Source organism: Lentzea sp. NPDC092896, from assembly GCF_044754905.1.
Lineage (GTDB): Bacteria > Actinomycetota > Actinomycetes > Mycobacteriales > Pseudonocardiaceae > Lentzea.
This window is the reverse complement of record NZ_JBIVPX010000008.1, coordinates 85,474-142,483: the sequence shown is the minus strand read 5'-3', so window position 1 is coordinate 142,483 and position 57,010 is coordinate 85,474. Positions and strand designations below refer to the sequence as shown.

51 protein-coding genes and 1 pseudogene (1 of these 52 cut by a window edge) are annotated in these 57,010 nt (G+C 67.9%); 32 read left to right on the top strand and 20 right to left on the bottom strand.

Annotated features, from left to right (window positions below; translation table 11 throughout):
• The 4 genes from ACIQF0_RS33325 to ACIQF0_RS33310 form a co-directional block, all read right to left on the bottom strand.
• A protein-coding gene (locus tag ACIQF0_RS33325) for an SbcC/MukB-like Walker B domain-containing protein (RefSeq protein ID WP_401036225.1) crosses the window boundary here: on the bottom strand, positions 1-631 show its 5' portion. It extends 3,146 nt beyond the left edge of the window; only the first 631 of its 3,777 coding nucleotides appear in the window; it begins with the start codon at positions 629-631; its stop codon lies beyond the left edge, outside the window.
• Positions 624-1,694: a TIGR02678 family protein gene (locus ACIQF0_RS33320; RefSeq protein ID WP_360048857.1), complete on the bottom strand. Its 1,071-nt coding sequence runs from the start codon at positions 1,692-1,694 to the stop codon at positions 624-626. The genes ACIQF0_RS33325 and ACIQF0_RS33320 overlap by 8 nt, the downstream gene beginning before the upstream one ends.
• A complete protein-coding gene (locus tag ACIQF0_RS33315; RefSeq protein ID WP_401036221.1) occupies positions 1,691-3,094 on the bottom strand; it encodes a TIGR02677 family protein in 1,404 nt (467 codons plus the stop codon). Before ACIQF0_RS33315 ends, ACIQF0_RS33320 begins: the two co-directional genes overlap by 4 nt.
• A gap of 233 nt (positions 3,095-3,327) precedes the next feature.
• Positions 3,328-5,193, bottom strand: coding sequence for a hypothetical protein (locus ACIQF0_RS33310; RefSeq protein ID WP_401036218.1), 1,866 nt, complete (start codon positions 5,191-5,193; stop codon positions 3,328-3,330).
• A 338-nt stretch (positions 5,194-5,531) separates the two neighbouring features.
• Here ACIQF0_RS33310 and ACIQF0_RS33305 point away from each other — a divergent pair, with 338 nt between their 5' ends.
• From ACIQF0_RS33305 to ACIQF0_RS33285, 5 genes are read left to right on the top strand one after another with little or no spacing between them, the layout of a single operon-like run.
• Positions 5,532-7,421: a hypothetical protein gene (locus ACIQF0_RS33305; protein WP_401036215.1), complete on the top strand. Its 1,890-nt coding sequence runs from the start codon at positions 5,532-5,534 to the stop codon at positions 7,419-7,421.
• A 14-nt stretch (positions 7,422-7,435) separates the two neighbouring features.
• Positions 7,436-9,061 (top strand): type I restriction-modification system subunit M, encoded by a 1,626-nt coding sequence (locus ACIQF0_RS33300; RefSeq protein ID WP_401036212.1) that lies wholly within the window; start codon positions 7,436-7,438, stop codon positions 9,059-9,061.
• The gene (locus tag ACIQF0_RS33295) at positions 9,054-10,229 is read left to right on the top strand and encodes a restriction endonuclease subunit S (RefSeq protein WP_401036209.1); all 1,176 of its coding nucleotides are present in this window, start codon (positions 9,054-9,056) and stop codon (positions 10,227-10,229) included. The genes ACIQF0_RS33300 and ACIQF0_RS33295 overlap by 8 nt, the downstream gene beginning before the upstream one ends.
• Complete coding sequence (locus tag ACIQF0_RS33290; protein ID WP_401036789.1) at positions 10,229-13,447, top strand: type I restriction endonuclease subunit R; 3,219 nt, start codon at positions 10,229-10,231, stop codon at positions 13,445-13,447. Before ACIQF0_RS33295 ends, ACIQF0_RS33290 begins: the two co-directional genes overlap by 1 nt.
• Positions 13,448-13,490: 43 nt before the next feature.
• A complete protein-coding gene (locus ACIQF0_RS33285) occupies positions 13,491-14,183 on the top strand; it encodes a hypothetical protein (protein ID WP_401036207.1) in 693 nt (230 codons plus the stop codon).
• Positions 14,184-14,856: 673 nt separating this feature from the next.
• On the opposite strand, the gene ACIQF0_RS33280 is transcribed toward ACIQF0_RS33285, so the two are convergent.
• The 4 genes from ACIQF0_RS33280 to ACIQF0_RS33265 are packed head-to-tail and all read right to left on the bottom strand — an operon-like array spanning position 14,857 to position 17,349.
• On the bottom strand, positions 14,857-15,303 hold the full coding sequence (locus ACIQF0_RS33280) for a DUF6346 domain-containing protein (protein ID WP_401036204.1): 447 nt from the start codon (positions 15,301-15,303) through the stop codon (positions 14,857-14,859).
• Complete coding sequence (locus ACIQF0_RS33275) at positions 15,300-16,586, bottom strand: WXG100 family type VII secretion target (protein WP_401036201.1); 1,287 nt, start codon at positions 16,584-16,586, stop codon at positions 15,300-15,302. Before ACIQF0_RS33275 ends, ACIQF0_RS33280 begins: the two co-directional genes overlap by 4 nt.
• 8 nt (positions 16,587-16,594) lie before the next feature.
• Positions 16,595-16,900 carry a hypothetical protein gene (locus ACIQF0_RS33270; protein ID WP_401036199.1) on the bottom strand — a complete coding sequence of 102 codons (306 nt, stop codon included), beginning with the start codon at positions 16,898-16,900 and terminating at the stop codon, positions 16,595-16,597.
• Positions 16,897-17,349 (bottom strand): YbaB/EbfC family nucleoid-associated protein, encoded by a 453-nt coding sequence (locus ACIQF0_RS33265; protein WP_401036196.1) that lies wholly within the window; start codon positions 17,347-17,349, stop codon positions 16,897-16,899. Before ACIQF0_RS33265 ends, ACIQF0_RS33270 begins: the two co-directional genes overlap by 4 nt.
• 56 nt (positions 17,350-17,405) lie before the next feature.
• Here ACIQF0_RS33265 and ACIQF0_RS33260 point away from each other — a divergent pair, with 56 nt between their 5' ends.
• From ACIQF0_RS33260 to ACIQF0_RS33235, 6 genes are all read left to right on the top strand, one after another.
• The gene (locus ACIQF0_RS33260; RefSeq protein WP_401036193.1) at positions 17,406-17,957 is read left to right on the top strand and encodes a hypothetical protein; all 552 of its coding nucleotides are present in this window, start codon (positions 17,406-17,408) and stop codon (positions 17,955-17,957) included.
• A 62-nt stretch (positions 17,958-18,019) separates the two neighbouring features.
• Positions 18,020-18,652, top strand: coding sequence for a hypothetical protein (locus ACIQF0_RS33255; RefSeq protein ID WP_401036190.1), 633 nt, complete (start codon positions 18,020-18,022; stop codon positions 18,650-18,652).
• A 117-nt stretch (positions 18,653-18,769) separates the two neighbouring features.
• A complete protein-coding gene (locus tag ACIQF0_RS33250; RefSeq protein ID WP_401036189.1) occupies positions 18,770-20,089 on the top strand; it encodes a purine-cytosine permease family protein in 1,320 nt (439 codons plus the stop codon).
• Between the two features lie 9 nt (positions 20,090-20,098).
• The gene (locus ACIQF0_RS33245) at positions 20,099-21,637 is read left to right on the top strand and encodes a hydantoinase/oxoprolinase N-terminal domain-containing protein (RefSeq protein ID WP_401036187.1); all 1,539 of its coding nucleotides are present in this window, start codon (positions 20,099-20,101) and stop codon (positions 21,635-21,637) included.
• A gap of 10 nt (positions 21,638-21,647) precedes the next feature.
• Positions 21,648-22,709 (top strand): DUF917 domain-containing protein, encoded by a 1,062-nt coding sequence (locus ACIQF0_RS33240; protein WP_401036185.1) that lies wholly within the window; start codon positions 21,648-21,650, stop codon positions 22,707-22,709.
• Positions 22,706-24,241, top strand: coding sequence for a helix-turn-helix domain-containing protein (locus ACIQF0_RS33235; RefSeq protein ID WP_401036183.1), 1,536 nt, complete (start codon positions 22,706-22,708; stop codon positions 24,239-24,241). Before ACIQF0_RS33240 ends, ACIQF0_RS33235 begins: the two co-directional genes overlap by 4 nt.
• Before the next feature lie 2 nt (positions 24,242-24,243).
• On the opposite strand, the gene ACIQF0_RS33230 is transcribed toward ACIQF0_RS33235, so the two are convergent.
• Both ACIQF0_RS33230 and ACIQF0_RS33225 read right to left on the bottom strand, forming a co-directional pair.
• Positions 24,244-25,311: a sensor histidine kinase gene (locus ACIQF0_RS33230; protein WP_401036180.1), complete on the bottom strand. Its 1,068-nt coding sequence runs from the start codon at positions 25,309-25,311 to the stop codon at positions 24,244-24,246.
• A gap of 125 nt (positions 25,312-25,436) precedes the next feature.
• Positions 25,437-26,138, bottom strand: coding sequence for a class I SAM-dependent methyltransferase (locus ACIQF0_RS33225; RefSeq protein ID WP_401036177.1), 702 nt, complete (start codon positions 26,136-26,138; stop codon positions 25,437-25,439).
• 152 nt (positions 26,139-26,290) lie between these two features.
• On the opposite strand from ACIQF0_RS33225, the gene ACIQF0_RS33220 reads away from it, so the two are divergent.
• Complete coding sequence (locus ACIQF0_RS33220; RefSeq protein ID WP_401036175.1) at positions 26,291-27,817, top strand: ABC-F family ATP-binding cassette domain-containing protein; 1,527 nt, start codon at positions 26,291-26,293, stop codon at positions 27,815-27,817.
• Here the strand turns inward: ACIQF0_RS33220 and ACIQF0_RS33215 are convergent.
• On the bottom strand, positions 27,777-28,148 hold the full coding sequence (locus ACIQF0_RS33215; RefSeq protein WP_401036172.1) for a nuclear transport factor 2 family protein: 372 nt from the start codon (positions 28,146-28,148) through the stop codon (positions 27,777-27,779). The two genes, ACIQF0_RS33220 and ACIQF0_RS33215, sit on opposite strands and share 41 nt — an antisense overlap.
• A 42-nt stretch (positions 28,149-28,190) precedes the next feature.
• Between ACIQF0_RS33215 and ACIQF0_RS33210 the strand changes: the two genes are divergently transcribed.
• Positions 28,191-28,643: a MarR family winged helix-turn-helix transcriptional regulator gene (locus tag ACIQF0_RS33210; RefSeq protein ID WP_401036787.1), complete on the top strand. Its 453-nt coding sequence runs from the start codon at positions 28,191-28,193 to the stop codon at positions 28,641-28,643.
• Here ACIQF0_RS33210 and ACIQF0_RS33205 read toward each other — a convergent pair.
• The gene (locus ACIQF0_RS33205) at positions 28,633-29,460 is read right to left on the bottom strand and encodes a DUF4082 domain-containing protein (protein ID WP_401036169.1); all 828 of its coding nucleotides are present in this window, start codon (positions 29,458-29,460) and stop codon (positions 28,633-28,635) included. The genes ACIQF0_RS33210 and ACIQF0_RS33205 overlap by 11 nt on opposite strands.
• A gap of 111 nt (positions 29,461-29,571) precedes the next feature.
• Here ACIQF0_RS33205 and ACIQF0_RS33200 point away from each other — a divergent pair, with 111 nt between their 5' ends.
• The 7 genes from ACIQF0_RS33200 to ACIQF0_RS33170 are packed head-to-tail and all read left to right on the top strand — an operon-like array spanning position 29,572 to position 36,320.
• Positions 29,572-31,785: a molybdopterin cofactor-binding domain-containing protein gene (locus ACIQF0_RS33200; protein ID WP_401036166.1), complete on the top strand. Its 2,214-nt coding sequence runs from the start codon at positions 29,572-29,574 to the stop codon at positions 31,783-31,785.
• A gap of 13 nt (positions 31,786-31,798) precedes the next feature.
• The gene (locus ACIQF0_RS33195; RefSeq protein ID WP_360048837.1) at positions 31,799-32,254 is read left to right on the top strand and encodes a (2Fe-2S)-binding protein; all 456 of its coding nucleotides are present in this window, start codon (positions 31,799-31,801) and stop codon (positions 32,252-32,254) included.
• A gap of 33 nt (positions 32,255-32,287) precedes the next feature.
• The gene (locus tag ACIQF0_RS33190; RefSeq protein WP_360048835.1) at positions 32,288-33,529 is read left to right on the top strand and encodes an SLC13 family permease; all 1,242 of its coding nucleotides are present in this window, start codon (positions 32,288-32,290) and stop codon (positions 33,527-33,529) included.
• A 2-nt stretch (positions 33,530-33,531) separates the two neighbouring features.
• On the top strand, positions 33,532-33,966 hold the full coding sequence (locus ACIQF0_RS33185; protein WP_401036162.1) for a universal stress protein: 435 nt from the start codon (positions 33,532-33,534) through the stop codon (positions 33,964-33,966).
• A gap of 53 nt (positions 33,967-34,019) precedes the next feature.
• A complete protein-coding gene (locus ACIQF0_RS33180) occupies positions 34,020-35,018 on the top strand; it encodes a hypothetical protein (protein ID WP_401036160.1) in 999 nt (332 codons plus the stop codon).
• Positions 35,019-35,062: 44 nt separating this feature from the next.
• Entirely contained in the window at positions 35,063-35,851 is a 789-nt protein-coding gene (locus tag ACIQF0_RS33175) for a TIGR02452 family protein (protein WP_401036157.1), read from the top strand.
• A gap of 10 nt (positions 35,852-35,861) precedes the next feature.
• Positions 35,862-36,320 (top strand): MarR family winged helix-turn-helix transcriptional regulator, encoded by a 459-nt coding sequence (locus ACIQF0_RS33170; protein ID WP_360048828.1) that lies wholly within the window; start codon positions 35,862-35,864, stop codon positions 36,318-36,320.
• Here the strand turns inward: ACIQF0_RS33170 and ACIQF0_RS33165 are convergent.
• Positions 36,317-36,910 (bottom strand): FMN-dependent NADH-azoreductase, encoded by a 594-nt coding sequence (locus ACIQF0_RS33165; RefSeq protein WP_401036154.1) that lies wholly within the window; start codon positions 36,908-36,910, stop codon positions 36,317-36,319. The genes ACIQF0_RS33170 and ACIQF0_RS33165 overlap by 4 nt on opposite strands.
• Positions 36,911-37,002: 92 nt before the next feature.
• Between ACIQF0_RS33165 and ACIQF0_RS33160 the strand changes: the two genes are divergently transcribed.
• The 6 genes from ACIQF0_RS33160 (at position 37,003) to ACIQF0_RS33135 (ending at position 42,123) form a co-directional block, all read left to right on the top strand.
• Complete coding sequence (locus ACIQF0_RS33160) at positions 37,003-37,665, top strand: nitroreductase (protein WP_401036151.1); 663 nt, start codon at positions 37,003-37,005, stop codon at positions 37,663-37,665.
• Positions 37,666-37,750: 85 nt separating this feature from the next.
• Positions 37,751-38,275: a ribbon-helix-helix protein, CopG family gene (locus ACIQF0_RS33155; protein WP_401036149.1), complete on the top strand. Its 525-nt coding sequence runs from the start codon at positions 37,751-37,753 to the stop codon at positions 38,273-38,275.
• A 68-nt stretch (positions 38,276-38,343) separates the two neighbouring features.
• Positions 38,344-39,186 (top strand): DUF4097 family beta strand repeat-containing protein, encoded by an 843-nt coding sequence (locus tag ACIQF0_RS33150; protein ID WP_401036146.1) that lies wholly within the window; start codon positions 38,344-38,346, stop codon positions 39,184-39,186.
• Between the two features lie 11 nt (positions 39,187-39,197).
• Positions 39,198-40,133 (top strand): ATP-binding cassette domain-containing protein, encoded by a 936-nt coding sequence (locus ACIQF0_RS33145; RefSeq protein WP_401036144.1) that lies wholly within the window; start codon positions 39,198-39,200, stop codon positions 40,131-40,133.
• Entirely contained in the window at positions 40,130-40,912 is a 783-nt protein-coding gene (locus ACIQF0_RS33140; RefSeq protein ID WP_360048818.1) for an ABC transporter permease, read from the top strand. Before ACIQF0_RS33145 ends, ACIQF0_RS33140 begins: the two co-directional genes overlap by 4 nt.
• A 14-nt stretch (positions 40,913-40,926) precedes the next feature.
• Positions 40,927-42,123 (top strand): cytochrome P450, encoded by a 1,197-nt coding sequence (locus tag ACIQF0_RS33135; RefSeq protein ID WP_401036141.1) that lies wholly within the window; start codon positions 40,927-40,929, stop codon positions 42,121-42,123.
• Here the strand turns inward: ACIQF0_RS33135 and ACIQF0_RS33130 are convergent.
• Positions 42,110-44,821 (bottom strand): AAA family ATPase, encoded by a 2,712-nt coding sequence (locus tag ACIQF0_RS33130; protein WP_401036139.1) that lies wholly within the window; start codon positions 44,819-44,821, stop codon positions 42,110-42,112. The genes ACIQF0_RS33135 and ACIQF0_RS33130 overlap by 14 nt on opposite strands.
• Before the next feature lie 100 nt (positions 44,822-44,921).
• On the opposite strand from ACIQF0_RS33130, the gene ACIQF0_RS33125 reads away from it, so the two are divergent.
• A complete protein-coding gene (locus ACIQF0_RS33125; RefSeq protein WP_401036136.1) occupies positions 44,922-45,506 on the top strand; it encodes a dihydrofolate reductase family protein in 585 nt (194 codons plus the stop codon).
• Between the two features lie 4 nt (positions 45,507-45,510).
• Here ACIQF0_RS33125 and ACIQF0_RS33120 read toward each other — a convergent pair whose 3' ends face one another.
• The 3 genes from ACIQF0_RS33120 to ACIQF0_RS33110 all read right to left on the bottom strand — a co-directional run bounded on the left by ACIQF0_RS33120 (position 45,511) and on the right by ACIQF0_RS33110 (position 49,209).
• A complete protein-coding gene (locus ACIQF0_RS33120) occupies positions 45,511-46,212 on the bottom strand; it encodes a 3-oxoacyl-ACP reductase family protein (protein ID WP_401036134.1) in 702 nt (233 codons plus the stop codon).
• 51 nt (positions 46,213-46,263) lie between these two features.
• Positions 46,264-48,108: a hypothetical protein gene (locus tag ACIQF0_RS33115; RefSeq protein ID WP_401036131.1), complete on the bottom strand. Its 1,845-nt coding sequence runs from the start codon at positions 48,106-48,108 to the stop codon at positions 46,264-46,266.
• Between the two features lie 114 nt (positions 48,109-48,222).
• Positions 48,223-49,209, bottom strand: a complete 987-nt coding sequence (locus tag ACIQF0_RS33110) for a fatty acid desaturase family protein (protein WP_401036128.1) — start codon at positions 49,207-49,209, stop codon at positions 48,223-48,225.
• A gap of 211 nt (positions 49,210-49,420) precedes the next feature.
• Here ACIQF0_RS33110 and ACIQF0_RS33105 point away from each other — a divergent pair, with 211 nt between their 5' ends.
• Positions 49,421-50,578 carry a 4-hydroxybenzoate 3-monooxygenase gene (locus ACIQF0_RS33105; RefSeq protein WP_401036126.1) on the top strand — a complete coding sequence of 386 codons (1,158 nt, stop codon included), beginning with the start codon at positions 49,421-49,423 and terminating at the stop codon, positions 50,576-50,578.
• A gap of 18 nt (positions 50,579-50,596) precedes the next feature.
• On the top strand, positions 50,597-52,249 hold the full coding sequence (locus ACIQF0_RS33100; RefSeq protein WP_401036122.1) for a methyltransferase: 1,653 nt from the start codon (positions 50,597-50,599) through the stop codon (positions 52,247-52,249).
• Here the strand turns inward: ACIQF0_RS33100 and ACIQF0_RS33095 are convergent.
• From ACIQF0_RS33095 to sigK, 3 genes are read right to left on the bottom strand one after another with little or no spacing between them, the layout of a single operon-like run.
• The gene (locus ACIQF0_RS33095) at positions 52,246-52,593 is read right to left on the bottom strand and encodes a VOC family protein (protein WP_401036121.1); all 348 of its coding nucleotides are present in this window, start codon (positions 52,591-52,593) and stop codon (positions 52,246-52,248) included. The two genes, ACIQF0_RS33100 and ACIQF0_RS33095, sit on opposite strands and share 4 nt — an antisense overlap.
• Positions 52,594-52,636: 43 nt before the next feature.
• On the bottom strand, positions 52,637-53,356 hold the full coding sequence (locus ACIQF0_RS33090; protein WP_401036119.1) for an anti-sigma factor domain-containing protein: 720 nt from the start codon (positions 53,354-53,356) through the stop codon (positions 52,637-52,639).
• Positions 53,353-53,952, bottom strand: coding sequence for an ECF RNA polymerase sigma factor SigK (gene sigK, locus ACIQF0_RS33085; RefSeq protein ID WP_093598963.1), 600 nt, complete (start codon positions 53,950-53,952; stop codon positions 53,353-53,355). The genes ACIQF0_RS33090 and sigK overlap by 4 nt, the downstream gene beginning before the upstream one ends.
• Before the next feature lie 176 nt (positions 53,953-54,128).
• Between sigK and ACIQF0_RS33080 the strand changes: the two genes are divergently transcribed.
• The 3 genes and pseudogenes from ACIQF0_RS33080 to ACIQF0_RS33070 all read left to right on the top strand — a co-directional run.
• Positions 54,129-54,782 carry a fasciclin domain-containing protein gene (locus ACIQF0_RS33080; RefSeq protein WP_401036117.1) on the top strand — a complete coding sequence of 218 codons (654 nt, stop codon included), beginning with the start codon at positions 54,129-54,131 and terminating at the stop codon, positions 54,780-54,782.
• Between the two features lie 338 nt (positions 54,783-55,120).
• Complete coding sequence (locus ACIQF0_RS33075) at positions 55,121-55,888, top strand: hypothetical protein (protein ID WP_401036115.1); 768 nt, start codon at positions 55,121-55,123, stop codon at positions 55,886-55,888.
• Positions 55,889-55,972: 84 nt separating this feature from the next.
• A pseudogene (locus ACIQF0_RS33070) lies at positions 55,973-57,010 on the top strand (hypothetical protein); the annotation flags it as partial.

Genomic DNA, 57,010 nt, shown 5'->3' with positions numbered 1-57,010 from the left:
GAAGTGCCTTGGACAGCAACGAGGACAGCACGCTCGGGTCGAGCCGCTCGGACAGCTTCGGCGTGCGCAGCTGCAACAGCGCGGTGATCAGCGAGTCGTACCGTTGCTCGGTCACACCGGGGAACAACGTCGTCCGCACCGTGTGGCGGTAATCAGCCGGTGAGGCGTGCACAACGCCGTGTTCGCCGATCGCCGCAACGAGGTCGGTCTTCGTCAACGGGCGCCCGGCCTCGTTCACCAGCGCCAGATCACCGACCCGCTGCGACGTCGTGAAGTACGTGGCGGTGACGTTCGACGTGTTCGTGGTGGCCTGAAGCCGCGCACCGCACGTGAACCACTGCTCGCCGTGCTGGAACTCCAGCCACACGTACCCGACGCGCGTGCTGCCCTGGTTGCCCTCGCCCATGAGGTTCCAGTGCATCGTGCGGTCCGCGCTGCCGAACGTCGACAGCCGGTGCGGACGCAGGTTCGCGTCGAACAGGTACGGCAGCAGCAGTTCGAGAGCCTTCGACTTGCCCGTGCCGTTGGGGCCTCTGAGCAGCAGTCTGCCCTGGTAGAACGAGAAGATCTCGTCGTAGTAGCGCCAGACGTTGATGATGCCGGCGCGGCTGGGTTGCCACCGGTCAGTCATTGGGCTCCTCGACCGCGTACCTGGCTGCGGCGGGCAGCCTGTGAACGGTGCCGTTCTTGGTGCGAGCGAGTCCGAACATCTCGAGCAGTTCGATCCCGTCCGCCGCGAGCCTGCCCGCGCCACCGTCCGACTGGTAGGCGTTGGCCCACGTGCGGAACTTCGTGAGCAACTCGCGTGTCTCCTCGACCAGTTCCTCGGTGGTCGCCGGACCTTGTGCCAACCGGTCGAGCAACAACAACGCGGCGACCTTCGCGTTGTTGTCGTCGTCCGGGAACCTCGTGTCCGTGGCGATCGCGTCGGCGTCCACCACGAGAAAACCCTCGGCGCGTTCCTCCAGCGTGCAACCGGCGAGCCCGATGCCCGTCTGGACGACCTTGCGCCCAGTCGGTGAGCCCAGGAACGCCAGCTGGCTCGCGGTCAGATCTTCCTTGTACACCACGGGATCGTCGATCAGCCTGCGCATCACGGAGTGCCGTTGCCACAGACTGCGGTGCGCGTTGTCGTAGCGGGTCTCCCTGGTGAGGTCCGCGATCGTGTCCACTGTGGAGGGTGGAACCGGCGCGGCCAGCAGGCGCGTGATGAGCGTCGGGTCCGCGCGGACCTGCTCGTCGGTCTCGACGGCGCCGTGTTCCTCGAGGAACGTCAGCACGTCGTTGAACGCGTTCCGGTCGCTGCGCCTGGCCGGGTCGAACTGGATGCCGTCGGTGGCCGCGTGTTTCGTGCGCGTCGTCAGCTCGTCAAGCGTCATCGTCGGCGTGGTCAGCAGTTCCGCGCACACGAGACACAGCAGGATGTACCGCCGCCGATCGAACGCCGGTCGCGTGCGGTCAGGCCGTTGCGTGGTCTTGAACAGGCGCGCGTATCCGGCGCGTGGCTCGACGTGCACCCGCCAGCCGCAGTAGTAGTCGAACCACTTCGTGACCGGTTCGCGGCGCCTTCTGATGAGGTCGAACCCGTCGTGGTCCAGTGTCGCCGTCAGCAACGGACGCGCGAGCAGCAGACGGACACCACGCGCCACCTCTTCGCTCTCCAGCCGTGCGAGCTGGTTTCCCGTGCGGCTCATCGGCTCTGCACGTCGATCACGTAGTCGGGCCCGCTCAGCGTGCCCTTCTGGGTGGTCATGGTCGCCCAGCCACGCGCGTTGCGCAGGTTGATCTGCATCCGCCCGTCACTCGTGCCGGCCGTGCGCGTGCCGGTGCTGTCCGGATCGCTGCCGAGCGCCCGCCCGACCAGGTCGATCAGCCGGTGGAACGTGTCGTGGTCGAGGTTGGTGAGCGTGGAGATCCGGACCGCGCCGTCGGTCTGGATCTGCGACCAGGCGTGTTCGAGCTCCTCGCGCTCCTTCTGCGCCCGTTCACGGCGGTTGCGGCGCACCTCGTCGACGTTGCGAACCTTGCCGGTGCTGCCGATGTGCTCCTGCTTGCCGGTCGCGCGCAGCTGCGGCGACACGGGCACCGGCGGCGTGTTGTGCCACGCCTCGCCGCTCGGCATCAGCTCACCGTCGGCGTGCGCGAGGTGCGCGTGCCGGGCCGGCCACAGTCCGAACGCGGCGTTGAACAGCTCGTGCGCCTCGTCCTCGGTCTCGGTCCTCGCGAACCACAGCGCCAGTGCCCGGAAGTCGGCCGCGGTGTTCGTCGGCTTGCGCTGCTCACTGATCCGGTCGAGCACCCGCAGCAACTGCACGATCGCCTTGCGCGACACGTCCTGCAACTCGTCGACGCGCGGCGGGTTGTCGTGAAACCAGCTCTTGAGGTTGCTCCAACGCTCTTTGCGCTGCTGAAGCCACAACTCGTCACTCTGGTGGAGCCCGGCGCCGTTGCGCGCGCGTTCGTGCAACTCGGCCGCGTCGATGCTCGCGATGGCCTCGCGGATCTTCTGCTTGCGCGCGTCCAGGTCCGCGATGAAGTCGCGCAGGTAGGTGATCGTCGTGCGCTTGACGTCCTGGAACGTGGCGAGGTCGGTCTGCTCGTCCCGCAGGAGTCGTTGCAGGTCGGCGTTGAACCGCGTCGTGCCGGTCTCGAAGGCCTCGAGGTGCCCTTCGAGCTGGGTGAGCGCGGTGAAACTGCCGCGGTCGTCCAGCGGCTTCTGCAGCTCGTCGAGGTGGGCCGCGATGGCGTCGAGGACGGCGGTCTGCAGCGAACCGTTGCTCGTGAGGGTGTCGAGCGCCTGTTGGAGGCCGGCACACGCGGCCTCGCCGAGCCTGGTGAGCCCGTAGCGCTGCTGCGTCGCGTCGAGCAGGCCCCAGCCACGCAGAGCGGTGAGGGACGCCTGGAGGTCGTCGTCCGTCACCTGCTCGGACCAGCCGACGTGTCGCAGTCGTTGCTGCACGTCATCGGCTGTGAGGACGGTCTGCAGGCGCTCGTTCGCCACTCCGAACACGCGCATCACTGCAGTGTGCAGCTCCGCGTGGGCGGTCGTGGTGAAGCGGAACAGGTCCGCGGGCACCCGTGGAAACGTCGTCACCTGTGCCACCGTAGCTGGCGTTGTAGGGCTTTCGGGTGACAGGGCGGACGCCTGTCAGACTGACAACTGGCCGCAGCCGGTCCTTGCTGGGCGCCTGCGGCAATCGCAGACGCCCTCGGAACCGATGGTCTGGGCGTAGTCGGCGACACCTGGGCCACTTCGATGATCGAACGGTGGGTGTGCCGACCGTGACCCAGCACAGATCACTGCATTCTTGTGCTCGTGATCTTGGATCAGGCGGAGCCGATGACGATGAGGTCGTCGTGCAACCCCGTGACGGTCCGACGAGTGCTGTGAAGAATGTTGTCCAACAACATCATGCTGCGGGCGTTTCGATCAAGTTCTCCCCGCAGAGCTGCAGCACGAGCGTCGTCATGCACTTGCTGGCGCAAGTGTGGCTGCACGATCACAACCTGTGTCCTGTCCGATGCCGTTCGCATGCCGAGCCGGGCGATGAACTCTGAGCGGTCACCGATGCGCTTGCCAGCGTGCCAACAAGCTGGGCGGCTGATGCTAGGCAGACTCAACCGTGCGATCAACGAGTCCGTGTCCAATGACCTGATGTTCTTCACGGCTTGAGCGACTACTTCCTGGTATGCCACGACAGCGATGCGCCTGTTCAAGGAACTGTTCTGCGCGGCCTTGACGTGGATCGCGGTGAGAGTCCCGTCGTCGGCGAGGTGCAGGAAGTCAGCGACCTCGCCCGCGCCGTCGTCGCAGATCAGCCAGTCGTGGCCGAAGTTCCGGACGATCCAGCCGAACAACGAATCGTCGCCAGTCTCCGCAGTTGCGTCGTGGATGGCCTGATCGCCGTCCGCATTCGGCTTCTCCCTGGTGATGTCAACGCCGCTGAAGTCGACGAAGGTCAGGTTGCGGAAGGGCGTGCTCGAGGGGTTCTGCCGACAGATCCGTTGCCCGTTGAACGCGTGCCCGGACTCGTAGTACACGTTGAGAAGATCACCGTTACCGATCGCACGGCGGATCCGTCGGGTGATCACCTCGTCGGTCGGCGAACCCTCAACACTGACGTTGAGCATGTAGCCGTCGCGCATGCCCACAGGAATTACCTTCAGCTGTCCCGCGACTACGCCATCGAGGCCCACACTCAGAAGAAGGCCCGGCGAGCTCAGGTCTCCGTGCACGTCGAGGATCGCACCGTGCAGCAGCTCGGCGCGGTCCGCCTGAGTTTCGTCGAAGTCTGGTTCACCACGCATCTCGTCAAGGTCCGTCACCCTGATGTCGAACGCGCCGAACACGCTGCCGAGATCGTTTTCCGGTACTGCCAACCCAGGGAAGGGGTTGCGCAGAGGAGCCTCGCTGGCCAGCGTCTTGTCGAGAAGCACAAGGGCTTCCGAGGTGGCGGCAAGGAACATGCCGAACGATGACATCGCCTTGAACGAGAGGTGTGAGCGCTCCGGTGCGACGCACAGGTCGCCACGCAGCATCGCGGACGCCTCCTCTGGATCGAGGTTGATCTTCATCGCGCTCATCGCGAACGTGGAGTCGTCGTGTGCGTCGATGGCGTGCTGGAGCTGCAAGCCGTTGAGCGTCTTGCTGTCTGGCTTGGTCACCCGACGGCGATGTACCCCTCGGAGCCACAACGTCTTGCCATCTCCGTCGAACGTGGAGGACATGACGCCTGCGGGTACGGGTCGGTAAGGACTGGTGGCGTCCCTCGCCCACTTCAGCAATGCACGAGTGTTCTCCGTGGACACCGCGATGAGAGGTCCCCTGCGAAGGGCGGCTGTCAGATCGTTAGTGACGTCGACAACCGGAGTGTCCTTGGCTGCCCACGGTGCCCGGTGCCGACGTTCACGCGTCACCCCGTAGAAGCCATCGAAGCCGAAGGCTCGTAGCAGGTCGGCCTCTTTGTTTTCCTCCGCGCGGAAGTCCTCGATCGCGAGTTCCCCCGTCGTGTGCACAGCGATGGCGAGGCCCGGCTTCTCCGAGAGCTTCCGCAGGAAGGCCTGCAAGATTGAAAACGCCTTGTCCAGGTCCTTGCCAGTGCACTCCAGGACGGTGACCGACAGGTATGGCTTCAGATCAGCCAGGCGCAGAGCCTTCACGGCGTCATTGCGTTCTGCTCCTGAGACCGACATCAAACATCCCCCCGGCGCAGCTTGGCGTTCACGTCATGCTTGGTCGCCAACGCCGGCCTGCACCTCTTGCGGCTGCGGGAACAGGCTTCGGTGACCACGGGACGCGATGCATCGCGGTCGAAGTGATCCGAGGGGTAGGTGTGTTCGTCCATGTCTTCTTCTCCTGGGTTGGCGACCGCCAACGACTGGCAGCGCCTTGCCCAAGGCTGACCGCATCCGTGCGTCTTCGAGAAGCAAGAACTACGATAAGGGGGCTTATCACTTTTTCTCCTAAGAAAACATGAGGGGCCTACGTAGGCTGCACATGACCGGTAGACGCCACGAGGGGGGAGCACGTCGTGACAAGGGCCGTGCCGACGCTCACACTGCAAGATGTCGCTGACCTAGCCCGCGTCCGTCGGCCTGTCGTCAGCACGTGGCGCAACCGTCCGCGTGTTCGGGGCAAGAATCTGCCGTTTCCTGAGCCGGTCGATGTCTCCGGCGGAATTGAGAGGTTCTCTCGCAACGACGTTGTCATCTGGCTTGAGCGGACCCGTCGAGGCAGAAACGCCGAAGCGCACCTCGACGCACCGGCGTTGAGCGTGCCGGACGATGTTCCACTGGACGAACTGGTCACCTGGCTGTGTCTGGCGGTGATGACGGGAGAAGAGCTTGCCGAGACAAGCGCGGAGCAGCGGGTCTGTATAGCGCGCGCCGTCGACACTGACGACCAGCTGCTTCTCCGGGAGGTCGTGGCCAGCACGCCGGCAACCGACACGCTGCAGTTCGTCGACGACTTGATCGAGGCGTCGTATGGCGGGAGCGAGGCGCTTGACCGTCTGGAACAGGGACGGGCGGCGCGAACAGCTGCCACTCGCGGCCTCACTCCCGAAGCGGTGCACCTCGTCCAGGCGGTTGCTGATGCATGCTCGCTTCACATTGACCCCGAGGGCGTTCCGCTAGTTCACGTCGGTGGCGCCTCGGCCACCACGCTGGCTCTTGCCGGGACATTTGCTCACGTCGTCGTGCCTGGCGACGGCGCGGAACAGCGTGACATTAGGCGAAAGGCGACGATCCGCAGCATCGACACGACGACTCAAGTCACCAGCGGAGGCGTCCGGTGGTTGTCCGTTGTCGGCGGCGAGATTGACGAGAACCTCAAGCGGATCGACGACCTGGTACTCGAGCTTGGTCGACACGACCTAGCTGTTCTGCTCGGACCAGCCAGCCTATTGTGTGACGAGCTAAACGGAGAGCACGAGCTGAACCGTGCACACACGCTGCGTTCAAACAGCCTGGCTGCCGCTTTACGTCTTCCGCGAGGAATGTGGCGCGAAGCCCACAGACAGGCACTGGGTCTGTGGGTGTGCACGGGGGAAGTCACCATCGAACGGCCATTGGTGGCTGATCTCGGGGCATTCACTAGTGGTGAGCTGGCCTTGGATGATCTCGCAGCTGACGTCACGGGGGCGCTGGAGGCTGCCGAGGGCCGCGCCTTCCGCTACCTGCGCCCACATCACCTCCCCTTGATCCTCAGTTCCCGTGCCCCGGTCGTGCCGCGAGGTGTCCGTGCGGTGCAGATCGCCACGACGGAGATCGAGCGACAGGTGTCTGTGATCAACTCCGCGACCCTCGTGACGAGCGAGCCGATCCCGACGTTCGACGTGCTGGCGGAGGCCGCGCAGGGTTCGATGGTGGTGCGTCGGCGGTCCCTGGCGGAGCTGAAGGAACTGGGACATTTGCAGATGTTGCGCGGCAGCAGGATCAACCCTGGCCACGCAGATCCTGTCGGATCCGTCGCAGTTCTGTCCGCGGCGGATGCAGGTGACCCGCTACGGCTCGATCCCTTCGACGCGATGCGGTGGTATCCCCGGGCAGTGCGTACCGATCCGGGGGATGTCATCTTCGCGGAGCGACCTCGCCCGCTCGCGAGGGTCGACGTCCACGGCGGATCGCTCGTCGCATCTCCGTCGAGAATTCTCCGGGTCAGCTCGCGTGCCGGGATTGGCCCACACGCCGTTGCTGCGATCATCAACCGCCTCCCGGACGAGGTGACGGAATGGCAGACCTGGAGCGTTCCCGTTCTCAACTCCAGCGAGGCAAAACGACTCGAGAACGCGGTCACCGCGGCGCGGGAGCACGAGGCGAACCTGCGAAGGCACCTATCCGCAACACAGGATCTGATCACGGCCATGATCGCCGGAGTTGCCGCTGGCGCGGTGACCCTCACGACTCAGATAGAGCAATAGGAAGGACTGGCAGCATGCCACCCCGCAAGAGGCAGGAGCCGTCGGCACCGTCGACGATGAAGGAGCTGAAGGACACCCTGTGGAAAGCCGCCGACCGGCTCCGCGGCTCGCTGTCCGCGAACCAGTACAAGGACGTCATCCTCGGGCTGGTGTTTCTAAAGTACGTTTCTGACGCATACGACGAGCGCCGCGAGACCATCCGCACCGAACTGATGGCGGAGGATTACGACGAAGAACAGGTCGAGGACCTGATCGACGACCCCGAGGAGTACCAGGGGTATGGGGTGTTTGTCGTTCCGCCCAACGCCCAGTGGGCCTACCTCGCCGAGTATGCGAAGGGTAAGCCAGCCGAGGGCAGTGAACCCGCCAAACCCCCCGGTCAGCTCATTGATGAGGCGATGGATGCGGTCATGCAGACCAATCCGGCGCTTCAAGGCACGCTTCCGCGCCTTTACAACAAGGACAACATCGACCAGCGCCGCCTCGGTGAGCTGATCGACCTGTTCAACAGCGCCCGCTTCAGTCGCCAGGGCGAGCACCGCGCCCGTGACCTCATGGGCGAGGTTTACGAGTACTTTCTCGGCAACTTCGCTCGTTCGGAAGGCAAGCGGGGAGGTGAGTTCTTTACGCCGCCGAGTGTGGTCCGCGTGATCGTCGAGGTGCTGGAACCCTCGCGAGGGCGAGTCTACGACCCGTGCTGTGGCTCGGGCGGCATGTTCGTGCAGACAGAGAAGTTCATTTACGAACACAAGGGTGACCCGAAGGACATCGCCATCTATGGCCAGGAAAGTCTGGAGGAGACCTGGCGGATGGCGAAGATGAACCTCGCCATTCACGGCATCGACAACAAGGGCCTTGGGGCGCGGTGGGGCGACACTTTTGCCCGCGACCAGCACGCGGACGTCCAGATGGACTACGTGATGGCGAACCCGCCGTTCAACATCAAGCACTGGTCTCGCAACACCGAGGATCCTCGGTGGAAGTTCGGCGTCCCTCCTGTAACCAACGCCAACTACGCCTGGATTCAGCACATCTTGTACAAGCTCGCCCCCGGCGGCAGTGCTGGTGTGGTGATGGCCAACGGTTCGATGTCCTCGAATTCCAACGGCGAAGGGGCGATCCGCGCTCAGATCGTCGAGGCCGACCTCATCTCGTGCATGGTGGCGTTGCCCACACAGTTGTTCCGCAGTACCGGGATTCCTGTCTGCGTCTGGTTCTTCGCGAAGGACAAGCGTGTCGGCAAGGGTGGGGCGGTGGACAGGTCGGGCGAGGTGCTGTTCATCGATGCCCGAGAACTTGGCTACATGGTCGATCGCGCCGAACGCGCACTGTCCGATGAAGACATGGCCAAGATCGCTGACACTTATCACGCCTGGCGTGGCACCCGATCCGCCGCGCAGAAGCACTTGGCCTACGAGGACGTTCCGGGATTCTGTAAGTCGGTGGGCCTGCCCGATATCAAGGCTGCCGACTACGCACTTACCCCCGGTCGTTACGTCGGCGCCGCAGAGATCGAGGATGATGGTGAACCCGTCGAAGACAAGATCCAGCGGCTGTCGAAGGAACTTTTGAGCGCGTTCGACGAATCAGTGCGCCTGGAGAAGATTGTTCGCGAGCAATTGGGGCGGTTTGATGTCTGACCGCGTTCTTAAACTCGCTGAGCTTGTGAGTGCCGGCATGCTCGAGATCGGCGCTGGGAGGCCGCGATCTGTCGGACTGGATCGATTCCCACTTCCGATTCTGAGGGTTGCGGATGTTATGGAAGGGCGAATTCAGCAGCTGGATCAGGTTGATGCCCCGATGATCCGTTCGGATGAAATGGGGTCCAAGACCTCAAGGCCGGGCGATGTAGTGCTTACTGCTAAGGGGACCGTCGGGCGAGTGGCTATAATGCCTTCCGTGGGGCCTGTATATGCTTACAGTCCGCAATTGTGTTACTTTCGGGCGGCTGTTGATGGTCTGTTGAATTCTCGGTATCTGTACTACTGGTTCAAGAGCGAAGAGTTTTGGGGCCAGGCTGATGCTCTCAAGGGGCAGACTGATATGGCGGACTTTCTAAGTCTGTCGGATGTTGGTTCGCTCAAGATGCGGATTCCGCCCCTCGAGGAGCAGGAAGCTGCAATTAATGTTCTCGGCTCAATCGATGACAAGATTGCTGTCAATCAACGGATTATTGACCTATCGGAAAAGTTGGCGGAAGTATCTTTGTCTGCCGCCTTTGATGGTCGGTTCGCCTCTCTTTCGTCTCAGGCTTTTGTGACGATGGGCTCATCTCCTCCGGGAGCGAGTTATAACAAAAGGGCTGTGGGGACCCCATTTTATCAAGGTGTTCGAGACTTTGGTGCGCGCTTCCCTGCGAAGCGAGTTTGGACAACGGCGCCCGTGCGGATGGCTGGCGTCAGAGACACTCTTGTTAGCGTTCGTGCGCCTGTCGGGAGAACCAATATCGCGAACGAAGAAATGTGTATCGGGCGAGGTGTTGCAAGCTTGCGTTCGCGTTCAGGTTGTCCGATGACGTTGTTTCATCAGGTACGAGCTGCGCGCGACGCGTGGGCACCGTTCGAGGCGGAAGGCACGGTTTTCGGCGCGGTCAACAAGAGTCAGCTCGAAGCCGTCCTCGTGCCTATGGTCCGCGCGGAGATAGTCGAAGAACTGGAGCGGAAGCTTGCGGTGATAGAGAACCGGATAGCGGCAGCGCTGTCCGAGAACGAAATCCTGGCGAAGACACGGAATGAATTGCTGCCGCTGCTTATGTCGGGCAAAGTCCGTGTGCGGGAAGCCGAGGAAATTGTGGAGGGGGTTGTGTGATGGTGGGGCAGCCGGGGTTCAGTGAGGCGGACTGGGAGAACGTCGCGCTGGAGACGCTCGCCGAACAGGAATGGCGGCCACTGCCAGGGACGGCTATCGCGCCAGGCACCGAGAACGGCCGGACGTCGTGGGACGACATCGTCCTTCCAGGACGGGCGCTGGCCAAGATGCGGGAGCTGAACCCGCAGGTGCCGCTGGAGTACCTGGAGCAGGCGCTGGCGGAGATCATCCAGCCGACCTCGCAGGACGCGATCGCCGAGAACTACCGGCTGCACCAGATCTGTGTTCACGGCTACCGTGGCATCAGTTACATCGACGCGGACGGCGTCGAGCAGAACCCCACGATCCGGCTCGTCAGCCACCTGGTTGACGGCAACGAGCTCCTTGCCGTCAACCAGGTCACCGTCCGCACGGCCGAGGTCGACCGGCGCTTCGACGTCGTGCTCTATCTCAACGGCATGCCGGTCGCGATCGTCGAGCTGAAACGGGCGGGCGCTGCCAAGGCCGATCTGGCCGCCGCGCACGCCCAGTTGGCCACCTATCTGCGCGAGTTCCCGATGGCGTTCCGGTTCGCGGTGGTGACCGTGATCAGCGACGGCATCACGGCTCGATACGGCACGTCGTTCACGCCGCTGAACCACTATTCGCCCTGGAACACCGATGATGATGGCAAGCCGGTCAAACTCGGCGAGCCGATGGACGAAGGTCACCTCGGGACCGAGCTTGAGTTCCTCGTCGAGGGTGTGTTCAACCCCGAGCGTTTCCTTCAGCTGCAACGGAACTTCACCGCGTTCGACGAGGGTGCCGACGGATACTCGAAGCGGATCGCCAAGCCACACCAGTACTTCGCCGTCACCAAAGCGGTCGGTTCCACAGTCGCCGCGGTGGAGAGCAACGGCAAGGCCGGAGTCGTCTGGCACACCCAGGGCTCCGGCAAGTCGATGGAGATGGAGCTCTACGCCCACCTCGTGGGCACACAGCCCAAACTCAAGAACCCGACCATCATCGTGGTGACCGACCGCAAGGAACTCGACGGGCAGCTGCACGACACCTTCAAGCAGTCGCTCCTGCTGAGCGAGTCACCGATCAAGGTGACAACTCGTGCGCAACTGCGCACCGAGCTGGCTGACCGCACGACGGGTGGTATCTACTTCACGACGCTGCAGAAGTTCGGTCTCAGCAAGACAGAGAAAGACGCCGGGCTGGACCATCCGCTGTTGTCGGACCGCCGCAACATCATCGTCATCGCCGATGAGGCGCACCGCAGCCACTACGACGACCTCGACGGTTACGCCCGCCATCTCAAGGACGCCCTGCCCAACGCCGCGTTGATCGCGTTCACTGGGACGCCGATCTCCTTCGATGACCGCAACACTCGCGACGTCTTCGGTGACTACATCGACATCTACGACCTGACGCGCGCGGTCGAGGACGGCGCCACCGTCCCGGTCTACTTCGAGCCTCGCCTGGTCAAGGTCGGGTTGGCCAAGGACGTCCGTGAGGAGGATCTCGACCGGGCGGCGGACGAGGCCACTGCGGGGCTCGACGAGGTCGAGCGTGCCCAGATCGAGAAGTCGGTTGCTGTGATTAATGCTGTTTATGGGGCTCCTCCACGTTTGAAGGCTCTGGCAGCTGACATCGTCCAACACTGGGAGACGCGGTCTGAGCAGATGCGCAAGTTCGTTGGCTCGCCCGGTAAAGCGTTCGTCGTCGGTGCGACCCGAAGGATTTGCGCTGACCTGTTTGACGAGATCGTCAAGCTCAGGCCGGACTGGGACCACGACTCCGTCGACAGAGGCGTTATCAAGGTCGTCTACTCCGGCTCGGCACAGGACAAGGTGCCTGTGGCGAAGCACGTTCGCCGCGAAGGACAGAACAAGGCTATCCAGAAGCGGCTCCGCAACGCCGACGACGAACTGCAGATCGTCATCGTCAAGGACATGATGCTCACAGGCTTCGACGCGCCACCCTTGCACACGCTCTACCTCGACCGGCCGCTCAAGGGCGCGTTGCTGATGCAGACCCTTGCCAGGGTCAACCGCACGTTCCGCGGCAAGCCGGACGGGCTGCTCGTTGCCTACGCGCCGCTGGCGGACAACCTCAACAAGGCGCTTGCCGAATATACCGAAACCGACCAGGCCAAGAAGCCGGTCGGCAAGAACATCGACGAGGCAATCGCTCTCACCACCACCCTGATCGCTTCTCTTGATCAGTTGTGCGTCGACTACCCGTGGCGCGCCCAGCTTGACCGAGACCGCAGGAGCTGGGCCAGGGCCGTTTACGGTCTGACCAACTACCTGCGTTCGCCGGCGACACCGGGCAACCAGGTGCAGGACGGCGATCCGACACTGGGTGACCGGTTCCGCAAGCTGGCCAACCAGCTGGCCCGGGCGTGGGCGCTCTGTGCGGGCGCCCTTAGCGAACTTCAGCCCACGGCGAGGTTCTATGAGGAAGTCCGCGTCTGGATGGGCAAGTTCGACGCCCAGGAACGTCAGGCAGAAGGCCGGCCTGTGCCGGAGGAGATCCAGCGGATGCTCTCGGCTTTGGTGGCGACTTCGACAGCGTCCGGCGAGATCATCGACATCTATGGCGCTGCTGGGCTCGCGAAGCCGTCGCTGTCCGACCTGAGCCCGGAGTTCCAGCTCAAGGCCCAGTCCGTGTCGAATCCCCATCTGGCGATCGAGGCGCTGCGCGCACTCCTGCTCGAAGAGTCGGACCACGTAACGCGGAACAACCTCGTGCGTCAGCGCGCGTTCTCCGAGCGGCTCATCGAACTGATGCGTAAGTACACCAACCAGCAGCTGACCTCGGCCGAGGTGATCGCCGAACTCATCGAACTCGCCAAGGAAGTGGCCGTCGAAGGGAATCGCGGTCAGCGTTTCACTCCGCCGCTCTCCTACGACGAGCTGGCTTTCTACGACGCTGTTAGTTCCAACGAATCCGCTGTTCAGGTGCACGGCGACGATGTGCTTGCCCAGGTCGCGCGCGAACTGGTGGCGGTCATGCGGCGTGATGTCAAGACCGACTGGACGGTGCGTGACGACGTCCGGGCCAAGCTCCGGTCGTCCATCAAGAGACTGCTCGTCAAGTACAAGTACCCGCCGGACAAGCAGCCCGAGGCCATAAAACTGGTGATCGAGCAGATGGAAGCGATGGCCCCTCGCTATGCCTCGAACGGCACCGGAGTACAGATCACCGCACCCTTTGTTTGTGAGTGAGTCCCATCGAACGCTGCAGTCAACTGACAGGAAGTGGTTTGGCATGACCGATACTGAGGTTTTGATCGACGCGGAGAGCTTGCGCAATGAGCTTGAGGCATTGCGGGAACGCAGGGACGAGGCGATGGAGGCGATGATCGAGGACCTCAAAGGCGTTGCGGGCTCGGTCACTGAGATTGATTGGGAGCTGGACGATCAGCTGGCGGAATGTCAGTTCGATCTGGTTGGCCAAGGAGTGAGTCAAGCCATCGACCTTGTCGCGGCGGCTGGCAACGGGCAGTTGGTGGAGCTGGCCGAACTGGCATCAGTCGACTTTCCTGGCGACACCAGGCTCCCTATTGCCTACTCGACGGGAACGCCGGTGCGTCCCCGTCTGAGTGACTCCGCACTTCCGACGCCGGCTATTGCAAAGGTCAGTGAGTCAGACGACGATGATCGAGAACACGCTCTGCGCGGCCATGTCGAGGATTGCGCTGACCGTATTCGATATCTCCTCGACTACTTCTCGGACGAACTGTGGTGCTACCTTGTTGACTCCGCAGCTGACGGCGACCTCAAGGTTGTCCAGGAAGCGCTGTCCGAGTGCGATGCAGTTGCGCAAGAGCTTCACGCCGCCTACGAGCTGTGGATCATGTGGCTGAATGAGCTGTACAAGGAAGGTTCTTCGAACATCGGTTACGCTGGCGAGTTTGTTGACGCTTCGCGCGCCTGGCTCAAGGAGCAGAGCGGCGAGTAGTTGGCGACCAGCGCGACACCACCAGCGAACGGAAGAACCACCAGTGTCCTGGCGAATCGGTGTTCGTAGGGCTGGTCCACGGACCCCCACGTCGATCCCGTGAAGGTGACCGGTTGGTGAGTGCCTACGTCGGCGGGGGTGAACTGTGAGTGGCTCATGGTCTGGACTGCTTCGCTGCCGATGTCCGAGGTGACAGCGCGCCGCCGGGACGCCCCCAGTGCCGCTAGTCGCGTTCGCAGGACCAGCGGGCGTGCCTGTGGACGCGGCTTGCCTTGGGCCTCGTGGCGTGCGAACGGCCGTTCTGCCGGCACCCAGGAGACCGGCGCCGTGAGGGCCATGGCGCCCATGGCCGGGCCACCGAGCGGCGGTGAAGGACGCGCGCCGGCGTGAAGTCGAGTGGGCCCAAGCGTCGCACGGGCACGGACGTGTCGGCCGGGGTCAGCGGCGAGGAGTCGCTGGTGAACCGCATCTGTACGCCGTGGGTGTCGGTGACGATTGCGCTGCGCCGCCAGCGGTGCCAGGAGGAAACCAGTTGCGCTGGTACTGGATGTTCTCGGCTCGGGCGATCACGGAACCTCGGGGGGCCGTGGTCCTCCCAGAGCAGCAGGAGCAACTCGGCGCCGTACGGGCAGGGGCGATCCAGGCGAGGCGAGTCAGCGCTGGTGAGGTCCTTTCATTCCACCGGCTTCTTGTCGCGGAACATACGGAACGTGATGAAGAGCGCGACTACCGGAATGCCCATGAGGGACAGCATGTACGCGACCTTGTTCGGGTCTCTGCGTTCGGCGAGCGCCCACTCCGCGCTTGCCTGAGAAGACCGTCCGGAACGTACGCGGTTGTTGGTCATCGGCACGCGGTTGCCGATGTCGGCTGGCGTGAGCGAGGAGTTCTTGTTGCTGTACGGGTATTGCTTGCCATCGTCAGCGACGATGGTGGCGTTGCAATACCAGAGGGCGCCAAAGGCCCACCAGTTGCGCGCGCACGAGATTCTTTCAGCGTAGCCCTTCGGATCGCCGCCCGAGCCGGCTTCGCCGTCGAAGAACAACGTGCCTGCGTGGGCGGTGTAAAGGGCGACGATCCAGAGGACGGCGGCGATGGCGATCCGCCTCGGTTTGGTCACGGGCCTTCCTTGGGGTCTTTGTGGCCGCCGCCTTCAGCTTTGTTCAGCTCTTTCGACAGTTCCTTCGCCGGGTGGACGAGGTCTCCCCAGTTCGGCATCAGGTGGCTGATGTCCCTGCTGGACACCGCGCGCACCCAGTTCTGGCCGTCGAGCAGGCCCTTGCTCATCGGCGCGTCCACCTGGTCGGCTGCACGGCCGAGGCTGGACCGGGGGTCGCTCGTATTCTCCTTGCGCGTGGTCAGAGAGGGCTGGTTCAGCCTCTCGTAGAGATCCTTGACCGCCTGCTTGCGAGCCGGGCCGTTCTCCTTCACGCGGGCTGCCCAGTCGTCGACCTTCTGGGTGGTGCGCTGGGCGATGTCGTCGACTTTGTTCATCGCGCTGTCGACACCGTCTTGGATGCGCCTGCTCGCGTTGCCGAGGCCGTCGCCGATGTTGTCGAGGGAGTCGGCCCTGGACACCCTCGTTGCCGAGTCTGAGGCGAGCTCTGCCGCCCGCTGGTTGCCGTAGTGGCTGTTCGGCATCTGCCTGCTCAGGGCTGCGAGGTCATCGGCTTGCTTGCGCATCGTGCTGGCGGCCTTCTTCGCCAGCGAGCCGAGCTTGTCCAACGCCTTGAACAACTTGGCGACGAACCGGGCGATCTTGGTGCCGATCTCGACTGCCTTGGTGACGGCTCGGGTGATGAAGGCCGCGACGGAGGCGCCCGCGGTCGGAATCGCCGACGCAGCGGCCGGAATGCCCCACATCAGCAGAGTGCCTGCCAGGTCGGCCAGCAGATCGCGAATCAGCGCCCTGGTCGCGGCCACTACTGCACCGGCCACCTTGATCTTGTTCGCAGCAGACGAGGCGGCGGCTGACGACCCGCGGAGTTGAGCCACAAGATTGGTGCAACGGGTGCCGTAGGCATCGGCCGCATCGCCCGTCCACTCGGCGAGCGTCTTGGCATGGGACTCGTAGGCGTTGGCCTCGTCGCTCAGGCGTTTGGCGATGTTCTCCCACGTGGTGCCGATCGCTTCGATGGCAGGTGGATCACCCATGAGCTTGTCGAACGGTTCCCGGATGAAACCGACGTTCTCGATGATCCAGCCCACGACCGACGAGGCCAGAGTGCCCAACGGGTCGGTGAGGAAGCCTGCGACATCCAGTGCGAGCGCGGCCCCATCGATGCCCAGCGCGACCGGGTCGATGGTCTTGCCTTCGGCAAAGGGCTTGACCAGGTCCTCGGTGGTGTCGAACATGCCTGCGCCGGCGAGCCGCTTCTTGTCGTCTTCCTTCTGTGCGACCAAGGGGTTGCTCATCGTTCCACCCCCTGCATGGCGGTGCGGTTACCCTCTTCAACCTGTCGGTAGGTCTCGGCCGTTGAGCACAGTTCGCCACCGGTTGTCTCGAAGGCCTTGGGGAGGGCTGCGAGAAGGGCCTTGGCGTCGTCGAGTTCCTCGTTGAAGATCGACGACCACGCTTGGCAGAGTTCGCCCATCACGTTCGGGCCGAGGCTCACCTGGGAGGCGGACGCTGCTTCCTGCAGCGAGGGCGAGACCTGGCCGACGAGCATCTTGCCGTGAGCGGAGACGGTCTCGGTCTGAGTCTGGAAGCCGGTCATCGCAGCACCGAGTTTCCGCCGAAGTCGTCGTCATCGCCCCGGGGTGGTGCGGGACGGCCGGGAGGTGGGGGCGGCTGCTCGACGGTGCCCGCTGGGTCGATCACAGCGATGCCCCGCTCGACCTGTTCGCGCAGGAAGGCCATGCCTTCACCGTCGCCGAGGATCGGGCGCATCGTGTCCTCGATCTTGCGGGCGGCCTCGACCTGGGCATAGCGGATGGTGTCCATGATCGTGCGACCCAGGGTGGTGTGGCCGAGGTCGTCGGCACGTGGGGTGAGCTGGAGTGACTCGATTCGGCCACCCGAGCCCACGGTGACGATGACCGAGCCGTCAGGGCTTTGGGCCTCGGTGCGGGATTCGCGGAACGCCGTCTGGATGGCGTTCGCTTGTTCCTGGGCCTGCTGCAGGCGCTGTTCGAAGTTCGCGAGGAACGCGTGCGGATCGGTCACGATCGAATGATCGCATTTGCGGGAACTCTGCGTGCATGGTTCGGCACAATGCGTGCATGGTGAAGCCGCTTATCACTCGGGAGATGCGGGAACGCGCTCGCCGTGCGCCCAACAGCTGGTTGCACGTGACTGATCCAGGTCATGACGGCGCCTCCACCGAGGCGGTGATCGGGCGCTACCTCGTGGACGCACGCGGAGAGATCACTGATCAGTACGTGCCCAATCCCCGATATCAGGCGCGTGAAATCACCTTCGAGAACGATCTCGAGTCGTTGATGTACCTCGTGCACCGCGGGTACGCGGACAAGGTGGAACTGGTTGACGCGGTACTGGCCGCCGAACTCGTGCTGCCCGCCGATCCCGCTCGCGAACCGAGAAAGCATCTCGTCCTGCGCAGGAACGTCGTGGATGTCTTCGCATCGGAACGAGCGCGGCCGCGCGACTGGCCACCGCACTGGCACCGGTTCAGCGGAGTTGAGCTGGCAGTCGTGGTGGACGCGCTGGAGCAGCCGGTCACGGTGCTGGTGACCGCGCAGGGCGAGGTTCAGTTCGAGATGCCGGGTGACCTGCTCGTGGACGGGCTGCGTGTGGCGATCACGATGGGGTGATCCGCGTGGTGGCGTTGATGCACGAACGGACTGTGTTGCGCCGATCGGTCTAATCTCCGGCCGTGCGGACGAGGCTGACCCCCATGCAGCAGGCGGTGGTGGACGCCGGGCGTCCCCTGCCGCAGCTGACCGATCCGCTGGAGGTCGAGCTTCAGGTCAGTTCGTTCGCGGGGCCGTTCGCCGACAACGAGGAGTTGTGGGAGGTCGTCGTCCGGCACCTGGAGGAGGTGCCGAGCCGGCGTAGTGCGGCGTTGCTGACGGCGCTCGGTCACCTCCTTCCCGGGCGGCCTGGGCAGTGGGCGCAGGAGGCCGCTCGGCATCAGGACGAGCCGCAGTGGGATCTGGGAGCGCTCACATTTGGCGAGTGCTGGATCGGGGATCGGTCGATCGACGCGGGATATCTGGCACTGCTGTGCAGTTATTCGTACGGGGACTCGCCGCACGCGATGGTTTTCATGATCGACGAAATCAGCGGGAGTCTCACTCGGCACGCGTTTCTCACTCGGCAGGTCGGGGAGGCGTTGGCTCGGCTTCGTGAGGAGATGCGGTTGGAGCTGATCACGCCGGTGGCGGCTCACTGGCTGCTCAGCCGCAGCTACGACCGGTTTGAGCGGCGGCCTGGGCTCGGGGTGAGCATGGACGTGCACCAGACTCGGTTGGTTGCGCGCAGGCGGATTGCACTGGCGATGAATTAAGGGTGGCCTGTGCGAATCGCAACGTGGTGATTCATCCGACTGTGCAGAGTGTCTGTAGCTCGATCGTGGCTCGGCTATTACTGTCCGAGTTGTCGATCACAGGGCGGAGGGATGATCATGACCGCTCTTCTCGGGCGCGATGATCAGGCTCTCAGTCGTGTCCCTGACCAGGCGCGGCACCCTTGGTTGTCGGTCGCGACCCAGCGCTTCGGGCAGACGACCGCGCTGAGTCAGTTGTTGCTGGGCGCGACCCTCGGGTTCGGCATGTCGTTCTGGGACGCGTTCATCGCGCTCACGATCGGGGCCGTGCTCCTCAACGCCGTGGCGATCACCGTCGGTGTCATCGGGCAGCGGGAAGGGCTTTCCACGGCCATCCTCACGCGGTGGACGGGCTTTGGGCACGCCGGGTCGGCGGTGCTCGGGCTGATCATCGCCCTGTCGTGCACCGGGTGGTTCGGGGTGCAGACGGGGCTGGCCGGGGCGACGCTCGCCGGGGTGGCCGGGGTGTTGCCGGCGCCGGTGTGGTCGTTGCTCTTCGGCATCGTTGTCACTGTCATCGCGGCTTATGGCGTGCGGTGGATGGCGTGGACCTCGTACGTCGCGGTGCCCGCGTTCCTGGCCCTGTTGCTCTGGCTCGTGCTGACCAACGTCAACGATGTCGGCGCCGCCATCTCCGGGCCGGCGCCGGGGCCCGCGATCGGGATGCTGACCGCGATCACGCTGGTCACGGGCAGTTTCATCGTGGGTGCGGCGATCGCGCCGGACATGACGCGCTTCAACCGCAACGAGTGGGACGTCGTCAAGCAGACCGTTCTGGGGATCACGCTCGGCGAGTGGGTCATCAGCCTGGCCGGGGTGGTGCTCGCGCGCGGGGTCGGTACGACCGACGTCATGGGCGTCATCAGTTCGTCCAGCGGCTGGATCGGCGCGCTTATCGTGGTCACGGCGGTCTTGAAGATCAACGACTGGAACCTCTACTCCGCCTCGCTCGGGATCGTGAACCTCGTTGACGCCGTGTTCGCCGTGCGGATCAGCCGGGCACAGGTGACGGTCATGGTCGGGTGCGCGGGCAGTTTCCTCGCGGCGGCCGGGATCGTGCACCAGTTCAGCCACTTCCTGGTGTTGCTGGGCGTGGTGTTCCCGCCCGTCGCCGGGATCATGGTCGCCGAGTACTACGTCGTGCGGCGGTGGCGCAACGAGATCATCTCGACGCGGCCGCACGTGCCGCGGTCGGCGCCTTCGTGGGTGCCCGTCACGGTGGTGGTCTGGCCTGCTGCGGCCATCGTCGGCGAGCTGTTGCCGTTCGGGCAGGCCAGTGTGAACTCTCTCGTGCTCGCCTTCGCGCTGTACGTGTCCGCTGGGCGGTTGGACCTTCTCAGGATGCGCACGCGGCGAGCTACCAACCGTAAGGTGGTCGGGGAAGCGACGGCCGCCTGAGGGGTGCACATGCACATCGGTATCGACGTCGGCGGCACCAACACCGATGCCGTTCTCGTCGAGGGCCGGCGGGTCCTGGCCGAGTGCAAGGCGACGACCACGGCCGACGTGACCACGGGGATCATCGCGGCGGTCAGCGGGCTCGCGTTCGACCGGACCGCGATCACCGCGGTCATGATCGGCACGACGCACTTCGTCAACGCCGTCGTGGAGGGCCGCGGGCTCGCGCGGACGGCGGCGGTGCGGCTCGGACTTCCCGCCACCACGGCGCTTCCGCCTTTCGTCGACTGGCCGGAGCCGCTGCGCCAGGCCATCGGCGGGCACGCGTACCTCTGCCACGGCGGCCACGAGTACGACGGCAGGGTCATCTCGCCGCTCGACGAGGACGAACTGCGCGCGGTGGCCGCCGACATCGCGGCCAAGGACGTGCGGTCGGTCGCCATCTCGTCGGTGTTCTCGTTGGTCAGCAGCGATTTCGAACGCCGCGCGGCGGAGATCCTCACGGCCGAGGTGCCGGGCCTGCTGGTGAGCTTCTCGCACGAGATCGGACGGCTCGGCCTGCTGGAGCGGGAGAACGCGACGATCATCAACGCCGCGCTGCGCGTGCTGGCCGAGCAGATCGCCGACGGTCTCACGGAATCCTTGACGGCACAGGGCATTGACGCCCCGCTCTTCCTCAGCCAGAACGACGGCACGCTGATGGACCTGGAGTACGCGCGCAGCCACCCGGTCGCCACGTTCGCCTCCGGGCCGACGAACTCCATGCGCGGGGGTGCGTTCCTGTCCGGGACGGACGACTGCGCGGTGATCGACATCGGCGGTACGACGACCGACATCGGCATGCTGCACAACGGTTTCCCGCGCGAGGCCTCGTCCGAGGTGCTCATCAGCGGCGTGCGCACGAACTTCCGGATGCCCGACGTGCTGTCGGTCGGCCTCGGTGGCGGCAGCGTCGTGCGGCAGGACCGGGGCGGCCTCCAAGTGGGGCCGGACAGCGTCGGATTCCGCCTGTCCCGGCAGGCCCTCGTTTTCGGCGGCGACACGCTCACGGCGACGGACGTCGCGGTCGCGGCGGGCCTCGCCGACATCGGTGACCCGGCGCTGGTGCGTCATCTAGACCGCACGCTCGTGCGGTCGGTGCTCGACCACGTCCGCGGCCGGATCGCCACGCAGGTCGACCGCATGCGCACGAGCCCGGCGCCGTTGCCCGTCGTGCTGGTCGGCGGCGGCAGCATCCTCGTGCCGGACGGGATCGAGGGCGTCAGCGAGGTCGTCCGGCCTGATCACCACGCCTTCGCCAACGCCATCGGGGCCGCGATCGCGCAGGTCGGCGGCGAGGTCGACCGGGTGTTCACGATGGAACCCAGACGGCGCGACGAGGTGCTCGACGCGGCCCGGCAGGAGGCCGTGGACAAGGCGGTGGCGGCGGGCGCGAAGGCGGACAGCGTGCGGATCGTCGAGGTCGAGGAGATCCCGCTCGCGTACCTGCCGGGAAACGCGAGCCGGGTGCGGGCGCGTGCGGTGGGTGATCTGCTGCTCGGCCACTAGGGTCACGCGCATGCACCTGCTCCGGCCCGACGAGGTGGACCAGCTCGCCCTGGGCGTGGTCGTGCTCGGCAGCGGGGGTGGGGGCGGCGAGCAGGAGACCCACGCGTTCGCCGCGATGCTGCGGCACGAGATGCGGCAGAGCGGGCCGGTCACGGTGTTGTCGCCGGAGGAGGCCGATCCCGACGGCTACGGCGCGCGGGTCGGGCTGATCGGCGCGCCGACCGTGATGATCGAGAAGCTGCCGTCGGGCCGGGAGGCCGAGGAGGCTCTGAAGGCGTTGCAGGCGCAGGACTCCACGCCCGTGACGGCCGTCATCGGGTGGGAGATCGGCGGGTGCAACGGGCTGTTGCCGCTGATCCTGGCCGCGCGGCTGGGGCTGCCGTACGTCGACGTCGACGGGATGGGGAGAGCGTTCCCACGGGTCGACCAGACGACCTACGACGCGGCCGGTCTGCCCACGACCCCGTTGGCCATCACCGAACCCAGCGGCAACCGCGCGGTGCTCGACTCGACCGGCATCGAGAAGCTCGCGCGCACCGTGATGGTCGACTTCGGCGGCTGGGCGATGATGGTCGCGAAACCGTTGAAGCTCGCGGACGCGGTCAAAGCGGGCATAACGGGCTCGCTAGCCCGTGCTCTCGAACTGGGCGGGATCTGGTCGCGGCACGCGGTCCCCGTCGACGAGAGAGCCAAGGCTTCCGGCGGTTTCCTTGTCACGCGGGGAAAAGTCGTCGAGGTGTGGCGCGAGTCGGTCGGGGACTTTCCACGTGGAACGGTGGCGCTGCGGCGACTGGACGCCGACGATGCGTACGTGCGCCTGGAGATGCAGGGTGAGTACCTCGTCGCGCTCGCGGACGGCGAGCCGCTGGTGACGACGCCAGATCTGCTGTGCTGCCTGGACGCCGAGACCGGCCACCCGCTGTCGACGGAACGGCTCAGGTTCGGCGCGGTCGTGGACGTGGTAGCGCTCCCATCACCGCCGCAGTGGGTGCGGAGGGAGATGCTCGGCAGGGTCGATCCGCGGGCGTTCGGCTACGACCTCGACTACGTCCCCTTCCGGTGCGCCGAGTGATCGACGACGCCGACTCCCTGACCGTGCGCGATCTGCTGGAGATCGGCGTGCTCGGCGACGCGACCCTGCTGGCGGGCCAGCGCGGCGTCGGCACCGAGGTCGCGGACGTGCGGCTGGCGGCGGACATGACGGCCGTCGAGGCGTGCTCGGCGGGTGATCTGGTGATCCTGACCGGGCACCAGCCGTACCTCGTCGAGGTGGCGCTGCGCCGGGCCTACAGCGCGGACGTGCGGGCCGTCGTGCTGGTGCGGCCGTCGACCGGCTCCTACCAGGCCCCGTCCACCGCGACGATCTCGTTCGCGAACCGGCTCGGCGTGCCGTTGCTGCAGATCGACGCGGACGACCCGCTGCTGGTCGCGGACGCGTTGCGCACGGCTGTGCGGCGTCCCGAGGTCGCGGCGGCCCGGCTGCTCAACGCCGTCACCGCACGGCTCGGGCGCAGCAGGCCCGATCCGCGTTCGGTGATCACGATCCTGTCCGGCGAGCTGCACGTGACGTGCGCGGTGATCAGCGCGGACGGCACCGCGATCGAGGGCGTCTCCCCGCCGGGACTGCCCCCGGACCTGCTGACCGGTTCCGTCGCCACCACCGTCGAGCTGGCCGAGGGCTTCGCCGTGGCCGTGCCGGTGGAGACCGACCGGACCGGGCACGTGCACCTGTGGCTCGTCTCGCACGCCAGCGGCAGCAACAAGCGCTGGGCCGAGACCGTCCAGCAGATCAGCCAGGTCGCCTCGTGGGCGCTCGGCAACTGGGTCGCCTCCGAACGCCTCGAAACCGAGCGCCGCGCCCGTTCCCGCGGCTCACTGCTGTCCGAACTGCTCGCCTCCGGCGACGACGTGCCGCCACAGCTCGTGCAGCAGGCCGTGCTCGCCGGGTGGCGGCTCGACGGCTGGCACACCGGCGTCCACCTGGCGCCGAACCCGCCCGCGCCGGACGCGCTCGACACCGCCAACACCGAACGGCTGCGCGTCGAGCTGTCCCGCCGCGGCCTGCACGGCCAGCTGGTCGAGGGAGCGGAGGGCTGGTCGTTCTGGCTCACCAACGACTCCGAGCCGCCGCAGTCGCAGCACCGCGAGCTGACCGCGAAGATCGCCCAGGTGCTGGGCGGCTGCCCGGTCGTCGCCGGCATCGGCCGCCCGCACCCCGGCGTCTCCGGCGTGGGCAGGTCTCTGGCCGAGGCGCGCGAGGCCGCGGCGATGACCGGGGTCGCGAAGGTCGTGCACATCGACGAACTGGGTGTGCGGCGGCTGTTGTCGATGGCGGCCGAGACGCCGGCGCTGGTCGACCAGGCCGCGCGCCTGCTGGAACCGCTGGCGGGCGTGGAGGACGGGCAACTGCTGCGCACCCTCGCGATCTACCTGGACGAGGAGTCGGTGACGTCGTCGGCGGCCGTGCGGTTGAAGGTGCACCGCAACACGGTGGCGCAGCGGATCAACCGGGCCGAGCAGCTGCTCGGCGTCAGCCTGCTGAACCCGGACGAGCGGCTCGCGGTGCACCTGGCCTGCAGGGCGGTCCGCGCCTCCGACGAGTGAGGTCAGGTCGGCACGAATGCGGGCAGGACGGCGTCGACCTCGAAGCCGCCGTCGTCGGTCGGGCCCGCCGTGAGGGTGCCGCCGACCATCTCGACGCGGCCGCGCAGACCGAGCAGACCGCTGCCGGAGCCGGGCAGCACGAGGGCCGGGACGGCGGACGGCCTGGTGTTGCGGATGACCGCGCGGACGCTGCTCGGTCCACAGTGGATGGTGATCTCGGTGTGGGCGCCGGGTGCGTGCTTGTGGACGTTGGTCAGGGACTCCTGGACCACCCGGTACATCGTGCGGCGCACGGCGGGCGAGATGGTGTCGGCGTCGCCGTGTTCGGTCAGGGTGATCTCCAGTCCGGTGGCGGCGGAGTCGGCGACGAGACGGGAGAGCCGGTCGGGCAGCACGTCCGGGATGCGCGCGGCACGGCCGGACCTCAGCACGCCGACGAGGTCGCGCAGTTCGGCCAGCGAGTGGCAGCCGGCGGTGCGCAGTTCCTCGGCGGCTTTGCGCACGTCGTCGTCCTTGGCAGCCATGCGCAACGCACCGGCGTGCAGCACCATCAGGTTCAGCCGGTGCGTGACGACGTCGTGCATCTCAGCGGCGAGCCTGGTGCGTTCGTCGGCGCGTGCGTGCTCGGCCATCAGTTCACGTTCCCGCTCGGCGAGCGCCTGCACGAACCTGCGCCGCTCGCCCAGGTGGAGGCCGGTCAGCCCGGCGATCGCGATCAGGCAGGGGCCGACGAGACCGTCCGGGAACGTCCACACCGCGGAGCCGGCCAGCCAGGTGAGGGCGTGGACGACCACGAGCCAGCGGTGCCTCGTGGTGTGGGCGGTGATCGAGTAGGCGGACACGACCGAGGCGAACGTCGGGGTGAGCAGCGAGAGGAAGGCGATTGCCGAGCCGGACGCGACGGGGTGGGTGCGTCGCCACCACAGCGCCGCCGCCGCGAGCAGGTGGATCGTGACGTAGAACGTCGGCCCCGCGGCAACGAGATGCGACGGCACGGGCAGCGCCAACTCGCGGCCGATCCCCAGCGCTGCCACGAGCAGCGCCAGCGCCAGCTCTCCGGCCCGTGTCACGCGGGTGACGATACTGCCGGTTTTGTGCCCTGGATCACCTACTGGAGCAGGGCGTTGACCCTACTTTCGCAGGTGGCGACCACCGACTTTTCCGCCTGCCGGACGCCTGTGTCCGTTGGCTGCACTTACTTGCGGAACAGGGCCGACCAGAGGAACGACTTCCCGAACGCGGGGGAGTCCGCGGGCTCCTCCGTCATGCGGCGCAGGTCGACCTCCGTGAGGTCCTGGAAGATCCAGCGCAGGTCCTCCGGGGAGTAGCCGACCCCGCCGGACAGGCTGGACTGCCGGTACAGCTCCACGTCCGGCGTCGCGGTGCCCTCCTCCGCGGTGAAGCAGGTGAGGGCGAAGTGGCCGCCGGGCCTGAGCACGCGGTCGAGCAGCGCGAGATAGCCGATGCGGCGGTGCGGCGGCAGGTGGTGGAAGCAGCCCGAGTCGTAGACCAGGTCGTACGAGCCCTCGGTCGTGAACGCGTCGCCGTGCCGGAACCGGACGTCCAGGCCTTCGGCACGTTCGGTGGCCCACCTGATGGCGGTGGCCGAGATGTCGACGGCGTCGACCTGGAACCCGTTGCGGGCCAGGAAGAGGGCGTTGCGGCCGGGACCGCAGCCGACGTCGAGCGCCCTGCCCGGCGTGATCAGGCCGCGTTCCAGGTACTCGGCCAGGTTCTCGTCCGGCTTGGCCGCGAAGAACGGGACCTCGCGCGTGCGGTCCGCGTAGAAGCCGTCCCACCAGTCGCCCGCCCGAGCGGTCCAGCGGTCGGCCTCCGGCGCGAACAACCCGTCCAGCAACGCCATCACGTCGTCGATCGTGCGCACGTTCCGATGCATTCAAACCCCCAGGTAGATGCCTTGCCAGTCTACCTGGGAGCGGTACGTGGTTGCAGCCTCGTACGGTGTATGGCAACATCGGTTAGGTGATCTACTGACCCCGCTTCCAGCGCATCCGTGTCCGATTTCCTTCGGCGGTGTGGGGGTCCCTCATGTCAGCTCAGTTGACGATCAAGAAAATCACCAAGAACTACGCGTACAAGCGCGTGCTCGACGACATCTCCCTGACGGTCCGGCCGGGCGAGAAGCTCGGTGTGGTCGGCGAGAACGGCTCGGGCAAGTCGACGCTGCTGCGGCTGATCGCCGGGCAGGACGTGCCGGACGACGGTGAGATCACCGTGGTGGCGCAGGGCGTCGGCTATCTCGGGCAGGTGCTCGACCTGCCGTCGGACGCGACCGTCGGCGACGCGATCGATGCCGCACTCGTGGAGATTCGCCTGCTGGAACAGCAGATCGCGGTCGCGGCGGAACAGGAGAGGCTCGATGAACTCGGGGAACTGCTGACGGCGTTCGAGTCGCGGGACGGCTACTCGGCCGACGCGCGGGTCGAGGCCGCGATGTCCGCGCTCGGTGTGACCGTCGGCCGTGAACGGCGGCTGGGCACGTTGTCGGGCGGGGAACGGGCCAGGCTCGCGCTCGCCGGTGTGCTGGCGGCCGAACCGGAACTGCTGCTGCTCGACGAGCCCACCAACCACCTGGACGACGAGGCGTTGTCCTGGCTGGAGAACAGGCTGCGCGGGCACCGCGGCACGCTGGTCGTGGTGACGCACGACCGGCTGTTGCTGGAACGGGTGACCACGGCGATCGTCGAGGTCGAGAACCGGGCGATCACCCGCTACGGCAACGGTTACGCGGGCTACGTCGCCGGGAAGCGGGCGGCGCGGCAGCGGTGGGAGCAGGCCTACGCGGAGTGGGTCGGCGAGATCGGGCACTGGACCGAGTGGCGTGGCACGACAGCACATCGCGTCGCGCCGGCGCGACCGATCCGGGACCACAACAAGTGCAAGTACAACGGCGACGGCCGTCGCGTGCAGGCGTCGATCAGGACGAGGGTGCGCAGCGCGTCCGAACGGCTGGAGCGGCTGCGCGCCGAACCGGTGCCGAAGCCGCCGGAACCGTTGCGCCTCAACGCTCCGCTCGACGCGGCGGTGTGCGAGGGCACGGTTCTCGAGTTCGGGGAGCTGAAGGTCGAGGCAGGGCAACGGTTGCTGGTGACCGGACCGAACGGCTCCGGCAAGACGACGCTGCTCGAAGTGCTGGCAGGTGTCCTCGACATGGGCGAGGTCACCCGCAACGGCGTGATCGGCTACCTGCCGCAGGAAACCGTTGTGCGTGAACCGAAGCAGACGGTCCTGGATGCGTTCGACGGCAGCGCGGACGACCTCGAAGCGCTGGGTTTGCTGCGCCGAGAGGACTTCGGCATGCCGGTAGGAGCGTTGTCGATCGGGCAACGGCGACGGCTCGCGCTCGCCCGGTTGCTCACCCGGCAATGCGACGTGTTGTTGCTGGACGAGCCGACGAACCACCTGTCGCTCGCGTTGGTGGAGGAGTTGGAAGCGGCGCTGGAGAACTACCCCGGCGCGGTCGTCGTGGCGTCGCACGACCGGTTGCTGCGCCAGAGGTGGCAGGGGGAGGAGCTCAGAATGGTTCGTAGCAGTCGAACGTCTCGACAGAGCTGATCAGCCCGTCGCGCGTGTCCACGAACTGGGCGATGCGCGCGACGAGCTGCCTGCCGTCCCGGAGCACGCCGGTCCAGGTCAGGCGCAGGATCGCGGTGTCGCCGGACACCAGCGCCGAGTGCACGTCGTACTTCTGGCTCGACAGCAGGCCGACGCCCTTCTCCGAGTTCGCGAGCATCTCGGCCAACGGGGTCCGCGCGCCGTTCGGCTTGATCAGGTTCGGGTGTTCGACGGTCACCGCGTCGGCGGTGAAGTGGCGGCGCAGCGCGGAACCGGACTCGCCGGCTTCGAGCGCTCGGTGCAGTGAGGTGGCGACGGCAACGGGGTCCATGTCCACAACCATAGTTGTACAACCGTGGTTGTCAATGTGAGGATGCAGAGCGTGGACCTGATGGACATCGACCTCGCGACCCTCGCCTACCTGGCGGGCAGCTCCGCCAACGACGCGGTCCTCGAGCGGCTGCACGAGATCGGGCACGAGGGCGTGCGGGTGTCGCACGGGTACGTGATCCAGCACCTGATCGAAGGCGCGCCGACGGTGTCCGAACTGGGGGAACTGCTCGGCGTCACCCAGCAGGCCGCCTCGAAGCAGCTGCTCGAACTGGAACGCCTCGGCTACGTCACGCGGGAGCCGGACCGCGCCGACAGCCGGATCAGGCGCGCGGGGCTCACCGACCGGGGCCGGCGACTGGTCGAGGACAGCCGCCGGCTCCGCGGTGAGCTGGACGTGCACGGCGGTGACGAGGTCAAGCGAGCGTTGATCAGGTTGCTCGACGCGACCGGCGGCACCGAGGCCGTGCTGAGGCGCCGGGTGGCTACGGCCTGAAGACCGGCTCGATCCCGTAGTTGCTGGCGTACCAGGTGTCCGTCGGGAAGCCGCCGTCGTAGCTGTACACACCGGCGTTCACCGGGATCCTGAACGGCGTCTGGACGAGGTTGCCCACGAAGTAGTTCTCCGTCACCTTGTAGCCACCGGACGGCGTGACGTACGAGACGACGTAGTCGGTGCCCGGCACCACGGGAACCGGTGTGCTGAAGGTGATCCGCTGGCTGTAGGCGGCGCCGGGGGCCGCCTGCTCGGCCAGCAACGTGCCGTTGGACCAGATCCGCGCGGTCACGGGTCCGGTGTAGTTGCCGCGCCTGATGATCACCGCCGTGAGCGAGCCAGGACGGTCGACCTGGGTGCGCAGGCCGAGTTCGACGGCCTGCTCGTCGGGGTCGTTGACCGTCGGGCTGTACGTGTCGTGCAGGGTCAGCGAGGTCTCGTGGATCAGTGCCGGGACTGTGGTGCCGCCGACGTGGACGGTGCGCGACACGGTGACCGGGCCCGTCGTGGACGCGGTGTGGGCGCGGGCCAGGATCGTCAGCGGGCCGGGAACGGACGGGAAGAGCACGACCGACCACCGCTCGCCGTGCGCGTCGACGGAGGTCCAGTTGGTGCCGTTGTCGGTGGAGAAGTCGACCTCGGTGATGCCGCCCGACTCGCCGTTGACGGCGCCGCCGATCACGAGCAGCGGCTCGTTCAGCGGGACGGAGGCCTCCGCGGTGGGCGAGAAGATCATCGCCATCGGGCCGTCCGCCGCGAGGGCCGGAGTGGGAGAGACCAGGACAAGTGCCAGCAGCAGTACTGCTAATCGTCTCATGTACGGCAGATCGTCCCCGGTGAAGACGCAGTTACGGTGATCCGCCAGGCAGTCCCGCACCCGTTCGGCTGACAGGCGTACCCGGGTCGGCCAGATGTCGTTGACGAGTACATGACCTGTGACAACGAAGTCCCGGTCCCCGAAGCCCGGGTCCCCGTGCGCCGGCGGCAGTTCCTCACGTTCCTGGTCGCGGCGCCGGTGCTCACCGTCGCCGTTCCGGGCACGGCCGAGGCCGTCATCCCGACGCTGCCGCAACCGGCCGAGATCCTCGATCTCGGCGACATCCTGATTCTGGCCGGTACTCCGACCGCGGGCGCGCTCGCCGTGCTCAGCGTCGGCGAGGACGGCGTCGTCACACTCGAACTGCCCCGCGCCGAGGTCGGTCAGGGCATCACCACGGCGTGCGCGATGCTCGTCGCCGAAGAGCTCGACCTGCCGTTGGGGCAGGTGCGTGTCACGCTCGCCGACGCGCGGCCAGAGCTGCTGATGAACCAGCTCACCGGTGGTTCGAACACGATGCGGTCGGTGTACGGCCCGGTCCGTCAGGCGGCGGCGGCCGCACGGGCCAGGCTGCTCGCGGCGGCGTCGAAGCAGCACGGCGTCGCGGTCGACCGGCTGTCCACAAGAGACGGTGCGGTGATCCTGCCGGACGGGCGCCCGATCCTGTACGGGCTGCTCACCTCGGCGGCGGCGCAGCTGACCGGAGTCTTCGCCGCGCAACCGAAACCGGCGTCGGAACACCGGCTCATCGGCACGCCGCAGTCGCGCATCGACGCCCGCGCGATGGTCACGGGGCAGTTCAAGTACACGCTCGACCAGGACGTGCCGGGCGCCATGCCGACGGTCGTGCGCAGGCCGCCGACGATCAACGGCTCGGTGAAGTCGGTCGACTCCACCGCGGCGAAGGCCATGCCGGGTGTTCTCGCGATCGGGGTGGTGCCGACGGGGGTCGCGGTGGTCGCCGAGACGTTCGGCCAGGCCATGGCCGCCCGTGACGCGCTGAAGGTCACCTGGAACGCCGGCACGATCGACGCGTTGTCGGACAAGGAGATCCGGGCGAAGCTGCAGGCGGCCGCGCTGCCGTTCATCGTGCCGCCGCTGCTGACCCAGCACGTCGACATGGAGTTCGACTTCGCGTTCGTCAGCCACGCGCCGATGGAGACGAACTCGGCGATCGCGGACGTGCGCGACGACCGCGCGGAGATCTGGGCGGGCCTGAAGTCGCCGATCGTGGCGCGGCAGACCATCGCCGCGGCCATCGGACTGCCCGAGTCCGCGGTCACCGTCCACGTGATGCAGGGTGGCGGCTCGTTCGGGCGCAGGCTGTTCTTCGACGCCGCGATGGAGGCCGCGCAGATCTCCAAGGCGTTGCGGCGCCCCGTGAAGCTCATGTGGGACCGCAAGGACGACATGCGCCACGGCCGCGCCCGCGCCGCCAGCCACCACAAGCTGCGGGCGACGTTCGCGCTGGGCAACGTGCTGACGTTCGAGCACCGGGTGGCCTCGGTCGAGACCGACTTCCGGCACGGCCTCGGCGAGGTCCTCACCGCCACCGCCGCGTCGCTGCCGGTCGCGGGCAACCTGTCGTTCGCGCAGACGGTGTTCCTCACGACCTGCAAGGTGCCGTACAACTTCGGCGTGGTGACCTCGCTGCTCAACGAGGTGCCGCTGCGCATGCACACCGGCTCGTGGCGGTCGGTCTACTCGGCGAACACCCGTGGTGCGGAAGAGATCCTGGTCGACCAGCTCGCGAAGAAGATGGGCAAGGACCCCGTCGCGTTCCGCCGCGAGTACCTCAAGACCGCGCGCCAGCGCGCCGTGCTAGACAAGGTCGTCGCGGAGGGCGAGTGGGGCCGGGCGATGCCGAAGTGTTTCGCTCAGGGCATCGGGTTCCACGACGAGTACAAGTCGTGCACCGCGTGCCTGGTCGAGATCGACGCCCGCGACCCGCAGAACCCGCGCGTGGTCAAGGCGACGATCGCGGTCGACGTCGGCCGCCCGATCAACCCGCGCGGCCTGGAGGCGCAGATCCTCGGCGGCCTGACCGACGCCATCTCCACCACGTTGCGCGCCGGTCTGCACATCGACAAGGGCCTGCCGCTGGAGGGTTCGTACTCGCAGTTCCACTACGCCCGGCAGAAGGACGCCCCGAAGGACGTGCGGATCTTCGTGATGCCGGCGACCGGGGAACCGGGCGGCGCGGGCGAACTGGGCGTGCCGGCCGCGGTCGGCGCGATCGCCAACGCCTACGCGCGGGCGACCGGTGTGGTGCCGCGCAGCTTCCCGATCATCTTCCCGGTCGACTTCGAGCCGTTCCCGCGCTGAAGGAGCGTCCCCTGTGCCTACTTACACGATGATCGTCAACGGGAAGCCGGTCACCGTCGACGCTCCCGCCGACATGGCCCTGCTCTGGGTGCTGCGCGACAAGCTCGGCGTGCGCGGCCCGAAGTTCGGCTGCGGCATCGGCGTCTGCCGCGCCTGCACCTCCCACCTCAACGGCGCGGAGATCCAGCCGTGCGTGACGCCGGTGGCCGAGTGCGCCGGGCAGTCGGTGACCACGATCGAGGGACTGGCGTCCGGTGACGACCTGCACCCGGTCCAGGAGGCGTGGCTGGAGCAGGACGTCGCGCAGTGCGGCTACTGCCAGCCCGGCCAGATCATGGCCGCGGCGGCGTTGCTCCGGACGAAGAAGGAGATTTCGGACGAGGACATCGACCGGATCGCGAACGTCTGCCGGTGTGGCACCTACTTCCGCATCCGGCAGGCCATAAAGTCGGCGGCGGCCAAGATGTAGTGGGAGCCGGGGCCCGCCGGCGCAGGAGGATCCGTGCTGGCGCTGTCGGTGTTGCTGCTCGTCGCCGTGCTGGTCTGCGCGGTCGTCAGACCGTGGGGCTGGCCCGAGGCAGCGGTGGCGGTGCCGGCGGCGGTGCTCGTCGTGCTGGCCGGGGCGTTGCCGTTCGACCACGTGGTGGACGAGGCGGAGCGGCTGGGACCCGTGATCGGGTTCCTGGCCGCGATCCTCGTGCTCGCGCAGCTCTGCGACGACGAGGGCCTCTTCCAAGCCTGCGGCACCTGGATGGCGCGGGCGTCGGGTGGCAGACCGAAGACGTTGCTGGGCGGTGTGTTCGTCACGGCTTCGGTGACGACGGCGGTGCTCAGTCTGGACGCGACGGTCGTGCTGCTCACGCCGGTCGTGTTCGCGACGGCCGCGTTGCTCGGCGTCCGGCCGAAGCCGCACGTCTACGCGTGCACGCACCTGTCCAACAGCGCGTCGCTGCTGCTGCCGGTGTCGAACCTGACGAACCTGCTGGCGTTCGCGTCGAGCGGGCTGAGCTTCACGCGGTTCGCGGCGCTGATGGCGTTGCCGTGGATCGTGGCGATCGCCGCCGAGTACCTGGTGTTCCGGCTGTTCTTCCGCACCGACCTCGACGCGCCCGCGCACGCGCCGGTGGTGCGGGAGCCGCAGGAACTGCCGGTGTTCGCGCTGGCCACGGTCGGGCTGACGCTGGTCGGGTTCGTCGTCGCGTCGGCCACCGGGATCGACCCGGCGTGGGCGGCGTGCGCCGGTGCGCTCGTCATGGCCGTGCGGGCGCTCGCGAAGAAGCGCACGACCGTGGTCAAGGTGGTGCGGGCGGCGTCCGTGCCGTTCCTGGCGTTCGTGCTCGGCCTGGGCATCGTGGTGCGGGCGGTGGTCGACAACGGGCTGGACGACGTGTTGCGGCTCGCGATCCCCGGCGGCACCAGCCTGTGGGCGTTGCTCGGGGTGGCCGCGGTCGCCGCCGTGCTCGCGAACGTGATCAACAACCTGCCGGCGGTGCTCGTGCTGCTGCCGCTGGTCGCGCCGATGGGGCCGGGCGTGGTGCTGGCGGTGCTGCTGGGCGTGAACCTCGGCCCGAACCTCACCTACGCCGGATCGCTCGCCACGTTGCTGTGGCGGCGGATCGTGCACGACCACGACACCGAGGTGAACCTGCCGGAGTTCACGAAGCTCGGCCTGCTCGCCGTGCCTGCCACCCTGGTCGGCGCCGTCGTGGCACTGTGGGCGTCCCTGCTGCTGATCGGAGGATGACCATGACGGTGGTCGTGTGGATCGCCGGTGACACCTGGCAGGACTGCGTCGACGCGGCCCGCGCGTACTCGGGCGACTTCCTGTTGCTGCACGTCAGCGACCACGACGTACCCGGTGCGGCGCACGGGGCGTTCGCCGGGTTGTTCGGCAGGGGCCACCCCGCGCGCGACCCCGGCAGCCGCCTGGACGACCTCGCCGCCGGGCACGCCACGCAGATCCTCGACGCGGCCGCGGAACGCCTGGGGCTTCCGTGCGCGAAGGAAGCGCGCGTCGGCCGCGTTGAGCACGAAGTCGTTGCGGCTGCTCGGGAAGCGTCGCTGCTGATCCTCTGCCGGGACGGCGACGTGAGCCACGTCGGTCCGCGCAGCCTCGGTCCGGCGACCCGGTTCGTCGTCGACCACGCGCCCTGTCCGGTGCTCCTCGTCTGGCCGTCATAACTGCGCTCGCGAAAACTTGCGCGCACGCACTTTTGAGATCTAGTCTCGGTGGCATGCGCGCCAAAGGCATCGCGTACGACACCGGTTTCGTGCGCCACGGAGAGATCTCGCTGGAGAAGTTCGACCTGGACGTGGTCAGGCGGGACCTGACCGTCATCAGGGACGACCTGCACTGCAACGCCGTTCACCTGGTCGGCGGTGATCCGGAACGGCTCGAGCGGGCCGCGGAGATCGCCGCCGGGCTGGGGCTGGAGATCTGGTTCTCGCCCTACCCGCTGGAACTGACGCCCGCCGAGATCCTGGACCTGTTCACCGACTGCGCGCGACGCGCCGAGCGGATCCGGCTCACCGGCGCCGAGGTCGTGTTCGTGACGGGCGTCGAGCTCAGCATCATGAACTCCGGCTTCCTCCCCGGCGACGACCTCGTGCAGCGCCTGACCCGGCTGCTGGGCGAGGCCGAGGGTCGCGCAGAGCGGATGGGGGAGGCGGGCGTGAAGCTCAACGAGCTCCTCGCGCAGGCCGTCGCGGTGGTGCGGGAGCACTTCCAGGGCCGGCTCACCTACGCCTGCATCCCGTTCGAGAACCCCGACTGGGACCTGTTCGACATCAAGTCGTTCGAGCTGATCCGTTCCGCCGAGATCGCCGACGTGTACGCCGCGAGCATCAGGAACGTGGTGGCGCAGGGAAAGCCGGTCGCCATCACCGGCTTCGGCACGGCGGCCTGGCGCGGTTCGGGTGTCATGGCGCCGCGCAGCATGGAGATCCTGGACCTCGACGAGGCCGGGCTGCCGGTGCGGGTGAAGGACGGCTACGTGCGCGACGAGGCTGAGCAGGCCACGTACCTGCGCGAGGTGCTGGAGGTCTTCGAGGCCGAAGGTGTCGACGGCGCGTTCGTCTACATGTTCGCGCTCAACAACTACACGCACCGGCCGGACGACCCGAGTCGTGACTTCGACATGGCCAGTCCCGGCATCGTGAAGGTCCACGAGGACGGGACCTGGGAGCCCAAGGCCGGGTTCGACGCCGTCGCCGAGATCTACGGGCGGATTTAACCCGCTTGGCGTGCCAGGCGGAGGCGGTCAGACTCGTGGGCATCATGAGCAGCAGGTTGCGAGCGATCGCCCACGACACCGTCGCCATCTCGGAGCGCGGCTCCTACTCCACCGACGCGGGTGAGGTCGCTGTCGCCGTCGCTCCCGCGGTCGCGGGAACCCGGCTCCACCTTCCCGGCGAGGTGCTGTCGCTGCCCTCGGAGACCGATGGTGTGCGGATCGACGTGACCAACGAGTCCACTTTGGATGCGACACGGCGCCTCGGCGGTGACGTCGCCGCGTTGAACTTCGCCTCCGCGCGCAACGCGGGAGGCGGGTTTCTCAACGGCGCGCAGGCGCAGGAGGAGAGCATCGCCCGTGCGTCGGCGATCTACCCCTGCCTGCGTGCCGCCGGTGACTTCTACGCCTACCACCGCGCGCACGACGACCTGACCTACAGCGACCGCGTGATCTACTCGCCGCGCGTGCCGGTGTTCAAGGACGACAAGGGAACCCTGCTGCCGCGGCCGTACGAGGTCTCGTTCCTCACCGCCGCCGCGCCCAACCGGTCCGCGATCCTGCGCGACCAGCCCGAACGCGCCGACGACATCCCGCTCGCGTTGCTGCGGCGCGCCATCCGCGTGCTGCACGTGGCCGCGTCGCACGGGCACCGCCGGCTCGTGCTGGGTGCCTGGGGGTGCGGCGTCTTCGGCAACGACCCCACGACCGTCGCGCGGATCTTCGCGCTCGCGTTGCGGGACAACCGCTTCTTCGACCACGTCGTCTTCGCGGTGCTGGACCGGCAGAAGGGCGCGCCGACGCTGACCGCGTTCGCCGACGCCCTGCATGGGTAGCATGCCGGGCATGACCACCGAGCCCGTGCGTGCGACCGACCGTCCAGGAGACGCGTCGCCGTTCGCGCTGGGACTCTTGCTGCGCCGGGCGCACTGGCGGGCGGCGGCGGTCATGGGGGAGTCGTTGCGGCCCCTCGGCATCGAGCTGCGGCACTTCGCCGTGTTGGTGGAACTGGTCAACAACGGTCCCGTGATGCAGCGCGATCTGGCACCGGCCACGGGCACGGACAAGGCCGGGATCATGCGCGTCGTGGACGACCTGGAGCGCAAGGGACTGGCCGTGCGCAAGGCCGTGCCGGGAGATCGGCGGGCGCGCGCGGTGGAGATCACCCCGGCCGGGCTCGCGCTCTTCGACGAGATCCACGTGGCGGCGCAACCGTTGTCCGAACGGCTGGGGTCCGTGCTCGAACCCGGCGAGCGTGATCAGCTCGAGGCGCTGCTGACCAAGCTCGCCCACTCCGGCGCCTAGAGCCGCTTCGCCAGCACGACCGCCTCCTCCAACGCGCGCTCGCGGGACGCCTCGTACTGCGGGACCAGCGCGGACATGGCGGGGTTGCGGGGTGCCATCGTGAGTTCCGGGACGATGAAACCGACCTCCAGTCCGAGGCTGCCAGCGAGCACGGCCCGCAGGTAGTTCCGCACGAACTCGAAGCCCTCACGCGGCGTGCCCGGCTCGTAGGAACCGCCCCGGCTGGCGACGACGGTGACCGGCTTGCCCTGGCACGACGGACTTTCGCCGGACGTGCGGCCGGGCAGGATCACGTTGTCCAGCCACGCTTTCAGCGTCGACGGGATCCCGTAGTTGTACATCGGGGCGCCGATCAGCACGGCGTCGGCGCGCTCCAGTTCCTCGATCAGCACGAGCCTGCCGGTGGCCCCGGGGTTCCGGTGGCCCTCGGCCGTGATGTGCGGGACGGGTTCGGCGGCGACGTCCCGGTAGATCACCGCGCCGTCCGGGTGCTGTTCCTCCCAGGTCCGGCGGAAGACCGCCGCGACGGAACGCGAGTGGGACGCGTCGCCGGGGAACGCGGACGAGTCGATGTGCAGCAGCGTGGCCATGTGTCCTCTCCTACTTCGTATCGCTCGATATCGTATCGAACGATACTATTTCAGGTGTAACCACACGACCACGTCAAGTGAGGGAGCCTGTGATGGACGTCTACGAGGCCGTCACGAGCAGGAGGGCAGTGCGCGCGTTCACTGATCGGCCGGTGTCGCGGGAGGTGCTGGAGCGGGTGCTGACGGCGGCGGCCTGGGCGCCGTCGGCGTCGAACATCCAGCCGTGGCGCGTCTACGTCGTGACCGGGCAACCGTTGGCGGAGCTCAAGAAACGGGCCGGGGAACGCCTCGCCGCGGGCGATCCGTGGGACGAGCCCGAGTACCAGCAGTACCCGCCGGAGCTGAAGTCGCCGTACCGCGAACGGCGTGCGGCCTTCGGGGCGCAGCGCTACGGCGCGCTCGGCATAGCCCGCGACGACCTGGAGGCGCGGCAGCGGGCGGCCTCGGCGAACTGGGACTGCTTCGGTGCTCCCGCCGCCCTGTTCTGCTACCTCGACGGGGACATGGGCTCGCCGCAGTGGTCCGACGCCGGCATGTACCTGCAGACCGTGATGCTGCTGCTCCGCGAGGAAGGGCTGCACAGTTGCCCGCAGATGGCGTGGGCGAAGTTCACCACGTCGGTCGCGGAGGTCGTGGCTCCGCCGGAGGGGCTCGTGCTCTTCTGCGGTATGTCCATCGGGTACGCGGACACCGCCGTGGTGGAGCCACGGACGGGCCGGGCGCCGCTCGCGGAGACCGTGACCTTCCTCGATTAGGCCTCTGACCTGCGGTGAGCCAAAATGATGCCAAGCTGAGCCAGAATTGCTTGCTGGTGGCACCGCCGTGTGCCATAGTGGTGCCATGGATCTGACCCCGTATGTGGCTTCCCTCGGCCGCGAGCTGCTGACCGCCGTCGAAACCGGCGGCGACGAAGCGAGCGCGCTGGTCGAGCGGTTGACCGTGACGATGGAGTCGGCGATTCGGCTGGCGCTGCTGGAGGCGCTGTCCGCTGCCGCCGACGAGATCACCGCGGACCTGGCACCGGACTCGGTGCAGGTGCTGCTGCGGGGCCGTGACCCGAAGTTCGTCGTGACGCGCCGGGCACCCGAACAGCCGGCCGCCGTCGCTGCGGAGCCCGTCGCCGCTGCACCCGCCGAGGACGCGGCGGCCGCCTTCGACGACGGCACCACCGTGCGCATCAACGTCCGGCTGCCCGAACCGCTCAAGGCCGCGATCGACGAGGCCGCGGCCAAGGAGGGCCGCTCGGTCAACGCGTGGCTCGTCCGGGCCGCGTCGGCGCAGCTGAGCCCGAAGCGCGACACCATCGCCGAAGCGATCGAGAGCAGCATCACCGGCTCGCAGCGTTTCGTCGGCTGGGTCCGCTAACTCCCGGTCTTCTTCACTTCGCCCCGACCTGCGGGGATGTTCCACCGACACCTTCTGAGGGGACAGCCATGCCTTCTTACGAAACGCCAGAACCGATTTCCGTACTGCTCGACGTCTACGCGGGCTACGTCCAGATCGTCGCGAGCGACCGCACCGACACGAAGATCGACGTGCGGCCCTCCGACCCGTCCGACTCCTCGGACGTCGAGGCGGCGCAGAAGACCCGCGTCGACTACTCCGACGGCACGCTGATGGTGCGCGGGCAGAAGCGGACGTTCGACTTCTCCAAGAAGACCAGGTCGGTCGACGTCGTGATCGAGCTGCCGACGGGGTCCAAAGTGGACGCCGACGTGACGGCCGGCAGCGTCCGCACCTCCGGGGTTCTCGGGGCGACCGAGGTCGACATGTCCGCGGGCAACATCCACCTCGACCGGACCGGACCGCTGAAGGCGGACACCGGCGCCGGAGTGGTCAACATCGGCTCGGTCACGGGCCACGCCGACGTCAAGACCGGCAGCGGCCACATCCGCATCGGCACGGTGCGCGGCTCGCTGGTCGTCAAGAACTCCAACGGCCACATCGACGCCGGCACGGTCGAGGGCGAGCTGAAGGCGCGTTCCGCCAACGGGGACATCACCGTCGAACGCGCCGCCGGCCCGGCGGAGGCCAGGACCGCGATGGGATCCATCAACATCGGCGAGGTCGTCCGCGACACCGTCACGCTCAACACCGCGATGGGCGGCATCGAGATCGGGATCGCCCAGGGCACCGCCGCGTGGATCGACGCCAAGACCGCGTTCGGCCGCGTCACCAACACGCTCGACGGCAGCGACGGCCCCGGCAACTCCGCCGAGACCGTCAAGGTCACCGCCCACACGTCCTTCGGCGACATCACCGTCCGCCGTTCCTGAGGGGGAACACCATGAACGCGATCAAGGCGACCGGCCTGCGCCGGTCCTACGGAGACAACGAAGTGCTGAAGGGCGTCGACCTGAACGTCCAGCGCGGCACCGTCTTCTCGTTGCTCGGCGCGAACGGCGCCGGCAAGACCACCACCGTCAAGATCCTCTCCACGCTGATCGGCGCCCACGGCGGCAGTGCGTCCGTCGCCGGTCACGACGTGGCGAGCGACCCGGACGCCGTCCGCGGCGCGATCGGTGTCACCGGCCAGTTCTCCGCCGTCGACAACCTGATGACGGGCCGGGAGAACCTGAAGCTGATGGCCGACCTGCACCACCTCGGCAAGGCGGACGGCAGGCGCAAGGCAGAGCAGTTGCTGGAGCAGTTCGACCTGGTCGACGCGGCCGACAAGTCCGCGGCCACCTACTCCGGCGGCATGCGGCGCCGGCTCGACCTCGCCATGACGCTGGTCGGCTCGCCTGAGGTGATCTTCCTGGACGAGCCGACCACCGGACTCGACCCGCGCAGCCGCCGCACGATGTGGCAGATCGTGCGGGACCTGGTGGCGAGCGGCGTCACGATCTTCCTGACGACCCAGTACCTGGAGGAGGCCGACGAGCTCGCCGACCGGATCGCGGTGCTGGACCACGGGAAGGTCGTCGCCGAGGGCACCGCGGACGAGCTCAAGCGCCGCATCCCCGGTGGCCACGTCCTGTTGCAGTTCACCGATCCCCGGCACCTCGAAGCCGCGACGCGGATCGTGCGCGACGCCTCCCGTGACGGTGAGTCGCTCGCCCTGCGCGTGCCCAGCGACGGCAGCGTCCGCTCGCTCAAGGCCCTGCTCGACCGCCTGGACGAGAACTCGGTGCTGGTCGACTCGCTCAGCACCCACACGCCCGACCTCGACGACGTCTTCCTCGCCCTCACCGGCAAGCCCGAAACGGTGGTCCAGTCATGAGTTACGTCCTGGCCGACTCGGCGACGATGGTGCGCCGCAACCTCACGCGGATGATCCGCTACCCGTCGCTGACGTTCCAGCTCCTGATCATGCCGGTCGTGTTCCTGCTGCTGTTCGTCTACGTCTTCGGCGGCACGCTGGGCGCCGGGCTCGGCGGGCCGAGCGGCGGACGGGGCGAGTACCTCAACTACGTCACGCCGACGATCATCCTGATGTCGATCACGGCCGCGGTGCAGGGCACGAGCATCTCGATCGCGATGGACATGACCGAGGGCATCGTGGACCGCTTCCGCACCATGAAGATCGCCAGGGTGTCCGTCCTGACCGGACACGTCGTCGGCAGCCTGGTCCAGACGGTGCTCGCCATGACGTTCGTCTTCGGCGTCGCGGTCGCGATCGGCTTCCGGCCGCAGGCGAGCGCTCTCGGCTGGCTCGCGCTGGGCGGCCTGCTGATCTCCATGTCGTTCGCGATGATCTGGTTGTCCGCCGCGCTGGGCCTCGCCAGCAAGTCCGTCGAGTCGTCGAGCAACGTCGGCCTGCCGCTGATCCTGCTCCCGTTCTTCGGCAACGGTTTCGTGCCCACCGACTCGATGCCGACGGTGCTGCGCTGGTTCGCCGAGTACCAGCCGTTCACCCCGTTCATCGACGCCCTGCGCGGTCTGCTGATGGGCACGGCGATCGGCAACAGCGGCTACATCGCCTTCGCCTGGTGCCTCGTCATCGGGCTCGGCGGCTACCTCTGGTCCAAGAAGCTCTTCAACCGCGAATCCACCCGCTGAAGGAGTCACCGATCATGTTGCAAGGCCTTCCCATGGAACGCGACGTCACCCCGTTCGACCCTCCCAGCAAGATCACCCTGGTTCGCGAGACCCGGCCCGTCAGCCCGATGCTCTTCCCCGACGGCCACGAGGGCTGGCTCATCACCGGCTACGAGGCCGTCCGGCAAGCCTTGTCCGACACCAGGTTCAGCAACCGGCAGGACCTGGGCATCATCCACGTGCCGTTCCCGACGCCCGGCATGCCCGAGCAGACCGAGCCGTCCCCGCAGACGCCGGGGCTGTTCATCAGCATGGACCCGCCGGACCACACCCGGTTGCGCCGCAAGCTCACCGGGGCGTTCACGGTCAAGCGGATGAAGGCTTTGGAAGAAGGCATCATCGAGATCACCGACCGGCAGCTGGACGAACTCGCGAAGCTCACCCCGCCGGTCGACCTGGTGAAGGAGTTCGCGCTTCCGGTGCCGTCACTGGTGATCTGCGAGATCCTCGGCGTTCCCTACGCGGACCGCGACACGTTCCAGACGAACTCCTCGAAGTTCATGGAACGCGAGGTGGACCTCGAGGACAAGATGGCCGCGTACATGGCGATGAACACGTACCTGGCCGAACTGGTCATCGGCAAGCGCGCGGAACCGGGTGACGACCTGCTGTCCGATCTGGCCCGCGACGAGGACCTCAGCATCGAGGAACTCTGCGGAATGGCGTTCCTGCTGCTGCTCGCGGGCCACGAGACGACGGCGAACATGCTGTCGCTGGGCACCTTCGCGTTGCTGGAACACCCGGACCAGCTCGCGGCACTGCGGGAGGACCCGGCACTGATCCCCGACGCCGTCGAGGAACTGCTGCGCTACCTGGCCGTCGCCGACATCTTCTTCCGGTACGCCGCCGAGGACATCGAGTTCTTCGGGGAGACGATTCCGAAGGGCTCGTCGGTCATCCTGTCGCTGCTGGCGGGCAACCACGACCCCGAGCGCTACGAGAACGCCGACACGCTCGACGTGCACCGCAGCGCCCGTGGGCACCTGTCGTTCGGGCACGGCGTCCACCAGTGCCTCGGCCAGCAGTTGGCCCGCATCGAGATGCGTGCCGGGTTCGAGGGGCTGCTACGTCGCTTCCCGGGCCTTCGGCTCGCGGTTCCGGCCGGCGAGGTGAAGCTCAGGACCGACATGAACATCTACGGCGTCCACGCACTGCCCGTCACCTGGGCGTAGTTCCGACACCCAGTTCCAACGCCCGCCGCACCGCTTCCGTGCGGGTCGCGACACCGAGTTTGGCCAGGATCCTGGCGACGTGCGTCGCGACCGTGTTGACGCTGACGAACAGCTCGGCGGCGATCTGCGAGTTGGACCGGCCCCGCACGAGGACCGCCAGCACGTCCAGTTCGCGGCGGGTGAGGCCGAAGTCGTTGCCCAGCGGGGTTTCCGCGTCTTCGAGCCCTCCACGTGCCACCAGATCGCCGATTCTGGCGAGCAACGGCCGCGCTTTCAGCCGCATGGCAATCTCCTGAGCCTCACGAAGTCTCGTTCTCGCGCCCGGCTTGTTGTTGGAGGCCAACGCCGTCACGGCGCCTTCGACGAGAGCCTGTGCGGTTTCGTGTGGATTGCCCAGCTCACGCCACTTCGCCGCGGCTTCGTCCCAAGTGGACAACGTGGCCGCGTCGAAGGTGAGCCGGTACGCCGTCAGCACCGGGGTGGTGGCCGGTGTCGCATGAGCGACCTCAGTGAGTTCGGCGAGTCGTTGCTCGACGTCCTGGGCCAGTTTGCGGTCGCGGGGTGCGGCGGCTCGCCGGGCACGCTGAACGCGGGTGCCGATCACCGTCAGCCGCAGCAGTTCCTCCGGCCACCAGGTGGTGACGGCCAGGTCGAGTTGGTCGGTGAGCACGCGCTGTGCCACCTCCAACTCGCCCTGGCCGAGCGCCCGCGTCAGGCGCAGCATCGTGAACTCCGCCAGGAACTGCGCGGCGCCGTGCGCGTGCCGGGAGTACTCGGCGAGCTGGCGCATCAGTGGTTCGAAGCGGGCCTCGTCGCCGCGTTCCAGGGCGATCCTGGTGACGGTGAGCCGGGAGAAAGCCGCGTACAGGGGCGGAGGTCCGTCGGCGAGGGCGTCCTCGGCGGCCTCGATCGCCTCGTCCCACTGGCCCAGCCAGTGCTGGCACATCGCCTGGGCGGCGGCGAGCATGCTGCCGCGCGACCGCACCCGGCCCAGCCGCTGCGCCACCTGCCTGCCGGTGCGGGCGAGGTCGACGGCGTCCGCGACCTGGCCCGCCCGTTCCGCCGCGTCCGCTTCCCATTGGTACGTGGTGAGAAGCGTGTGATCGTCGTCCACTCTCGCAGCCAGTTCGCGGGCGCGGGCGAACATCTCGCGATCGTTGCCGAGCGCGGCGAGCACCAGAAGAGCGGGCGCGCGCAACGCGTCGTCGTCCAGTTCGTCGGCGATGGCCAGTGCTTCCGTCGCACACGAACGACTTTCCTCGTGCCGGAACGAGCCCATGCCCGCGATCGCGAGTGCCGCGAGCAGCCTGCTGCGCAGCGGACCTGGCGGTGCCAGCTCGATCGCCCCGCGGAGGTCGTCCTGACCGGTTCCGTCCATTCTGGACCGGAGGCGGCCGCGCAGGCCGAGCAGCCGCGCCACCCGTTGCGGCTCGGTCACTTCGGCGAGTGCGGCGGTGCAGTGCTCGACGCCGACGCCGGACCTGCCCGCCGCGAACGCCGCCTCGGCCGCGAGCTCCAGCACGGCCGTCCGGTCCGCCACGATCTCGGGGGACCAGTGCGCCAGCACGAGTTCGAGCAGGTGCAGCTGTTCGTCGCAGGCGTACTGCCGGGCGGCGATGGCCGCGGCCCGCCACGCGACGGCCGCGGCCCTGCCGAACTCTCCCGCCGCCGCCCAGTGCTCCGCCACGGCCGCGCTGTCCACGGCCAGGGCCTCCGCGCTGCGGGCGTGCAGCTGACGACGCCGGGCGGGCGGCACCGAGTCGTAGACGGCCTCGCGGATGAGGTCGTGCCGGATGCGGTGGCCGTCGCCGTCCGCGACGACGAGGTCGAGCCCGGCCAGGTCACCGATGCCGTCCTCCAGTTCGAGCGCGGTACCGGCCACGGCCAGCGTCGCGAGCAGGTCGCGGGCACCGGCCGGCAGCGCGGTGATCCGGTCGAGCAGCAACGTCCGCAGGTCGGCCTCCTCGCCGGAGGTGCTCAGCGCCTCCGCGAACAACGGGTTGCCGCCACTGCGCCGATGCACCTCGGCGGCCCGCGACGAGTCCCCGTCGACGGCGGCGAGCAGGTCGGCGACCTGGCGGCGGTCCAGCGGCGGCACGTCGATCCGCCGCACGTCCGCACGGCGGCCCAGTTCGGCGAACAACCGCCTGCCCGGATGCCCCGAGGCCAGCTCGCCGGTGCGCAGCGTGCCGATCAACAGGACCTGCGAACCGCCGAGGTTGCGCGCGAGGTAGGCGAACAGCTCGCGGCTGGAGGCGTCGGCCCAGTGCAGGTCCTCGATGACGACAACGGCGGGACCGATGCCGCTCAGCAGCCCCAGCACCTCTTCCAGCAACCTGGTCAGGCCGAACCGCGCGGGCGCCGGTCCGAGGCCGGGCAGCCAGTCGCTCAACGCCGTGCCGTCCGAAGGCAACAGCCTGGTGACCCCGTCGCGGCCGATCTTCCGCGCCAGATCCCGGAGAACCGCCACGAACGGGACGTACGGCGCCCCGTCCGCGCCGAGCTCCAGACAGCCTCCACTGAGGACGATCGGCTCGCCGGGCAGTGCGCCGACCGCTGTGGACACCAGCCGGGACTTGCCGATACCCGCCTCGCCGGTCACCAGCACGGTCACGGGATCACCGCCGCGTGCGCGTTCGTACGCGCCGCGCAACGAGTCCAGCTCGGACTCGCGGCCGATGAGCACCGGAGACGTCACCGGCCACCTCCCAACCCGGACGCGATGTCGTCAAGTCTGATGACGACAGCTTGCCACCCGCGCGGAGAAGCTGTGGGCACATCCGAAACGGGAGGCAGCAATGCGCAAGGTCATCGCCAACATCTCGCTCTCGCTCGACGGCCGGATCGCGGGTCCCGGCGGCGAGTACGACATGGGCTGGATCGTCGGGCACGCCGTCACGGACGGCGCCCGCCGGCACATGGTCGAGGTGACGGCCCCGGCGACGACGGCGTTGCTGGGACGCAAGAACTACCAGGGCTTCGGCGGGTTCTGGCCGGGGGTGGCGGACGACGAGAACGCCGCCACCGCCGACCGCACGTTCTCCCGCTGGCTCAACGACGTCGAGAAGGTCGTCTTCTCGACCACGCTCACCGAGGTGGAGTGGGAGAACGCGCGGCTGTCCGCGGTCGACCCCGTCACGGAGGTCAAGCAACTGCGCGAGCAGGAGGGTGGCGACATCATCGTGCTCGCCAGCACCAGCGTGATCCGGCAGCTGCTCGCCGCCGACGAGGTGGACCGGCTCAGCGTCACGCTGTGCCCGGAACTGGTCGGCGGCGGCGAACGGCTGTTCCAGGACGGCCCGTCCGGCACGTCCTGGCGGCTGATCTCGTCCACGCCGGTGGAGAGCGGCGCCCTTTGCCTTTACTACGACCGGAGCCGCTGACCTGTCAGACGGTGAAGCCACCGTCGACGTTGATGCTCGCGCCGGTGACGTAAGCGCCGGCGTCACCCGCGAGTGCCGCCACGACCTCGGCGATCTCCGCGGGCTGACCGAAGCGTCCCAGCGCGGTCAGCCCGCGGATCGTGTCCGCCATCGGCCCGTCCGCCGGATTCAGGTCCGTGTCGGTCGGGCCGGGGTTGACGACGTTCGCGGTGATCCCCAACGGGCCCAGCTCGCGCGCGAGTCCCTTGGTCATCCCGATCAACGCCGTCTTGCTGGCCGAGTACAGGGCGAAGCCCGGAAACGGCGCGTACACGGCGACGTTGCTGCCGATGCTGATGATCCGCCCGCCGTCGCGCATGTGCCGTACCGCCGCGCGCGCCGCGAGGAAGGGTGCGCGCACGTTCACGGCCATCGTGTGGTCGAACTCCTCCCGGCCGAGTTCCTCCAGCGGTCCGACCTGGAAGACGGCCGCGTTGTTGACGAGAACGTCGAACCGTCCGAAGTGGACGGCGGTCTCGTCGACCGCCGCCACCACGGCGTCCGGATCGGCGCTGTCCGCCTGGATGGCGAAACCGTTCTCCGGCTTGGTGTTCTGGTATGTCACCGCGACCTGCGCGCCGAGAGCGGTGAGCTTCTCGGCGATCGCGGCCCCGATGCCGCGGCTCCCGCCGGTGACGAGAGCCGCTTTCCCTGCAAGTGATCCCATGCCGATCAGCCTGCTGGAATCAGCATCGGGCGTCTCGCGGGAATCGGACCGTCAGTTGGCGCCTCGGACGTACGCCCACGCGGTGCGGTTGAGGGAGTCCTCGACGCCGGTGAAGCCCTCGTTGGGGTTGAGGACGTCCTCGTGGAAGTCGACGTCGACGTCGTCCGCGGTGCCACCGACGGCGTCCGGGCCCACGCCGAACATGCCCTTCGGGTTGCCGCCCTGGTCCATGATGGCGTCGAGCGCGTTGAACTGGTCCTGGTGCCAGCTGCCCGACATGTGACCGGCCTCGTGCGCGGTGATGTTGCCGATCGCCCTGCCGATGAACGCGATCTTGTCGCTGGCCGGCGTGATGTACCCGTTCAGCGAGGTGCGCGACTGGGTGGCCGGCGAGCTGAGGATGTCGAGCAGCACCAGCGCGGTCTCCTCCTTGCCGAAGTTGCCCGCGTCGATCGACTGCGCGATGCCGACGGTCTGGATGCCGGACTCGGCGATCGAGCCACCGACGACCACCCGGCTGACGTTGGGCTGACCCCACGGGTCCGCGTGGTCGCGGCTGTTCAGGATCCGCACGGCGAACCGCTTGTTCGTGCCCTTGGCGGCCAGGTCCTTCTCGATGTTCTCGCGCACGGTCGCGACCACGCCGTCGATCACGGCGTTCTCGTCGGCGCCGATGAGACCCCAGCCGGGCAGGAACTTCTTCAACGGCGAGAGGTCCTTGTTGCCGGCCGTCGGGTCGCTGCCGAAGATCCGGGTGTTGACCCGCGCGCCGTCGAAGTCGAGGAAGAGCGTCAGCACGTCGGGCCGCGGGTTGAGCTCCGAGCCGGGACGGTAGGCCTCGACCGTGACGTCGTACCGGCCGTCGCCGTTCTCGACGCCGACCGTGTAGCGACCGTCCTTGGGCGCCACGAAGTCCGCGACGGCGTTGCCGCCGGCGGGCATCGGGGAGTTCTCGGCGTACAGGAAGCTGAAGTCCTGCGACGAGCCGAAGACCTCGCGTCCGGCGGGGTCGTTGATCACGACCCTGGTCGCCTTGCCCTTCGCCGACGCGCCGAGCACGTCGCCAGCCTTCAGGTCGACGGAGAAGAAGTCCTTGTCCGCCGGGCCGTCACCGGAGGAGATGGTCAGGTCGTACCCGCCTTCGGTGCCCGCGCGCTTGCCGGTGCCCGGCGTCAGCGGGTCGGACGGGATCGCGCCCGGTCCGGCCGCGGCAACCATGACGTACACGTCCTGGCCCGCGCCCACGGGGACCTGGATCCTGCTGTCGGTGGTGCCCACGAGGTTGTCCTGCTGCACCAGGACCTGCCCGGCGGCGTCGTACGCGGCGAGGTGCGTGTCCAGGTCACCGGACGGGGTGTCCGTCTCGATGACGACGTACCTGAGCTCGGTGCCACCGGTCAGCCTGTAGAAGTCGTGGTCGCCGGAGCCGTCACCGCCGGTGCCGTACGGGCCGTCGCCGATCGTGCCGCTGGTCTTCAGGGCCCTGCCGCGCGCCGGAACGCCGATGTCGCTCGCGAGCGGTATGGCGTCGTTGGTCTCGGCGAACGGAGGGACGACCGGGATCGTGGGGTCGCCCGCCAGGTCACCGGTGATCAAGAGCTTCGGGTTCTTGCCCTTGCCGGTGCCGAACCCCGCCACGTGCTCGGCCTGGGCGGGCGCGTCGTTGGCGCCCTGCCCGGTCTCCTTCTCGCCGTACGTCAACGGCTGGCCCGCGCTCTTCGCGGCCACGCGCGACTGCTTGCGGGACTCGCGGCCGCGGTGCACCGCGGCCCAGTCGACCTGCGCCTCCGCCGGCAGGAACGCCAGCATCGGGTCGGGCTGACTGAGCTGCGGCGCGGACTCGGCGGCCGACTGCCCCGAGGCCACCAGTGCGAGTGCCACACCTGCTGTGAGCACGCCAAATAGGTGCTTGCGCATAGGAACTTCCCCCAGTTCGGTCTCGAACCGAGGAAACCAGCGCCGTGCGGATCAGACGAGCCTTTTGGTCAGCCTTTGTCCAGTTTCGGACATTCAGACCGCGGCTTTGGCGCGCAGCGGCGCCGCGACCTCGTGCAGGTGCTCCAGCACGTAGCCGTACGAGCGGAACAAGCCGCACTGCGCATAGGAAATGCCGCGCTGCTCGCAGAAGTTGTGGACGATCACCTGCGCGTGCCGCAGCGCCGGCCGGGGCATGCTGGGGAACAGGTGGTGCTCGATCTGGTAGTTCAGACCGCCGAGCAGGATGTCCGTGAACCAGCCGCCGCGGATGTTGCGCGAGGTCAGCACCTGCTTGCGCAGGAAGTCGAGCGAGTGGCCCGCCGACAGCACCGGCATGCCCTTGTGGTTGGGGGCGAAGGAACATCCCATGTAGAAACCCCACAACGCCTGGTGCACGAGGATGAACGCGATGGCGTACACGGGCGAGAGCACCCAGAACACGACCCCGAGGTACACCACGACGTTCGCGATCATCACGAACCGCTCGCGGCCGGAGTACCGGATCGAGTGCCAGTGCAGCGCGAAGCCTTCGAGCAGCAGCAACGGGAAGAACAACACCGCCTGGTGCGAGGCGATCCACCGCAACGCCCCGCGCTTGTCCGCGCCCTGCCGCTGCGTGAACGCCAGCACCGTGATGTCGACGTCCGGGTCCTCGTCCTCGTGGTTCGGGTTGGCGTGGTGGCGGTTGTGCTTGCCGACCCACCAGTCGTAGCTGACGCCGACCAGTCCGCTGTGGACGTAGCCGGTGATCGCGTTCCACTTCTTCGTGGCGAAGATCTGCTTGTGGCCCGCGTCGTGCCCGATGAACGCGAGCTGGGTGGTCATCGCCGCCAGCACGACCGCCACCGCGAGCTGCCACCACGAGTCGCCCAGCAGCGCGAACGCCACCCAGGCCCCGGCGTAGACGGCGAGGTTCACGCCGATTCGAGCGAAGTAGTAACCACGCCGCCGAGCGAGCAGGCCAGCCTGCTTGATCTCGGCGGCCAAGTGGGCGAAGTCGCTCGCCTGCCGGAGTGCCATTTGCGCAGAATGCCGGATGGCGGCGACGAAGTCATGCACGGCCGGTGAAGTCGTTACAAACCACGTGGGTCGGTCCCGCACCGACACGATCAGGTGATCATGATCATCATCTCCGGCGAGCCGCTGGCCCCCGCCCCGGCCGCTGAGGTCCAGTGCTGCGCAATCGGGCCCGCCGCGGACGCGGGCCGATCCGGAGAGAGGACCAGAAGGCGTGGTCGACCACACAACCGTGCTCATCGCGGGCGCGGGGCCGGCGGGGCTCGTGTTAGGCAACTTGTTGCGCGCGGCGGGGATCGGCACCCTCATCGTCGAGCGGGCGAGCCGTGAGCAGGTGCAGACCAGGGCCAGGGCGGGCTTCCTGGGACCGAACAGTGCCCGCGTCCTCGCGGAGCACGGACTCGCCGCCGGAATGCTCCACAAAGGACGGTCGCACGGCGTCTGCGCTTTCCGGGGTGAGGACGGGGAGTTCGAGCTGGACTACTCCGCGCTCGGCCGGGGCGAGGTGCACACCGTCTACCCGCAGCAGGACCTCGTCACGGACCTGGTCGCCGAATATCTGGACCGCGGCGGGGAGATCCGGTTCGGTACGACCGTCACCGGCGTCGATTCCGGTACCGCGACGATCCGTTATCGCGACGAGCAGGGCGAAGGTGTTGCCACCGGCCGGTTCCTCGCGGGGTGCGACGGCGGCAACGGCGCCACCCGGCAGGCGATTCCGGCGGACTTAGGTCAGCGCCACACCCAGGACCACGGCGTCAGCTGGCTCGCGGTGCTCGCCGAGGCGCCGCAGAGCATGGCCGCGGTCACCTACGCGATCCACGACGACGGCTTCGCGGGCCACATGGCGCGCAGCCCCGAGGTGACGCGGTACTACCTCCAGGTTCCTCCCGGCGACGATCCGGAGGCCTGGACCGACGAACGGATCTGGGCCGCCCTCGGCACCCGGATGCGCACCGACGAGTTCGGCCAGCTCAAACAGGGCCCGATCACCGAACGCCGGATCGTCCGGCTGCGGTCCGAGGTCGTCGACCCGATCCAGCACGACAGGCTGTTCCTCGTCGGTGACGCGGCCGGCCTGATCAGCCCGTCCGCCGCCAAGGGCGCCAATCTGGCGATCATGGAGGCCGAGGTGCTGGCCTCCGCCCTGATCTCCGCCCTGCACCGAGACGACGAACGGCCGCTGGCCGCGTACTCGCGCACCTGCCTGCCCCGCGTCTGGCGGGCGCAGGAGTTCTCGCGCTGGATGATCGATCTCCTGCACACCCAGGACGACGACTTCCACCGCGCTCTACGCCGCGCCCGGCTGCACAGCCTGCGCGACTGCCGCGCCCACCAGAACTTCTTCGCCGAGCACTACGTCGGCATCTGAGCCACAGGAACCGTCACCATGATCTCGACCAGCACACCCGTCATCGCCGCGGCCGACCTCGACCGGCTGACCGCCACGATGGCCCTCATCGGCGCTCACGACACGCACTCGGCCCTCGCCGCCGCCGTGCCGTCGCTGCCCGCGGACCAGCGCGCCGCCGTCACGCGGCACGCCACCCTCGACCACGCCGCGTTGCTGATCTTCCCGGAAACCCTTGCGGGACTTGCGGACGAGCTCGCGCGGCACGGCATCGAGGTCGGCACGATGACCCCGAGCGTCGTCGTCCGCGAACGCCTCAGCGCCCGCTACTCCGTGCCCGTCGCGGACCTGAAGGTCGGCATCCTGCGCGCACCCGTCTCCGACCGCAACGGCTGGCCGTGCGAACTGGAGATCTTCGTGATGGTGACGCCACCGGAGTTGGCGCACATCGCGGAGGACGAACGCCGCCACGAACACGAGAACCACGTCGCACTGGCCGTGCGGCGGCCGGATCCGGTGCTGCTGCGCGGACTCCGCACGATGATCGCCGGTGTCATGCGCCCGGACGGCGGTGGTTACAACGGCTACGAGAACCACTCGGTCCTCTACTTCCGCGACGCGCACTGCGCCGACCCCGCGTTCCGCCGCCTGGAACTGATCTCCACCGGCCGGTTCCCGCAGCTTCAGGCCACCCACCAGCGCGAGTCCTGTGCCGGCACGGAGTTGCTGCGCCTGCTGACCGGCGCGTGGGCCACGCAGGCCATCGCGACCGCCGCCGAGCTCCGGCTGCTCGACCACCTCGTGACGATCCAGGACCTGCCCGGTCTCGCCGCGGCCACCGGCTCCGAACCCCAAAGCCTGGCAAGGCTCCTGCGGTACCTCACGTCACTCGGCGTCGTGCACATGTCGGGTGAGCGGCACAGCCTCACCGACCTCGGCGAGCTGCTGCGGTCGGACCTGACGGGGTCGATGCGGCCGCTCGCGCTGATGTACGGCGGCCCGTTCTACCGGTCGTTCGCCGAGCTGACCGAGGCCGTCCGCAGCGGTGAGGAGTCGTACGCGAAGGCCTTCGGCGCCCACCACTTCGCCCACATGGCAACGGATCCGGACCTGGCGGAGCTGTTCCACGGTTCCATGGCCGCGAGCAACGCCATGTTCACCGGCGTCACCAAGGTCGTCGACTTCTCCACCGCCGGCACGGTCGTGGACGTGGCCGGTGGCAACGGCGAGCTGCTGTCGCGCGTGCTGCACGCCAACCCGGCGGCGCGGGGCGTTCTGCTCGACCTCCCGAACGCCCTCGCTGCCGCCGAACCGCGCCTTGCCGATTTCGCGGACCGAGTCACCCTCGTCCCCGGCGACTTCACCCGCTCGATCCCCGGCACCGGCGACATCTACCTGCTGTCCCGCGTGCTGCACGACTGGGACGACGAGCAGTGCCGCACCATCCTGGCCACGTGCGCGCGGAACATGCCCGCACACGCCGAACTGCTGGTGATCGAGCGCCTGCTGCCCGAGGCCGGCGAGGTGGACTCGCTCGCGATCCCGTGGGACATCCACATGCTGTGCAACACCGGTGGCCGTGAGCGCACCGAGTCGCACTACCGCGCGTTGCTCGCCGAGGCGGGCTTCGAGCTGGTCGAGACGCACGCGCTGCCGCTCGACGCGCACGTCATGCGCGCCCGGCTGAGCTAACGCACCAGGCAGAAGGGGTGGCCTGCGGGATCCGCGTACACGTGGAACCGCTCGCCGCCGCCTTCGAGCCTGCGCGCGCCCAGTGCCAGCACCTTCTCGCCGGCCGCGCCGAGATCGTCCACGCGCACGTCGAAGTGCATGTGGGCGGTCTCGGCCGGCCAGTTCGGGGGCTGCCAGCCCTCGACCAGCGCGAACGCCACGCCGGGCCGGTCGGGGGCGTCACCGATGACGACGAACGCGCCGTCGTCCTGCACCCGGATCATCCCGAGCAGCTTCTCGTAGAACTCCGCGAGGCCCTGCGGGTCAGGGCAGTCGATCACCAGTCCGTGCCAACGTCCGATCATGCGCGGGATGCTGGCACGGATCGAGGACAGCGACCGCCCTGGATCACACGAGTGGCATCGCCATCACGGGATCCGTCGTCGGCTGCTGCGAACCTCCTTGGGGCTCGACGGTGAGCGCGACCCGTTGCGCGCCGGTCAGCCCGGAGACCGCGAGCGGCGACGTCAGCGACTTGAGCACACCCGCCGAGCGCGGGCCGTTCTCGCCTACCAGCCAGAGCTGGTAGGCCTTGCCCGGGCCCGGTTCCGGCAGGCCCCTGGCGAGGAACAGCGCCTCGTCGCGGCTGGCCGAGATCACCGCGGTACCGGTCGCCCCGTTCGGCGCGGTGCCGCTGATCAGCTTGGCGTCCGGAGTGGACAGCAGGTCGGAGAAGCGGCTGTACTCGCTGGAGAGTTGCGCCAGTTGCCTGTCCTGCGAGGACTCGGTGTACTGCACCGTCACGAAAACAGCGGCGACCAGGCAGGCGGCCGCGAGCAGCCCTCCGGCCCAGCGGATCCTGCGCGGGTTCGGCACGCGGGCCGGATGCGGGGACAGCTGCCGGGTCTCGGCCGCCGCGGCGAGCACGCGGGCGCGCAGCTGCGGTGGAGGCGGGGACTCCACCGCGACACCCAGCCTCGCCGCCGTGGCCGCGAGCTCGGCGACCTCGAGCGCGCAGCTCTCGCAACGGATCAGGTGCGCCTCGAAGGCGGTTCGTTCGATCTCGGACAACGCGTTCACGGCGTAGGCGCCGGTGAGCGTGTGCAGATCAGCGGATGTGGTCCTCATCCGGTCACCCCCATGCAGTCCCGCAGTCGGATCAGGCCGTCGCGCATCCTGGTCTTGACCGTGCCGAGCGGAATGCTCAGCAGGCTCGCGACCTCCGGATACGAGTAGCCCTGGTAGTAGGCCAGCAGCACGGACTCGCGCTGCAGTTCGGTCAGGAAGCTCAGGCACCGGCGCACCTGACGTTGTTCGAGCCGGCCGTCGACCTGCTCGCTCACCTCGTCGAAGGGCCTGCCCGGATCGAGCCGGGCCGCGCGGTCCTCGCGGTGGGTGGCGGCCTGGGCGGACCGGACGCGGTCGACGGCGCGGCGGTGCGTCAGCGTGAGGATCCAGGTGTTGGCGCTGCCGCGGTCGGGGTCGAACCTGGTCGCGGTCCGCCACACCTCGAGCATCACCTCCTGGAACACCTCCTCCGACTGCGCCTGGTCCCGCACCACCCGCCTGATCAGCCCGAACACCGATCCGGACACGACGTCGTAGAGCCGCTCGAACGCGGCCTCGTCGCCCCGTGCGACCAGGGCGAGCAGTTCGTCGGCGGTCGGACCCACGTCTCGCGGGGTCCTCGGCAGGCTTTGCAGCGCCCGCTCACGCTCAGGCATCCCAGGTCCTCTCCTCAGCGTTGTCCTCTGGTGTTCGCAGCGGAGGCGCTGATGGATCGGTGCTGAATGCGTCAGATCTCGTTTGGTAACGGATCGATAACCACACCCATCCGTTCCCCGAGGGGTGGCGAATCACGGGCAGCAACTGCTCGATCACCCCTTGGAGATGTCCTGTCATGAACAAGACCGTCCGCAACACCGTCCTGGCCGTCGGCGCCGTCTCGCTCGCCCTGTTCGGCGCGGCGTGCGGCTCGGGTGACACGGCCAGCAGCAGCGGCACCTCGTCCAGCGCCGCGCCCACCTCGACCGCGACCTCGTCCGCCGCGATGGCCGACCCGGCCAAGGACCTCGTCGGCCCGGGCTGCGCCGACTACGCGAAGCAGGTTCCGTCCGGTGCCGGTTCCGTCTCCGGCATGGCCGCTGACCCGGTCGCCGTCGCCGCGTCGAACAACCCGCTGCTCAAGACGCTGGTCGACGCCGTGTCCGGCAAGCTCAACCCGAAGGTCAACCTGGTCTCGACGCTCAACGGCGCCGAGTTCACCGTGTTCGCGCCGGTCGACTCGGCGTTCGCGAAGATCGACGCCGCGACGATCGAGAAGCTCAAGACCGACGACGCGCTGCTGACCAAGATCCTGACCTACCACGTCGTCCCCGGCCAGATCTCGCCCGACAAGATCGTCGGCGACCAGAAGACCGTCGAGACCGGCACCGTGAAGGTCAGCGGTTCCAAGGACGCGCTGAAGGTCAACGACGCCAACGTGATCTGTGGTGGCGTGCACACCGCCAACGCCACCGTCTACCTCATCGACTCGGTCCTGCTGCCTGCCTGACATCTCCAGAGGTAGCAGTACCGCGACTCCGGGAACCGTGCTTTGCAGGCGGTTCCCGGAGTTTTTGCGTTCTGGGGCCTGTTGTCCGGAGGTCCTGAGCGAGTGCGGCCAAGACCGTCGGGCACCACGTCACCGCATTCGCAACGAGGTGATCACCGTGCGTCGACGTGACGCGGTCGATTTTGTGTCGCAAAGTAGTGGAGAATGGATGTTTCGAATTGTTTTGCGGCGTTGAGCTGCAATAACAAAAGTTTCTCCACTTTCGTGCAATCTGCTCTATCGGGTGAATCCGAATACCTGGATGTACGGGTGCTGATTCGCCGAAAGGGGGTGATTACATGAAGGCGACATGCTCCACAGCGCTTCGCCGCACTCTCGGTGTGGCCGGGTTCCTGATCGGGTTCGGCCTGCTCTCCGCGGGAGTCGCGAGCGCGGACGACGGTGACTCGCCCGGCCTGCTGGGCGGCGTTGCTGACCTCCTCACGCCGGTGACCGACACGATCGCGCCGGTGACTCGAGACGTCACGGCGGTGGCCGATCCGGTGCTCAAGCCGGTGTTGAAGGCCGTCGAACCGGTGACCGAACCGGTGCTCGCACCGTTGGCGCCGGTCGTCGACACCACCGTCCGGACGCTGAGTCCGGTGCTGGAACCGCTTTCTCCCGCGACCGAGCCGTTGCTCGCCCCTGTGGTGAACACGGTGCGGGACGTGCCGGTGGTGCCGCGGATCGCGGAACCGTTGGTGGCACAGCCTTCCGCTCCGGCGGAGGTTGCCGCTCCGGACGCTCCGCTGATTCCGGTCGTCGTACCGCAGGCTCAGGCCGTGGCGCCGTCCGGTGTTGCTCCAGCGGTCAAGACCCCGCGACAGATCACCGCACCTGACGTGGCGCCACCGATCGAGGCGCCCTCCCCGCCGCCACCTGACGTGCCGTTCGTTCTGCCCGGCACGATGGGATCGGCGTCCTCCGGTGGATCGACGGGCCTCGTGCTCGCGGATCTCCCGGCAGGATCGGGAGTTCGCCCGAGCGGCGAGTCGCTCGTGGTGGTCACCGGCCACCAGGTGCACGGGTCGTGGTGCTACTACTACGGCCGAAGTCATCCCAGTTGATCAGTCCTGACAACCAAGCCGACAGATCACCAAGCTTGTTTGACAGGAAGGTTCGACATGCACAGCTATGTGCGACGCGGTCTCATGGCCGCAGTGTTCTCAGGAGGCTTCCTCCTGGCGGGATCGGCGATCGCAAGCGCTGACACGGGTGGCAACGGCCTCCTGGGCGGCGTTGGCGATGTCGTGCACTCGGTCGTGAACGCCGGCAACGGCGGGAACTCGGGCAACGGCGGCAACGCCTCCAGCTCGAACAACGCCACGTCCGGCAACTCCGGTAACTCGGGCAACTCCGGCGCGACCGGTGGCAACAGCGCCTACGGCGTCTGCGTGCTGGCCGAGTGCCACACCAAGGTGAGTTCGGGCGACTCGGGCAACACCGGCGCGACCGGTTCGACCGGCGACGCTTCCAACCACAGCAACACGGTGGGCGGCAAGTCCGGTGCCGCGGGCAACGGTGGCGACGCCACCGCGGCCGGCCGTTCGCAGAACGCCAACGCGAACGCGGGCAACGGCGGGAACTCGGGCAACGGCGGCAACGCTTCCAGCTCGAACAACGCCACGTCCGGCAACTCGGGCAACTCCGGGAACTCCGGCGCGACCGGTGGCAACAGCGCCTACGGCGTCTGCCTGCTGGCGGAGTGCCACACCGAGGTCACCTCGGGCGACTCGGGCAACACGGGTGCCACCGGTTCGACCGGTGACGCTTCCAACCACAGCAACACCGTGGGTGGGAACTCCGGTCCTGCCGGTGACGGTGGCGACGCGGCCGTGATGTCCAAGGACCAGAAGTGGGGCCACCACAAGAACTCCGGCTCCACGGAGGCGACTGCGGGCAAGGGCGGCAACTCGGGCAACGGCGGCAACGCCTCCAGCTCGAACAACGCCACGACCGGTAACTCGGGCAACTCCGGGAACTCGGGCGACACCGGTGGCAACAAGGCCGTCGTCCGCTCGATCGGTTCGAAGCAGGGCCACAACTGGTTCCAGGGCGCCAAGTCCTGGACCAAGGTGACGTCGGGCGACTCCGGCAACACGGGTGCCACCGGTTCGACCGGTGACGCTTCCAACCACAGCAACACCGTGGGTGGGAACTCCGGTCCTGCCGGTGACGGTGGCGACGCG

Coding starts and splice junctions, on each gene's coding strand:
- ACIQF0_RS33320 (WP_360048857.1), bottom strand. CDS start 1,694: ATGAGCCGCACGGGAAACCAGCTCGCACGGCTGGAGAGCGAAGAGGTG.
- ACIQF0_RS33310 (WP_401036218.1), bottom strand. CDS start 5,193: ATGTCGGTCTCAGGAGCAGAACGCAATGACGCCGTGAAGGCTCTGCGC.
- ACIQF0_RS33300 (WP_401036212.1), top strand. CDS start 7,436: ATGCCACCCCGCAAGAGGCAGGAGCCGTCGGCACCGTCGACGATGAAG.
- ACIQF0_RS33295 (WP_401036209.1), top strand. CDS start 9,054: ATGTCTGACCGCGTTCTTAAACTCGCTGAGCTTGTGAGTGCCGGCATG.
- ACIQF0_RS33290 (WP_401036789.1), top strand. CDS start 10,229: ATGGTGGGGCAGCCGGGGTTCAGTGAGGCGGACTGGGAGAACGTCGCG.
- ACIQF0_RS33285 (WP_401036207.1), top strand. CDS start 13,491: ATGACCGATACTGAGGTTTTGATCGACGCGGAGAGCTTGCGCAATGAG.
- ACIQF0_RS33270 (WP_401036199.1), bottom strand. CDS start 16,900: ATGACCGGCTTCCAGACTCAGACCGAGACCGTCTCCGCTCACGGCAAG.
- ACIQF0_RS33260 (WP_401036193.1), top strand. CDS start 17,406: ATGGTGAAGCCGCTTATCACTCGGGAGATGCGGGAACGCGCTCGCCGT.
- ACIQF0_RS33250 (WP_401036189.1), top strand. CDS start 18,770: ATGACCGCTCTTCTCGGGCGCGATGATCAGGCTCTCAGTCGTGTCCCT.
- ACIQF0_RS33245 (WP_401036187.1), top strand. CDS start 20,099: ATGCACATCGGTATCGACGTCGGCGGCACCAACACCGATGCCGTTCTC.
- ACIQF0_RS33240 (WP_401036185.1), top strand. CDS start 21,648: ATGCACCTGCTCCGGCCCGACGAGGTGGACCAGCTCGCCCTGGGCGTG.
- ACIQF0_RS33225 (WP_401036177.1), bottom strand. CDS start 26,138: ATGCATCGGAACGTGCGCACGATCGACGACGTGATGGCGTTGCTGGAC.
- ACIQF0_RS33220 (WP_401036175.1), top strand. CDS start 26,291: ATGTCAGCTCAGTTGACGATCAAGAAAATCACCAAGAACTACGCGTAC.
- ACIQF0_RS33215 (WP_401036172.1), bottom strand. CDS start 28,148: ATGGACCCCGTTGCCGTCGCCACCTCACTGCACCGAGCGCTCGAAGCC.
- ACIQF0_RS33210 (WP_401036787.1), top strand. CDS start 28,191: ATGCAGAGCGTGGACCTGATGGACATCGACCTCGCGACCCTCGCCTAC.
- ACIQF0_RS33205 (WP_401036169.1), bottom strand. CDS start 29,460: ATGAGACGATTAGCAGTACTGCTGCTGGCACTTGTCCTGGTCTCTCCC.
- ACIQF0_RS33200 (WP_401036166.1), top strand. CDS start 29,572: ATGACCTGTGACAACGAAGTCCCGGTCCCCGAAGCCCGGGTCCCCGTG.
- ACIQF0_RS33185 (WP_401036162.1), top strand. CDS start 33,532: ATGACGGTGGTCGTGTGGATCGCCGGTGACACCTGGCAGGACTGCGTC.
- ACIQF0_RS33180 (WP_401036160.1), top strand. CDS start 34,020: ATGCGCGCCAAAGGCATCGCGTACGACACCGGTTTCGTGCGCCACGGA.
- ACIQF0_RS33175 (WP_401036157.1), top strand. CDS start 35,063: ATGAGCAGCAGGTTGCGAGCGATCGCCCACGACACCGTCGCCATCTCG.
- ACIQF0_RS33170 (WP_360048828.1), top strand. CDS start 35,862: ATGACCACCGAGCCCGTGCGTGCGACCGACCGTCCAGGAGACGCGTCG.
- ACIQF0_RS33165 (WP_401036154.1), bottom strand. CDS start 36,910: ATGGCCACGCTGCTGCACATCGACTCGTCCGCGTTCCCCGGCGACGCG.
- ACIQF0_RS33160 (WP_401036151.1), top strand. CDS start 37,003: ATGGACGTCTACGAGGCCGTCACGAGCAGGAGGGCAGTGCGCGCGTTC.
- ACIQF0_RS33155 (WP_401036149.1), top strand. CDS start 37,751: ATGGATCTGACCCCGTATGTGGCTTCCCTCGGCCGCGAGCTGCTGACC.
- ACIQF0_RS33150 (WP_401036146.1), top strand. CDS start 38,344: ATGCCTTCTTACGAAACGCCAGAACCGATTTCCGTACTGCTCGACGTC.
- ACIQF0_RS33145 (WP_401036144.1), top strand. CDS start 39,198: ATGAACGCGATCAAGGCGACCGGCCTGCGCCGGTCCTACGGAGACAAC.
- ACIQF0_RS33140 (WP_360048818.1), top strand. CDS start 40,130: ATGAGTTACGTCCTGGCCGACTCGGCGACGATGGTGCGCCGCAACCTC.
- ACIQF0_RS33135 (WP_401036141.1), top strand. CDS start 40,927: ATGTTGCAAGGCCTTCCCATGGAACGCGACGTCACCCCGTTCGACCCT.
- ACIQF0_RS33125 (WP_401036136.1), top strand. CDS start 44,922: ATGCGCAAGGTCATCGCCAACATCTCGCTCTCGCTCGACGGCCGGATC.
- ACIQF0_RS33120 (WP_401036134.1), bottom strand. CDS start 46,212: ATGGGATCACTTGCAGGGAAAGCGGCTCTCGTCACCGGCGGGAGCCGC.
- ACIQF0_RS33110 (WP_401036128.1), bottom strand. CDS start 49,209: ATGGCACTCCGGCAGGCGAGCGACTTCGCCCACTTGGCCGCCGAGATC.
- ACIQF0_RS33100 (WP_401036122.1), top strand. CDS start 50,597: ATGATCTCGACCAGCACACCCGTCATCGCCGCGGCCGACCTCGACCGG.
- ACIQF0_RS33095 (WP_401036121.1), bottom strand. CDS start 52,593: ATGATCGGACGTTGGCACGGACTGGTGATCGACTGCCCTGACCCGCAG.
- ACIQF0_RS33090 (WP_401036119.1), bottom strand. CDS start 53,356: ATGAGGACCACATCCGCTGATCTGCACACGCTCACCGGCGCCTACGCC.
- sigK (WP_093598963.1), bottom strand. CDS start 53,952: ATGCCTGAGCGTGAGCGGGCGCTGCAAAGCCTGCCGAGGACCCCGCGA.
- ACIQF0_RS33080 (WP_401036117.1), top strand. CDS start 54,129: ATGAACAAGACCGTCCGCAACACCGTCCTGGCCGTCGGCGCCGTCTCG.
- ACIQF0_RS33075 (WP_401036115.1), top strand. CDS start 55,121: ATGAAGGCGACATGCTCCACAGCGCTTCGCCGCACTCTCGGTGTGGCC.